The 57,671-nt window shown below is 42.5% G+C and carries 52 protein-coding genes and 1 pseudogene (1 of these 53 running past the window's edge); 28 read left to right on the top strand and 25 right to left on the bottom strand.

Annotated features, from left to right (window positions below; all coding sequences use genetic code 11):
* From FEK29_RS13060 to FEK29_RS13025, 8 genes are all read right to left on the bottom strand, one after another.
* Positions 1-474: the 5' end (the start) of a hypothetical protein gene (locus FEK29_RS13060; RefSeq protein WP_138258888.1), read on the bottom strand. It extends 840 nt beyond the left edge of the window; the window shows 474 of its 1,314 coding nt (coding positions 1-474); the start codon lies at positions 472-474; its stop codon lies beyond the left edge, outside the window.
* Complete coding sequence (locus FEK29_RS13055; protein ID WP_138258887.1) at positions 467-1,801, bottom strand: ADP-ribosylglycohydrolase family protein; 1,335 nt, start codon at positions 1,799-1,801, stop codon at positions 467-469. Before FEK29_RS13055 ends, FEK29_RS13060 begins: the two co-directional genes overlap by 8 nt.
* A gap of 145 nt (positions 1,802-1,946) precedes the next feature.
* The gene (locus tag FEK29_RS13050; RefSeq protein ID WP_138258886.1) at positions 1,947-2,831 is read right to left on the bottom strand and encodes a pirin family protein; all 885 of its coding nucleotides are present in this window, start codon (positions 2,829-2,831) and stop codon (positions 1,947-1,949) included.
* Between the two features lie 222 nt (positions 2,832-3,053).
* On the bottom strand, positions 3,054-3,596 hold the full coding sequence (locus FEK29_RS13045) for a DUF7010 family protein (RefSeq protein WP_138258885.1): 543 nt from the start codon (positions 3,594-3,596) through the stop codon (positions 3,054-3,056).
* A gap of 116 nt (positions 3,597-3,712) precedes the next feature.
* Positions 3,713-4,291, bottom strand: coding sequence for a DUF7010 family protein (locus tag FEK29_RS13040; protein ID WP_138258884.1), 579 nt, complete (start codon positions 4,289-4,291; stop codon positions 3,713-3,715).
* Between the two features lie 163 nt (positions 4,292-4,454).
* Positions 4,455-5,396 carry an alpha/beta fold hydrolase gene (locus FEK29_RS13035; RefSeq protein WP_138258883.1) on the bottom strand — a complete coding sequence of 314 codons (942 nt, stop codon included), beginning with the start codon at positions 5,394-5,396 and terminating at the stop codon, positions 4,455-4,457.
* Positions 5,397-5,457: 61 nt separating this feature from the next.
* Positions 5,458-5,877, bottom strand: a complete 420-nt coding sequence (locus FEK29_RS13030) for a hypothetical protein (RefSeq protein ID WP_138258882.1) — start codon at positions 5,875-5,877, stop codon at positions 5,458-5,460.
* Between the two features lie 54 nt (positions 5,878-5,931).
* Positions 5,932-6,384, bottom strand: a complete 453-nt coding sequence (locus FEK29_RS13025) for a hypothetical protein (protein WP_138258881.1) — start codon at positions 6,382-6,384, stop codon at positions 5,932-5,934.
* 114 nt (positions 6,385-6,498) lie between these two features.
* On the opposite strand from FEK29_RS13025, the pseudogene FEK29_RS18200 reads away from it, so the two are divergent.
* Positions 6,499-6,609: pseudogene (locus tag FEK29_RS18200) on the top strand (IS110 family transposase); the annotation flags it as partial.
* A gap of 378 nt (positions 6,610-6,987) precedes the next feature.
* Here FEK29_RS18200 and FEK29_RS13020 read toward each other — a convergent pair.
* From FEK29_RS13020 to FEK29_RS13010, 3 genes are all read right to left on the bottom strand, one after another.
* Positions 6,988-7,626: a hypothetical protein gene (locus FEK29_RS13020; RefSeq protein WP_138258880.1), complete on the bottom strand. Its 639-nt coding sequence runs from the start codon at positions 7,624-7,626 to the stop codon at positions 6,988-6,990.
* Positions 7,627-7,964: 338 nt separating this feature from the next.
* Positions 7,965-10,181 carry an Ig-like domain-containing protein gene (locus FEK29_RS13015; protein ID WP_138258879.1) on the bottom strand — a complete coding sequence of 739 codons (2,217 nt, stop codon included), beginning with the start codon at positions 10,179-10,181 and terminating at the stop codon, positions 7,965-7,967.
* A 362-nt stretch (positions 10,182-10,543) separates the two neighbouring features.
* On the bottom strand, positions 10,544-11,359 hold the full coding sequence (locus FEK29_RS13010) for a DUF1853 family protein (RefSeq protein WP_138258878.1): 816 nt from the start codon (positions 11,357-11,359) through the stop codon (positions 10,544-10,546).
* A 344-nt stretch (positions 11,360-11,703) separates the two neighbouring features.
* Between FEK29_RS13010 and FEK29_RS13005 the strand changes: the two genes are divergently transcribed.
* Together FEK29_RS13005 and FEK29_RS13000 are read left to right on the top strand one after the other, a co-directional pair.
* Positions 11,704-12,870, top strand: a complete 1,167-nt coding sequence (locus tag FEK29_RS13005) for a vWA domain-containing protein (RefSeq protein ID WP_138258877.1) — start codon at positions 11,704-11,706, stop codon at positions 12,868-12,870.
* Between the two features lie 341 nt (positions 12,871-13,211).
* Complete coding sequence (locus tag FEK29_RS13000; protein WP_138258876.1) at positions 13,212-14,681, top strand: MoxR family ATPase; 1,470 nt, start codon at positions 13,212-13,214, stop codon at positions 14,679-14,681.
* 56 nt (positions 14,682-14,737) lie between these two features.
* On the opposite strand, the gene FEK29_RS12995 is transcribed toward FEK29_RS13000, so the two are convergent.
* Together FEK29_RS12995 and FEK29_RS12990 are read right to left on the bottom strand one after the other, a co-directional pair.
* Positions 14,738-15,226, bottom strand: coding sequence for a hypothetical protein (locus FEK29_RS12995; RefSeq protein WP_138258875.1), 489 nt, complete (start codon positions 15,224-15,226; stop codon positions 14,738-14,740).
* Between the two features lie 137 nt (positions 15,227-15,363).
* A complete protein-coding gene (locus FEK29_RS12990) occupies positions 15,364-15,801 on the bottom strand; it encodes a hypothetical protein (protein ID WP_138258874.1) in 438 nt (145 codons plus the stop codon).
* Positions 15,802-15,889: 88 nt separating this feature from the next.
* Between FEK29_RS12990 and FEK29_RS12985 the strand changes: the two genes are divergently transcribed.
* On the top strand, positions 15,890-16,675 hold the full coding sequence (locus tag FEK29_RS12985; RefSeq protein ID WP_138258873.1) for a tRNA pseudouridine synthase A: 786 nt from the start codon (positions 15,890-15,892) through the stop codon (positions 16,673-16,675).
* Between the two features lie 42 nt (positions 16,676-16,717).
* The gene (corA, locus tag FEK29_RS12980) at positions 16,718-17,809 is read left to right on the top strand and encodes a magnesium/cobalt transporter CorA (RefSeq protein ID WP_138258872.1); all 1,092 of its coding nucleotides are present in this window, start codon (positions 16,718-16,720) and stop codon (positions 17,807-17,809) included.
* Between the two features lie 12 nt (positions 17,810-17,821).
* Here corA and cysM read toward each other — a convergent pair whose 3' ends face one another.
* Together cysM and epsC are read right to left on the bottom strand one after the other, a co-directional pair.
* Positions 17,822-18,706 (bottom strand): cysteine synthase CysM, encoded by an 885-nt coding sequence (gene cysM / locus FEK29_RS12975; protein WP_138258871.1) that lies wholly within the window; start codon positions 18,704-18,706, stop codon positions 17,822-17,824.
* Entirely contained in the window at positions 18,699-19,490 is a 792-nt protein-coding gene (epsC, locus tag FEK29_RS12970; protein WP_138258870.1) for a serine O-acetyltransferase EpsC, read from the bottom strand. The genes cysM and epsC overlap by 8 nt, the downstream gene beginning before the upstream one ends.
* A gap of 93 nt (positions 19,491-19,583) precedes the next feature.
* Here epsC and FEK29_RS12965 point away from each other — a divergent pair, with 93 nt between their 5' ends.
* On the top strand, positions 19,584-20,264 hold the full coding sequence (locus tag FEK29_RS12965) for a DUF2461 domain-containing protein (protein WP_138258869.1): 681 nt from the start codon (positions 19,584-19,586) through the stop codon (positions 20,262-20,264).
* On the opposite strand, the gene FEK29_RS12960 is transcribed toward FEK29_RS12965, so the two are convergent.
* Positions 20,256-20,663, bottom strand: coding sequence for a glyoxalase (locus FEK29_RS12960; protein ID WP_138258868.1), 408 nt, complete (start codon positions 20,661-20,663; stop codon positions 20,256-20,258). The two genes, FEK29_RS12965 and FEK29_RS12960, sit on opposite strands and share 9 nt — an antisense overlap.
* 348 nt (positions 20,664-21,011) lie before the next feature.
* On the opposite strand from FEK29_RS12960, the gene FEK29_RS12955 reads away from it, so the two are divergent.
* The gene (locus tag FEK29_RS12955; protein WP_138258867.1) at positions 21,012-21,413 is read left to right on the top strand and encodes an acyl-CoA thioesterase; all 402 of its coding nucleotides are present in this window, start codon (positions 21,012-21,014) and stop codon (positions 21,411-21,413) included.
* Between the two features lie 4 nt (positions 21,414-21,417).
* Here FEK29_RS12955 and FEK29_RS12950 read toward each other — a convergent pair whose 3' ends face one another.
* Positions 21,418-22,701: a dipeptidase gene (locus FEK29_RS12950; protein ID WP_138258866.1), complete on the bottom strand. Its 1,284-nt coding sequence runs from the start codon at positions 22,699-22,701 to the stop codon at positions 21,418-21,420.
* A gap of 141 nt (positions 22,702-22,842) precedes the next feature.
* On the opposite strand from FEK29_RS12950, the gene FEK29_RS12945 reads away from it, so the two are divergent.
* Genes FEK29_RS12945 through FEK29_RS12920 form a run of 6 tightly spaced genes read left to right on the top strand, consistent with a single transcriptional unit; the run spans position 22,843 to position 32,570 of the window.
* Positions 22,843-24,615 (top strand): hybrid sensor histidine kinase/response regulator, encoded by a 1,773-nt coding sequence (locus tag FEK29_RS12945; protein ID WP_138258865.1) that lies wholly within the window; start codon positions 22,843-22,845, stop codon positions 24,613-24,615.
* A gap of 2 nt (positions 24,616-24,617) precedes the next feature.
* Positions 24,618-24,980, top strand: coding sequence for a response regulator transcription factor (locus FEK29_RS12940; protein ID WP_138258864.1), 363 nt, complete (start codon positions 24,618-24,620; stop codon positions 24,978-24,980).
* A 40-nt stretch (positions 24,981-25,020) separates the two neighbouring features.
* On the top strand, positions 25,021-27,546 hold the full coding sequence (locus tag FEK29_RS12935) for a HEAT repeat domain-containing protein (protein ID WP_138258863.1): 2,526 nt from the start codon (positions 25,021-25,023) through the stop codon (positions 27,544-27,546).
* Positions 27,539-28,969 (top strand): glycosyltransferase family 2 protein, encoded by a 1,431-nt coding sequence (locus FEK29_RS12930; protein WP_138258862.1) that lies wholly within the window; start codon positions 27,539-27,541, stop codon positions 28,967-28,969. The genes FEK29_RS12935 and FEK29_RS12930 overlap by 8 nt, the downstream gene beginning before the upstream one ends.
* 2 nt (positions 28,970-28,971) lie before the next feature.
* On the top strand, positions 28,972-31,356 hold the full coding sequence (locus FEK29_RS12925) for an LTA synthase family protein (protein WP_138258861.1): 2,385 nt from the start codon (positions 28,972-28,974) through the stop codon (positions 31,354-31,356).
* A complete protein-coding gene (locus FEK29_RS12920) occupies positions 31,353-32,570 on the top strand; it encodes a YaiO family outer membrane beta-barrel protein (RefSeq protein ID WP_138258860.1) in 1,218 nt (405 codons plus the stop codon). The genes FEK29_RS12925 and FEK29_RS12920 overlap by 4 nt, the downstream gene beginning before the upstream one ends.
* A gap of 688 nt (positions 32,571-33,258) precedes the next feature.
* On the opposite strand, the gene FEK29_RS12915 is transcribed toward FEK29_RS12920, so the two are convergent.
* Complete coding sequence (locus FEK29_RS12915; protein WP_138258859.1) at positions 33,259-34,122, bottom strand: sigma-70 family RNA polymerase sigma factor; 864 nt, start codon at positions 34,120-34,122, stop codon at positions 33,259-33,261.
* A 174-nt stretch (positions 34,123-34,296) separates the two neighbouring features.
* Here FEK29_RS12915 and FEK29_RS12910 point away from each other — a divergent pair, with 174 nt between their 5' ends.
* The 5 genes from FEK29_RS12910 (at position 34,297) to FEK29_RS12890 (ending at position 41,082) form a co-directional block, all read left to right on the top strand.
* Positions 34,297-34,806: a DUF6155 family protein gene (locus FEK29_RS12910; protein WP_138258858.1), complete on the top strand. Its 510-nt coding sequence runs from the start codon at positions 34,297-34,299 to the stop codon at positions 34,804-34,806.
* Between the two features lie 11 nt (positions 34,807-34,817).
* Complete coding sequence (locus FEK29_RS12905; RefSeq protein WP_138258857.1) at positions 34,818-35,747, top strand: 2-hydroxyacid dehydrogenase; 930 nt, start codon at positions 34,818-34,820, stop codon at positions 35,745-35,747.
* A gap of 125 nt (positions 35,748-35,872) precedes the next feature.
* Entirely contained in the window at positions 35,873-37,384 is a 1,512-nt protein-coding gene (locus tag FEK29_RS12900; protein WP_138258856.1) for a DEAD/DEAH box helicase, read from the top strand.
* A gap of 233 nt (positions 37,385-37,617) precedes the next feature.
* Entirely contained in the window at positions 37,618-39,819 is a 2,202-nt protein-coding gene (locus tag FEK29_RS12895; protein WP_138258855.1) for a hypothetical protein, read from the top strand.
* Positions 39,820-39,843: 24 nt separating this feature from the next.
* Entirely contained in the window at positions 39,844-41,082 is a 1,239-nt protein-coding gene (locus tag FEK29_RS12890) for a glycosyltransferase (RefSeq protein WP_138258854.1), read from the top strand.
* Between the two features lie 2 nt (positions 41,083-41,084).
* Here the strand turns inward: FEK29_RS12890 and FEK29_RS12885 are convergent, their stop codons facing one another.
* A complete protein-coding gene (locus FEK29_RS12885) occupies positions 41,085-42,221 on the bottom strand; it encodes an amidohydrolase (RefSeq protein ID WP_138258853.1) in 1,137 nt (378 codons plus the stop codon).
* A 50-nt stretch (positions 42,222-42,271) separates the two neighbouring features.
* A complete protein-coding gene (locus tag FEK29_RS12880; RefSeq protein ID WP_138258852.1) occupies positions 42,272-43,000 on the bottom strand; it encodes a phosphatase PAP2 family protein in 729 nt (242 codons plus the stop codon).
* Between the two features lie 130 nt (positions 43,001-43,130).
* Here FEK29_RS12880 and FEK29_RS12875 point away from each other — a divergent pair, with 130 nt between their 5' ends.
* A complete protein-coding gene (locus FEK29_RS12875; RefSeq protein WP_262710141.1) occupies positions 43,131-43,991 on the top strand; it encodes a 1,4-dihydroxy-2-naphthoyl-CoA synthase in 861 nt (286 codons plus the stop codon).
* A 617-nt stretch (positions 43,992-44,608) separates the two neighbouring features.
* On the opposite strand, the gene FEK29_RS12870 is transcribed toward FEK29_RS12875, so the two are convergent.
* Complete coding sequence (locus FEK29_RS12870) at positions 44,609-45,943, bottom strand: serine hydrolase domain-containing protein (RefSeq protein ID WP_138258850.1); 1,335 nt, start codon at positions 45,941-45,943, stop codon at positions 44,609-44,611.
* 79 nt (positions 45,944-46,022) lie between these two features.
* On the opposite strand from FEK29_RS12870, the gene FEK29_RS12865 reads away from it, so the two are divergent.
* The 3 genes from FEK29_RS12865 to FEK29_RS12855 all read left to right on the top strand — a co-directional run bounded on the left by FEK29_RS12865 (position 46,023) and on the right by FEK29_RS12855 (position 48,682).
* On the top strand, positions 46,023-46,472 hold the full coding sequence (locus tag FEK29_RS12865) for a 3D domain-containing protein (protein WP_240042751.1): 450 nt from the start codon (positions 46,023-46,025) through the stop codon (positions 46,470-46,472).
* A complete protein-coding gene (locus FEK29_RS12860; protein ID WP_138258848.1) occupies positions 46,469-47,122 on the top strand; it encodes a peptidoglycan recognition protein family protein in 654 nt (217 codons plus the stop codon). The genes FEK29_RS12865 and FEK29_RS12860 overlap by 4 nt, the downstream gene beginning before the upstream one ends.
* 90 nt (positions 47,123-47,212) lie before the next feature.
* On the top strand, positions 47,213-48,682 hold the full coding sequence (locus tag FEK29_RS12855; RefSeq protein WP_138258847.1) for a M14 family metallopeptidase: 1,470 nt from the start codon (positions 47,213-47,215) through the stop codon (positions 48,680-48,682).
* Positions 48,683-49,025: 343 nt separating this feature from the next.
* Here the strand turns inward: FEK29_RS12855 and FEK29_RS12850 are convergent, their stop codons facing one another.
* Both FEK29_RS12850 and FEK29_RS12845 read right to left on the bottom strand, forming a co-directional pair.
* On the bottom strand, positions 49,026-49,862 hold the full coding sequence (locus FEK29_RS12850) for an OmpA/MotB family protein (protein WP_138258846.1): 837 nt from the start codon (positions 49,860-49,862) through the stop codon (positions 49,026-49,028).
* Positions 49,863-50,065: 203 nt separating this feature from the next.
* Positions 50,066-51,157 (bottom strand): vWA domain-containing protein, encoded by a 1,092-nt coding sequence (locus FEK29_RS12845; protein ID WP_138258845.1) that lies wholly within the window; start codon positions 51,155-51,157, stop codon positions 50,066-50,068.
* A 172-nt stretch (positions 51,158-51,329) separates the two neighbouring features.
* On the opposite strand from FEK29_RS12845, the gene FEK29_RS12840 reads away from it, so the two are divergent.
* The 3 genes from FEK29_RS12840 to FEK29_RS12830 are packed head-to-tail and all read left to right on the top strand — an operon-like array spanning position 51,330 to position 54,053.
* A complete protein-coding gene (locus FEK29_RS12840) occupies positions 51,330-52,337 on the top strand; it encodes an XdhC family protein (RefSeq protein ID WP_138258844.1) in 1,008 nt (335 codons plus the stop codon).
* Positions 52,334-52,951, top strand: a complete 618-nt coding sequence (locus tag FEK29_RS12835) for a nucleotidyltransferase family protein (protein WP_138258843.1) — start codon at positions 52,334-52,336, stop codon at positions 52,949-52,951. Before FEK29_RS12840 ends, FEK29_RS12835 begins: the two co-directional genes overlap by 4 nt.
* Before the next feature lie 10 nt (positions 52,952-52,961).
* A complete protein-coding gene (locus tag FEK29_RS12830; RefSeq protein WP_138258842.1) occupies positions 52,962-54,053 on the top strand; it encodes an amidohydrolase family protein in 1,092 nt (363 codons plus the stop codon).
* A 4-nt stretch (positions 54,054-54,057) separates the two neighbouring features.
* Here FEK29_RS12830 and FEK29_RS18060 read toward each other — a convergent pair whose 3' ends face one another.
* Positions 54,058-54,195: a hypothetical protein gene (locus FEK29_RS18060; RefSeq protein WP_162850216.1), complete on the bottom strand. Its 138-nt coding sequence runs from the start codon at positions 54,193-54,195 to the stop codon at positions 54,058-54,060.
* Positions 54,196-54,506: 311 nt separating this feature from the next.
* Here FEK29_RS18060 and FEK29_RS12825 point away from each other — a divergent pair, with 311 nt between their 5' ends.
* Together FEK29_RS12825 and FEK29_RS12820 are read left to right on the top strand one after the other, a co-directional pair.
* Positions 54,507-54,995, top strand: coding sequence for an RNA polymerase sigma factor (locus FEK29_RS12825; protein WP_138258841.1), 489 nt, complete (start codon positions 54,507-54,509; stop codon positions 54,993-54,995).
* A 4-nt stretch (positions 54,996-54,999) separates the two neighbouring features.
* On the top strand, positions 55,000-55,602 hold the full coding sequence (locus tag FEK29_RS12820; protein WP_138258840.1) for a hypothetical protein: 603 nt from the start codon (positions 55,000-55,002) through the stop codon (positions 55,600-55,602).
* Here FEK29_RS12820 and FEK29_RS12815 read toward each other — a convergent pair whose 3' ends face one another.
* The gene (locus tag FEK29_RS12815) at positions 55,603-56,232 is read right to left on the bottom strand and encodes a GntR family transcriptional regulator (protein ID WP_138258839.1); all 630 of its coding nucleotides are present in this window, start codon (positions 56,230-56,232) and stop codon (positions 55,603-55,605) included.
* Between the two features lie 193 nt (positions 56,233-56,425).
* Here FEK29_RS12815 and FEK29_RS12810 point away from each other — a divergent pair, with 193 nt between their 5' ends.
* Positions 56,426-57,217 carry a hypothetical protein gene (locus FEK29_RS12810; protein WP_138258838.1) on the top strand — a complete coding sequence of 264 codons (792 nt, stop codon included), beginning with the start codon at positions 56,426-56,428 and terminating at the stop codon, positions 57,215-57,217.
* Positions 57,218-57,671 lie beyond the last annotated feature (454 nt).

The following is a 57,671-nucleotide window of genomic DNA, read 5'->3' as shown; positions in this document are numbered from 1 at the left end:
ATACGCTTCATTTATATAAGTGAGAAGTCGGGTTCTATTGTTGCCAAAGGTCTCCTCATCAAAATCTACATATTCCGTATGCACACTGGTGATTTTTCCGTCGGTAATCTTTATACTATTATCCGTAATAATAGGTTTTTCGTGCAGGAATTGGATACGGGCATCTATCTTGGAAACCCTTGCCGTATACATTCCGTTTTCTAAAGGAGCAATATCCAAGACCTTATAGCTAGGCTCGAACACGGCATCCCACTTTACTAATTCTTGATACCCTTCGTGGGAATAGGTCATAGTATAGTCTCCCTCTTTGGTTTGCAGGCTATCGGCCAATAAAACGGGAATTTGATCATAATCCGATGTGTCCAGCATCGTATAATACTGCCTTATAAGTTCCTCCGGCGCTATTTTTTCCGATTGTTTACAGGCGATAAAACCGATGGCACAAAGTGCCATCACAATAATTTTTTTAATCATTTAACCTATTTTTTAAAGGGATTATCCAAACATTTTTTTCCAAGTCGATGCGACCGCCCATCTGTTCTTGAACGACCTTATCCGTGATCCGAAGCCCCGTTTCGGCCATGGCCTCAAACGTATCCATGCCATTGTTGGGGAAATTTTGTCGGGTTCTGTGGATGTGAAACCTATTGGAGAATTTTCTTCCAAAGGCTCCCTCGACGCCTTCCTTGCCCAACATAAAACCGAGCATACCGCCCCAAGTGGCCGTGGGATTGTCCGAATCCCAGCCCGTGAGCACCCCTATTTTTAGGGTCTCCTTCAAATCGCCCTCACCATAGAACAAACTCACCAAACTGGCCGCAAAATTGATGCCCGCGGCAAAACAGCCATTGCAGTACAAATTTTGGGAGGTGATGTCATACCCGTCCAATTGATGTACCTGATATCGTTCATAAATGGAATCCCGGGTCTGTTCCCAAGGAATCCCGGAGTCGTATAGGTCAAGGACATAGTCGTACATTTTGGCGGGGTACTCTCCATCGGGCAAGGATTTACGTGCCTCCTCCGCCATCCATTGAATGCGTTCCGGCATTTTTTCTTCTGATGGTTGGCTTGCCAAGGCATACATACGTACGTAAAATTGGGAGATATCTTCAGCCTCTTGACTGGCTACCGTCCGTATGGGAAGTTCGGCCATTTTTAGGGCAACATCCGGCCGGGTCGGGGCGAAAAGTCCGAAAATCTCCGTGGTCAATTGGGCATCTATCATTTCAAAATGTTCGTTCCGTTCCGGACTGCCCGTCTCCGGTGGCAATACGCCTTCCTGCATGAGGTCAAAGGCCTTTTGGTTGGAGACCCATAGGTAGTTTTCTTCCTCGGGCCTGATGTGTTTTAACCAACCGCCCCTGATTTGTTCCGGACTCAATAGACTTGTATTGTTCACATCTAGCAGATGCTGGTACATATATTCAATATCGGTATCATCGTCCGCGCCCCATATTTCAGTAGTGTCCCGAAACACAAAATCAATAGTAGGGGAGAGGTCGCTGGGTTCACCATTGGAAAAAATACTGGGTTGGTCCGGTTGGCCCCAATCGGCTCGGGTATAGAAATCGCCTGTTTTTATTTCTCCAATGTTCCCTATTTTGTCCATTTCCGTTACCAGCCCTGTCCAATTGGCAATGCACTGTGCCAGCCAAAATCCGGAAAGCTGGTCTTTGTACGCGTCCCGGGATATGGTAATGGTTTCCGTTTTTACGGCCTCTGCTTTTCCCTTTCTTTCGTTTTTACAAGCCAAAAGGGACACGGCAAGTATGGAATAATAGATTGCCTTGGATTTCATAGGGTAGGATTTAAAAGTGGATTGGTCATAACTTAAAAATAGGGGATAGCGGTTGATTGGGCAACTTTTCATCTTTTGGATTTCTCACATTCCTTTCAGTCAGTTCGAAATGACAATACATACATAGAAAGAGGCGCAAAGCACCTTACTTCAACCGCATTTCAGGAAACGGGATATAGGTATCATCGCCGGGAACTTTGGGGAATTTCTTGTCCATCCAGTCCTGTTTTTGCTGTTTTAGTTTTTCCCGGTCCGATGATACAAAGTTCCATAGCAAATAATGTTCCCGCCCCAAGGGTTTGCCCCCGAACAACAATAGCTGGGTATTCGCCTTCACGTGAATGTCGCAATGATTCTCCGTTTTGGATATAAGCATTTGGCCGGCCTTGATTTCTTGGTCCCTTTCCAAGACACTGCCCGTGACCACCACAATGGCGATTTCTCCTTCCAGTTCCCCATTGATTTTAATGGTCTTTTCCTCCGGACTTTCAATTTTAAGCATAAATAAGGGTGAATAAACATTTAGGGGCGATTTACGGCCGTATCCTTCGCCGGCCACCAAAGTATATTTGGTGTTCCCATCCTTCCATGTGGGTACATCTTCCTTTGCAATGAACTGAAAATTGGGTTCCATCTCCTCCAATTCCTTGGGTAAGGCCACCCACACCTGATAACCGTGCATGGTAAATTCGGTCTCTGTTCGTAAATGGGGTGGAGTACGCTCTGTATGGGTTACGGCCTTTCCGGAGGTCATAAAACCTACATCCCCCGGGGTTATAACCTGGTCGGCACCAGTACTGTCCCTATGGGCCACTTCGCCTTCAAAAAGGTAGGTCAAGGTACTTAAACCGGTGTGCGGATGTTGGTCCACGTCCATATAGATGCCTTTGCCCAAGGTAGCGGGCCCCATATGATCTATGAAGGTAAAGGGACCTACTTGCCGCTTTTTACGGATGGGCAGGAGTCGGCCTACGGTAAATTGGCCTATGTCAGCCGGTTTTTCATCTACGAGAATCTGATTGTTCGTCATGTTTTTTGGGATTTTTTGTTTAAAGAGTGCTATAGTATCCTTATTAAGGAAGTTACTTAAAAAACCAGCACAAACTCGTATTATTTTTTTCTTAAGTGCAAACCTTATTCACGAATAAAGAGTTACCGGACCTTTTTAAGATAGACCTCTGGGACAAATGGATTTGCCTGTAACCTTAGAAAAAAGATAGCAATACAAATGCATCCTTAGTATAGGACCATATCATTCAACCTGCTTTCTATACCTCAAAATAACCAACGTGATAATATAGATCAAAACGATGCCAAACGGAATTACTATAAACCGATACTCTGGAAAAAGATACCATAGCACAAGCACCAAAATGGTTCTGGTCAACGTGTGAAAGATACCGCTCCAATGTTTGATGATCCAAGAAAAGGGCAACCACATCAATCCCGTCAAAATGCCAACGGTCATGGGCAGGGAGGTGTAATCCAAAAGAAAAAAGGGAATAGCTATGGAATACACGAGAATCGCCTGGCCGGCCGTGTAAAGAAATAGGGTGTCGAACTCGTTTTTGGGCTTTGTTTTGTCCAAGAAGTTTTCACCGGTGAACTTTGATAGGAACAATCCTAGGTAGACGATACTGCCGGTACCAATAAATATGGACCAAACCGACACAAACTCAGAGAAAAAAATTCCAATGAAACCAATGATGGTCCAAACAATCAATCCTGCCAAGGGCGTTGCAAGAAATTTTTGGTTGGCAAATTCTATGCGTTGTTCTTCAAGTGTTCTGTTCATGACCTATCTCTTATTATTTGTACTCAGTCTTTTATTTCTTCCGATTTCCCCGTGATACCCAAAAACTATGGTTTTATCGAAATTTAATTAAAATCTATTCGATTTACAGGAGTAATTTAAATTTGGGCAATATTTGATTTCACATCTAGCCTTTTTCTTCGATTAACAATCAACAACCAAAAGGACAACAATGTCAAACACCCTACCATAAAAAGCGGTACATAGTACATTTGTTGTGTAGGTATATTTATCACTAACAGCAGGGCCCCAACGGCGATAATGCCCGCGGCGATGGCATAGGCTATTTCATCATAAAACCAAGCATAAGGGAAGAAGTGGGCCCCTGTGATGATGACATAGGTCATCACGAAATAATACGGATTGTCCTTAAGCACAAAGAACAAAAAGGGAAAATAGAATAGCTGCGCAAAATTGAGCCACATACCCAATGGCTGCAAAGGATTCGTTTTGGTCGTCCTTGTGGTTTTAAGAATTATGGATAATCCATATGATAAAGGTAACATAATCATACCTATATGGAATGTCCAAATACTTTGAGTAAAGGGTTCTTGTGGCAAGGTCCAGATGTAGGCGATTATGGACCAGACAATTGCCGCGGAAATGATAAAATCGATACCGCTTTTGGTGTTGATTGCCAGTTCTAACTTTAACTTTTTTAAATCCCTTTTGTCCATAAAGCTTTTAAATTGATTACCCAACAAAAGTAAATTGGTCCAGAGAAAACTAATAATTTGTGCTACCCAAGTGTAGTATCATGGTGATAGGCTGTTGAATTTTCACTTTAGTGCAAAGTGAAACGTGTTAATAGTGTTTTAGTAGATTGAACCTTTTCTCTAATTAGTTTTTTAAAAAGATCCTCATTTTTTCATTTACAACTTCCGCTTGGTCAATGGATAAAAAATGTCCTGCGTTTTGAACAATTTCACCCTTACCGTTTGGAAGGGAATTGGCGATTTCAACTGTTTTTTCGGTATTGATCATATCGTCATCACCAATCAGCACCAATATGGGCATTTGCAAGGATTTCAATTCGTCATTTGAAAAAGGCTGCATGTTCGTGATGAACTTATTTTCTGATTCTAAATCCAATCCTAATGTGTACTGTTTTAAATAGGCGTCGTTAATTTTATCCACATTTTCGGACATACTTTCCAGGCTTTGTTCTATTTGTTTTTCTTTGGAGGCCAGTAAGGTTACAATGTTTTTCAATAAATCCATACTTGGTCTAATCCAAGTAAAGGTTTGGGCCGGACTCAATAAAATTAGGCTTTTGACTTTGCTTTGATTATTTAATGCCAAAGTAACGGCCAACCAACCCCCACGGGAAGCACCAATTAAATGATATTGGTCCAAATCCAAAACATATAAAACCTCTTCATACCAATCCGTTACTTTTTCTACACTTTCAATATCATTATACAAATAGGATTTTCCAGGCTCCAGAATGAAGTCAATGGCGAATACCCTATGGTTCTTGCTAAGTGACCCAATATTTGGATACCACATGGTAGAACTGGCATTCATTCCATGCAGTAATACCAAGGGTTCCGCATTTTTCGGACCGCTTACGATAACATGGGCAATTCCATTCGTAGTGGTGATGTATAACTCTTCATAGGACACATCCCACAAGCTTAGGGTTTGGTCATAGGCTTTATAGTAGGCCTCCTTGGAAGGCGACGGATCGGTGATGTACTTCGGCACTTTTTTGTACTCGGCATATTTGTCAGCACAATTTGTGAATAAAAGTAAAACGGAAAGCAAGCATAACAGTCTCATAGCATCGTTTAAAATAAGGAGAAAATATAGTGTAAAAAACCTTTTGAAATACAGGTACCTATTACCGGATAGTAATTAGGCGTTGCATGCTGGGTATAATAGACAATGTTTGCCTAAAAGTTTCCTGATCTATTATTTTCCCATAATCGGCACGGGCCTTCGCCAAGCCGTCCGGATTGGGGTCCAAATACAATTCATACCCCTTTAAAAGTTTCACTTTTTTGGTCTCGCCCTTTTGAATGGGTATTTCCTCCAAGATGTTTCCAGATGTTTGTATCCTTATGGAAAATGGGCGCTCCCCAATATTTTTGACGATGCCATAGCTGTCTTCGCCGTAAAAGGGATTTATCGTTGCGTCCTGACCGGTACCTTTCCCGGTCATGATCATACTTTGGGAAGGTTCCAATACGAATTCTGTCTGGGCCGAAACTTCAAAATAAAGTAAGAACAGTAAACAGGTTGCTAAAATTGATTTTTTCATTTTACTCTTGATATCTAATTAACAAGTAACAGCTCGAGCATTTCGCACGCGCTACTAATGGTTAACGGTTTTCTTCTTTTTAAACAACAATGAAATCCCAGATATGATTAATGTAAGTATTGTTCCAATTCCAATCCCATAGCTTAACCACCAAAACAACCGCATGGCAAGTTGACCACCCTGAAAGGTTGTTTTTTCGGAAAAAGTGAATGAAAGATTGCCAGAAAGTACATAGGATATTGGAACCCAAAGAATGCCCAACAGTAGTATTATTTTCAAGAATCTTGATAGAATTCCATTGAATTTGCTCGAAGGCTCTCTGAGGTCTTTGAAGCCCCAATAGATAGTAAAGGGTAATGAAATCATACCAATCCAAGTTATGAAGGTTCCCAAAGGAATTTCATTGTTTTTATCCAGAGCGATTGTAAGTAACGGGGAACCGGTAACCAAAAGGATGATTACACTCAAAGTCAAAAATAGACCACTGAAAAAATATAGCTTTCTCATATTCATTTTTGTACTTGTTGCCAGAAAGGACTTCGTTAAACAACGGTTTTACCTCGAGCAGCACGTTAGTTGCCCCTTCCTTTTAAAGGCCCGGGCAAGATGCTCGCGGCAGGGAAGGGGAAAAGCAAGAAACTTGCATTGATTGCTGTGTCGAACAAGTTGTTGAAACAGGCATTTGCGATTGCCAAATCCCGGCTGCCCTACGATGAGAATTATGTATCATAATTGAACTAAAAAGACTTATTTTTTAACTCAGTTCTTTGTTGTCATTAGTTTTTTACTATAAAGAATCTCCACTTCAGCTGAATCACAAACTGTAATCAGGTCCTCACCTTTAAAATCCTTGAGTCTTTCTATACACTTTTCAAATGTCGATTCCTTGTAGTAACTGTCTTGACCTACTTTTAGTCCAATTTAGGGTGTAAAGTCTCCAATAATTAGGTTTTTTTAGAGCAATATAACCTTCGTTTGATTTAAAGTCATATGTTAGAGCATAATAATTTGTCCCTAAAATTCTATTGCCAGCATTGTTGATTACGGTGGCAACATTTTTGATGCCGTCTTTCCCTATATAATGTCATTATTTTGTGGGTTTATGAAAGTTTAACGTAAAAGGCACTTTTCTAAACTAGAAATCTCATTATTCGTTATTTTCTCCAAACTTATTTTAGGAAAATTATTGTCAAAAAATGTGTTTAAAGCTTCTATTGTTTCTACATCTTCTGCTTTCACAACTAAAATTGGCGATTTTTCGGAAACTAAATCATTTTTACGTTCCCTAAATGTATAGTATGAATATTGCTTGTCAACATTTTGAACAATCCGGTAAATGTTGTTGATATTTATTCTAGTAGTTTTTAGGCCTACCAAGGTTTTGGTTTGAATTAATCCCTTTTCTTTATTGAAAATTAATTCTTTTTTGAACCAAAAAGGAAGAGTGATCATCACTAACCCATGTACAATTGCGCTCAATAATACGATTGAACCGATAGTAACAAGTCCATCAGAATCATTCTCGATATTAAAAATTATAGTTAATCCAATAATGTGTAATACTAGGCTAATAATTAAGACTAAATATGTATAACTAACATTTTTTTTCAATTCTGTTTTAGAGAATATTGATTTGTTATTATTGGATTTTTTTTCGTCGAATTTATACTCCTTATCTATCTCTGTTAGTAATTGGGAATCTGTAAACTTTTTGTGTTTCTCTTTTTTTTCAATAATAAAAAATTTCATTCAGGTTAGGTTTATTTAAATTAATGGCAACGTCTGAGCTAAGCGTAGTGCGGAGGCAAGGAAACTTTTCGTTTCCGTCCGAGCACGAAGCTAAAGCTTATTGTTTTGATTTATTTTTCTGCTCTAAAGCTAAATCCATAAGATTTAGAGACATCATTAATATACACACACCTTTCAGTTTTGCCCTAAAGTCCGAATTACGTTTAGGTTTTGTTGTACTTAGTGCTTTCTGGACAGTTGGTCTCCTAGTAAAACAAGTACGAACAGAATTCTCCAGATATCAAATTTAGTTGGCAATTCCTTTTAATAATCCTCTCCGGTATGAATTTATTACCTAATTAATCCAATAAAAAATGTGGTGCTTTTTGGTAATATCCCGGTACAGTTGATTTGAATTTAGATTCCATTACTGGTGACACTAAATATGAGTGACGATTATCTTTGATAACCTTATATAGGTATTCGTCATATGAGTTTATATTTTCATAGCGTTTTATCTCAACCTGTTGTACTTCCATATTCCCCTGTTCATACAATTCATAAAACCCCCATGTTTTTATTTCTTCAGGAATTTTTGGAAGTTTGATGTTATCTGTCTTTTGACTATCAAAAACCAGGCTCCAACGATAACTTATATTTAGTCCTCCTATAACCACATATGGGTCACTATTAATAAAAACCTTCCCAACAGTATGGTCCAATCCATTTTTAATTACTTCAATTTCGTTATTTGAATAAGAATAATCTATAGACCAATCTAGAGTATGAAATGACGGTGCAAGCTCCCCAGTTCGTTCTGTGTAATAGTCATTAATTCTAACATTGTACTTATAATTAGTAAAGATAGAATTGAAATAATAAGGTATCCCCTCTAATCCCTGATAACCATATCCATGTCCGTCAATACGGTGGTAAATATTGTTTTGAAAATCATCATTGCTAAAATAACCTGCAATCCAGTAAGATGATGATTCAAACGTATCTCCATTGCTTAGAATGGGTTGATAGAATCTTTTTTCTACATTCTGATTTGTAAATAGCTGTGGCGTGAAAACAAAATCCGACGGTATATCCCAATCAGCAACATAATAACTATATTCATTCAAAGTCAAATTAACTTGAGGAACATAAATGAACTCAGAATTTACGGCGCTTGTCGTACTTCTCCTTCTATCTATGCTAAACTCTTCTGTTTCGCTATAGAAACTACCCCCATATCCAAAACCTTCAGAATTCAATGAAATAATATCTTGAGAATCGAAACCTTGAGCTGGAAACTTTATCGGATTCGTAGGGCTGTAGTCAAATCGCGGATAAGTTTTAAAATTGATTTCTCCTAAAGTGGATGGGGTTAAATTTTGAAGTGTTGTAAATTCACTTGAATTACCAAATGCACCTGTGCTATATTCACCTATGGTGAGCATAAATTCCGAATTAGGGCTAATCTCTTCTATAGTTCGCAGTGTTATCTTATCGGTATCTTGCATAACTCTTTTACTGTCAAGTAGATTGCCTTCTGCATCGGAAGCAAAAACGTAAATTCTTGCCAATTGTGGGTCGTAAAAATTAGAAGGGAAATTCAAAGTAATTAACCTTCGATATATTTCGATTGGAATAATTAATTCGGACATATTATCTAAACTATCTGTAGCTATAATCTTTATTGAATTGGCACCTGTTCCGAATAAGTTAGGGTCGAAGTCAAAGCTATAGTCTGTCTGATTTGCTAAAGAAAATATAATAGAATCTCCTAAAAACACTTTCAAAGAATCTACCTCAGAATATAAATCATTTACATTTGGGCTTATTGTAATAAGGCTATCTATTATTTGATTTTCAACCAATGACTCAATTGTTATTTCAGGTCCAGTGTTATCAGAAATAAAGGCTACTTCGAATGACCCGAGATTTTCGCCGGAGTCTAAAGCCTCTATTTTTAAAACGTTTTCGCCATCAGTAAGGTTATTGGTATTAATGTTAATTGATAAATTATCAAGTGGTAGGTCAATCAACAGCTCATTGTTTAAAAAAGCCTTTACCGAAGTCAATTCTTGATTATCCATTACATCAAAAGTTACAGTATTGTTGTCTCCATTAATTACTGCTCCAGCCGATAGGTTAACCCCAGTTATCGTTGGTTTCTCGTTGTCTACATTGATAATTGTGTTCTTTGATTCTGAATTACCGGATTTATCCGTAACAACTACCTTCAAAATATAATCTTTAAATGTATTTGTTTTACCTGTTTTAGAAGCTAAAGAAGAAACATCTACGATTATGGAATATGGCGCACTAGTGTCTTCACCCACTTTTTCGTCGTCTATAAAAGCTTCTACTTTGGAAATACCGCCTGCATCTTGGGCGTTAATATTGATTTCTATTTGATTGCTTACAACAATTGGAATAGCAGATGAATTATTGTTGAAACCGGCAATTGAAAAATTGAAGGTTGGCGCCGTTACATCTGGTTCAGCAGTAGGGTTTGACGATTCTTTTGAACACGAATATGTAAAGATAAAAGTAATCGTTAAAAGTGCTAGAATTGATTTTTTCATGAAGAAATAATAGGTTTGGTTTTCAGCTGTTGTAATTGGTTCGTAAGTTGATTTGATTTCAAACTATTGCTTTAAAAACGAGATACAGGCCTTTTTATTTTAAAAAAGAAAATAGGCAACTCAATACCCTTTTTCAATAAAGTATATGCTTTTGGAAATAGCACTTGGAATTCTTATGATTATTCACAAAAACATTATGTAAATTATATTTTCTTTTCAGCATTAAGTAAAACAATTGTATAAACGTAACTAGGTACGTTTATTTCTATTTTATGGGTAACAAGATACTTCTTTCCTTATATTCAAAAACATTGTAAACAAGTGGTTTATTCCGAGTTATCAACACTAAAATCAGAAAAACCCTACCACCAGACTACAAAACACTTTTCAACGGTAGTAGGACCTTTTTTGATCCAAAGTATAGGGGCGTTTTGTTGGAGCAGTCGCATGTTTACCTCCAAAATAGTTTCATACTGGGACATCCAGGCCACGTCTTCGTGAGGCGCTACCACCCATTCCGTTTTATAGGGAATGTAAAATTCATAGGCTTGAAATTCGGCCCCCCGTAAATCTTCCAACCGTAGCCAATAGCCTACAATACATTGGGGATTTAAGGGTCGGATATTGATGGGCTTACTTTGGTAGGGTTCGAACAATTGGGCCTTGTAACAGGTTTGGTGGTGTAAGTTTTGGGTTGGGATGCCTTTTTCGGCCAATGTTTTTTGTCCCGCCGGACTATGAAGCAGTCCAAACTGTTCGTTCTTTATTTTCTCCATTTTGGTAAAAAACATGTCCCGACGGTTGGGGCCCATCAATTGGTGGATGGGTTCGGAAATTTGCGGGTCGATGATGTAGAATTTATAGGTCAGCTCCAAATGGATGATCTGTTCCGTAGCCGTTTCCCGTAGGATATAATCGATTTCCCCCAAAGTCTGTTTTCCTTGCCGTACCGGCTCGTTGTATAACAGGACCTCATAGGCAGGGGAGGCGTCCAATAATTGTTTGCACACATGCTCCATTTGATGTCCCAACCGTATCTTTTGGGGAATGGGGGCAGGGGTGAAGTGGGTAAATTCTACGTCAGGAAATTCGAACTGCGTTATCCCAAACTGGGTCTTGGTCCACAGCGGCGGAGTGTTTAGAAATCCGGTGAATTGTTGGGCTAAGTTTGAGTACACGGAGGTTGGTTAAAAGTTTTAAGTTACTAGTTATAAGTGAAAATTTAAAAATGAAAAGTGAAAAAATGACAAGTGAAAAATGAAAACTGAAAAATGTAGATTTTACCATCAACCATCAACCATCAACCATCAACCATCAACCATCAACCATCAACCATCAACCATCAACCATCAACTACCCGTAATTGATGACAGCGTTTGGCGAACGGCTTGTAGTTTAAAGCCTACAGCCAATAGCTAAAATCCCAAAAGCTAAAAGCCAATAGCCAACTGCTAACATCCAATCAACGTTAACATTTCCTAAAAAGCATTCCCATAATACTCAAATATGTTAATTTTAGGGTATGGCTATGAATACAAGAAAAGGATTCCGTTTTGTGCCTTACGAGGCGCCGGAACAAACCCCTTTTGAAAAACTTTTTGATATTTTCCAGGAACTCATAACCCATACTTCGGGCGATTTTGACGAGGCCATCGATTGGCTTCGTGAACTGGACAAGGAATACGAACTTACGGACGAGAACTACACCATTGAGGATTTTATAGAGGACCTCAAGGATAAGGGCTACATCCAGGAGGAATTCGACTTAGACCCCGATGCGGAGAATGGCGAAATGGGCGAAGACGGTGAGAAAGGTTCTGGAAAAGGAAGCATCTCCATCACTGCTAAAATGGAACGTATCATTCGTCAGCGTGCCCTGGACCAAATATTCGGCAAGCTCAAACGTCAGGGTGCCGGAAACCATAAAACGGGCAAATCCGGACAGGGCGATGAACATACGGGCGATTTTAGGGAATACCGCTACGGTGACGGTCTCGAGCATATTTCCATGACGGAAAGCCTTAAAAACGCTCAGGTGAACCACGGCATAGGCAGTTTTAACCTGAGCGAGGAGGACCTGGTCGTTGAGGATACCCAATACAAGGCCCAGATGTGTACCATCTTGATGATCGACATCAGCCATAGTATGATTTTGTATGGGGAGGACAGGATAACCCCGGCGAAAAAAGTTGCGATGGCCCTATCGGAACTGATTACCACCCGTTATCCCAAGGATACCTTGGAAGTTTTGGTATTTGGGAACGATGCTTGGCCCATTCCCATAAAGGATTTACCCTATTTGAAGGTTGGCCCTTACCATACCAATACAGTGGCTGGATTACAATTGGCAATGGATATGCTGCGCCGCAAACGAAATACGAACAAACAGATTTTTATGATTACCGACGGAAAGCCGAGTTGCCTTCGTTTGCCGGACGGTACCTATTATAAGAACAGTGTGGGACTGGACGATTATATTGTGGAGAAATGCTATAATATGGCCCGGCAGGCCCGAAAACTTCATATTCCCATCACCACGTTCATGATTGCCCAAGACCCGTATTTAATGCAGTTTATCCGGCACTTTACGGAAGCGAACAAGGGTAAGGCCTTCTTTACGGGCCTAAAAGGTCTGGGCGAAATGATTTTTGAGGATTATGAGTCGAACCGAAGGAAGAAGCTGAGGTAGTTAAGAGTTAAAAGTGAAAAATGAAAAGTTGGGGATTCACATTACTAAGTAAACACTCAACAATTATCAATAAACAATTAACAATTAAGCGTATGGCGTAGAGCGTGTAACGCAAAGTGAGTTTTCAGTGGACAGTTAATAGTGGACAATTATCAATATGGCGAAGGGCGTAGAGCTTGCAGCGCGTAGCTGGTTAAGGGTGAAAAACTAAAAATGAAAAGTGAAAAATTATAAATGAACGGTAGATAATTGAGAATAATCTAAAATCCTAAATTTTAAAGCTAGCAGCCAACAGCCAAAAGCCAATAGCCAACTACCATCAACGAATAACAAAAAAATATATGAGCTTGAATTATAAAGAAATAAAAACATTGGGAGCCTTAAAAAAGGCAGGATATCAATCCAAAAGTATAAAGGACGAACTTAGGGACAACTTGCGTGAACTAATTAAATCGGGTGCGGAGACCTTCACCGGGGTTTGGGGCTATGAGGATTCTGTAATTCCAGAATTGGAAAGGGCCATTTTATCCCGACATAATATTAACCTTTTGGGACTACGCGGACAAGCGAAAACCCGATTAGCACGCTTGATGGTCAACCTGTTGGACGAATATATCCCCGTGGTAGAAGGTTCCGAAATCAACGACGATCCCATGGCGCCCATGTCCCGCTACGCAAGGGAACTGATTGCCCAAAAAGGGGATGAAACACCCATTGCATGGTTGCCAAAAAGTGAGCGATTTTACGAGAAACTGGCCACTCCGGATGTGACCGTGGCCGATTTGATAGGGGACGTAGACCCCATAAAGGCAGCAAACTTAAAATTGTCCTATGCGGATGATCGAGTAATCCATTTTGGAATGATACCTAGGGCCAATCGCTGCATCTTCGTAATCAATGAGCTGCCAGATCTACAGGCGCGTATCCAGGTTTCCTTGTTCAATATTTTGGAGGAGGGCGATATACAGATTCGCGGGTTTAAACTCCGATTGCCTTTGGATATTCAGTTTGTATTCACTGCAAATCCTGAGGATTATACCAATCGGGGAAGTATCGTGACGCCGTTGAAGGACCGGATCGGTTCCCAAATCCTTACCCACTATCCCGATGATATTGAAACAGCCCGAAAAATTACGGAACAAGAGGCACATTTGGATTCCAGACAAACCGATGCCGTTTACGTGCCAGACCTGGCCAAGGACCTTTTGGAACAGATTAGTTTTGAGGCCCGGAACAGTGAATATGTGGACGCGAAGAGTGGGGTAAGTGCCCGTACCAGCATCACGGCCTTTGAAAACCTTTTAAGCACCGCTGAACGCAGGGCCTTGTTGACCGGGGCGGAGAATACCGCAGTGCGGTTGAGCGATTTTTTAGGGGTGATTCCAGCAATAACCGGTAAAATTGAATTGGTTTATGAAGGCGAGCAAGAAGGGGCGGACGTCGTTGCCGAAATCCTTATAGACGAAGCCGTCAAATCGCTTTTCCCGGAATTTTTCCCCCAGATCAACAAATTACAGCGCAAGGATGAAGAGACGCCGTATGATGAGCTATTGCATTGGTTTTTTCAGGGAGAAGGTTTTGAACTTCTAGATGATTTTACGGACGAGGAATACAAAAGGGCATTGGACGGCATACCGCCACTGAATGAGTTAATAAAGACTTATCAGCCGGAGTACCCAAAGAGAGATGTCTATTTTCTAAAGGAACTGTTGCTTTGGGGTTTGGTATCGCATAAAAAGCTCAATAAACATCGGTTTTCAGAAGGCTATCAGTTCAAGGATTTATATAGCAGTTTTTTAAAGGATATATAAAAAAATCCCTTCCAATATTGGAAGGGATTTTTAGTTTGATTGGTTATGGTTATTTCCTAAGAGTTCCAGGTATCTATGTGCTGGTTCCTATCATCAAAAACATAGGTGCCTACAAATTGCTTGCGATAGCTATACGTAAGAAACGTAAGGCCGAACAGCATTGTATACAGTACAAACATTAAGATTCCAATGGGAAGAAAGGTCACCGGAATCAAATGGTTTTCATAATCGCTATAGGATAACAGCGTAATTAAAGTCTCAATAATTTTAAATAGGTAGACCAGGCTGACGATGTAAAGTCCGTATTCCAAATTTCGCATGGGAACATCGCTCAACTCCCTTTCCCTAATTTTAAACCACATCACGTATAAAAAAACGAGATGTACCAAGGAAAGGATTGGGAAAATATAATTGTCCACCTTAAAAAAGTAGAACTTGTTGGTGTAAAGTCCGTAAAAACTCAACACATTGAGTAGAACGATACTGATCAAGGATAAAAGCAGCGTAAGCTTCCAAGAAAAAACCCTTTTTATGGTACTGAGCATATTTGATCTTTCGGTATTGAATATGATTGATTCCTTATAAAACGGAAACAACTTTGGTTTATTCTAAAAACTCGATGAACGGTACGTTCTTCTTTTAAAAGGAAAATTATAACTTTAATATTCTAATTTTCAATACTTTATGAAATCCATTTTTTAGCTATGGCCTTGTTGGAGAATACAATTAGGGCTATGGCGATGACCAAGATCATAATGGGCATAATCATCGCATTTGGCCCATAGACTTCAAAAGTATCGCTCATAAAAAAGTTATAGCTCATTTGTCCCAAAAGCCCAAGCAAGGAAATAATGAATAACGGCTTGGCCCATTTTTTCCGTAGAAGTAGAAAAATACATGCAATGGTACCACCCCAAACGGCGATCGCGAAGGCTGCAGTAACCCAGGCAGGTTGTGTTTCATATAGATTTCGTTCCGCCTCCGTCATCGCGGCGAGCACTTCATCGGACATATAGGCTTGACCAATATAGGCCATGGCTCCGGCCAAATTCCAAAGTAATGCCAAAACACTTACGATCCAAAACCACGCAGGTGGTTTTATTTTAGTTTCAGTTGTCATAATTATTGGTTTTGATTAGTTGTGTTTAAATTACAAAAAAGTTGTAAGCAATGAACGATCCTTCTTATTTTAGATCCATACTCCAAAAATGAAAAGAACCCGTTACTATTATCTGATTCGTATCCAATATTTAGGATTTAGATACAGCGGATGGCAAAAACAGCCTGGCCGAAAGACTGTTGAAGGCATGTTGGACAAAACGTTCAGACACGTACTACCTGATGCAAAGTTCAAAATTTTGGGTTCCGGACGTACCGATTCCAAGGTTTCCGCCTTGGATGGCGTTTTTGAACTGTTTTTGGATGATACGCCCTTGCCCGATTTTGAAACCTTTTTACCTATCTTTAATAGGAACCTTCCACCGGATATTCGTGCGTTGGACATAAAATCCGTTTCCAAGGATTTCAATATCATCAAAAACAGCAAATCTAAGGAATATGTATACCTATTTTCCTACGGGGAAAAGAACCATCCCTTTTGTGCGCCTTTTCTTTACAATGTCATTGAAAACCTTAACATTTCACTGATGAAAGAGGTCGCACCCCATTTTGTGGGTACGCATGACTTTTCTACATATACAGCCCGATTAAAACCCAATACGCAGGTTATACGGACCGTAGACTATTGTGAAATTTTGGAAAACGACCTAATATACGGTTCCTTTTTACCCAATAATAGCTATAAACTTGTGGTTAGGGGACAAGGGTTTATGCGCTACCAAATTAGAATGATCATGGGCGCCTTGATCCAATTGGGCAAAGGCGAACTAGGGAAGCAGGAAATTCTGGATTCCCTAAATCCCGATATAAAATTAAGATTGACTACCGTAGCCCCTGGCTCAGGACTCATATTGAACGAGGTAAAATTCGATTGATACGACTTGGGGCTTTTGACTATATTTAAATAAATTTCCGGTATGGTGAAAAGAAAAATTGGATTGCCAAAAAGAAAGAAAAAGGTATCGCGTGTTCGGGAAAAAGTAGGTGCCGCCCCGGGAACGGTCAGTTATTTGGGTACTAAGGAGAAGTCGGAAAGTCTCGTATTCATTACCACCTACGATTCAGAAGAGGTGGAGACCCAGGAACATAAACGATTGGAAGATATCCTCCAATATCAAAAGGACCCACGAACATCTTGGATCAATGTTATTGGCATTACGGATGTACGTTTTATAGAGGAATTGGGGCAGGGTTTCGCCCTGAACAACCTCCTTTTGGAGGATGCCGTGGATACGGACCAACGTCCAAAAATCGACGAATATGATGGTTATATTTTTGGGGTTTTTAAAATGCTCTATTTGAACGAAAACGATGAAATTGTTCCTGAACATATCGCTATGGTACTCATGACGAATTCCGTGCTGGTTTTTCAGGAAGTCAAGGATGATGTTTTCAACGGGGTGCGGAATAGAATAAACTCAAAATCCGGACGAATACGGAGTCGAGGGGCAGATTATTTGTTCTTCGCACTCTTGGATGCCATCATCGACAATTATTTTTTGGTTCTGGAGCAAATTAATCACCGTATTGAACTCTTGGAGGATGAAGTCTATGCCGACCCAAAACCTGAGGTGGCCCACCAAATACAACTGTTAAAGAAAGAGGTATTGAAAATACGACGTTGGGTCTTCCCCGTAAAGGAGTTGGTGAGCAGGCTCATCGATTCTGAAAGCCCCCTGATCAAACACGATACCAAGTTATTTCTACGGGACGCTTTGGACCACTCCCTGGAAATAAACGAAACACTTCAGATTTACAGGGAAATGAGTATGAGCCTTATGGAAATGTACATGAGCAACATGAGCAATAAAATGAACGAGGTGATGAAGGTATTGACCATTATGGCGTCCATTTTCATTCCACTGACCTTTATTGCGGGTATCTATGGTATGAATTTCGAACACATGCCGGAACTACATTATAAATATGGGTATTATGCAGTTTGGGCCGTAATGGTCCTGCTTTTCATAGGAATGATGGTCTATTTTAAAAGAAAGGACTGGCTGTAGAAAATTGTCCGATCAATCGAATAGATCTGAAGAAAGATAACGGTCACCTCTATCGCACACGATGGACACAATGACACCACTTTCCAATTGCTCGGCCAAACGAAGTGCCACTGTAGCGGCCCCTCCAGAACTCATACCGGAAAAAATGCCTTCTTCCTTGGCCAATCGTTTTGCCATTTCCACCGCTTCTGCCTCACTGACTTCCATCACCGTATCCACTTTGGAGGCATCGAATATTTTGGGTAGGTATTCTTTTGGCCATTTACGTATGCCGGGTATTTTAGAGTTGTCCGTGGGTTGTACCCCAACAATCTGAATATCCTTATTTTTCTCCTTTAGGAACGTTGATGTTCCCATAATGGTGCCCGTTGTCCCCATGGCCGATACAAAATGGGTAACGGTACCTTGGGTATCCCTCCAGATCTCGGGTCCAGTGGTCATGTAATGTGCCTTCCAGTTGTCATCGTTGGCAAATTGGTTGACCATGACAAATCCTTCTTTTTCGACCTTGTTTTCGGCATAATCACGGGCACCCTCGATACCTATATCGGATGGTGTAAGGGTCACTTTTGCACCATAAGCGCGCATAGTTTGTACCCGTTCCTTGGTTGAATTTTCGGGCATTACGAGTTCAATGTCCAATCCGAATATTCCTGCTATCATCGCCAAAGCAATGCCCGTATTTCCGCTGGTAGCCTCAATGAGTTTGTCCGTCGGTTTTAAACTTCCACGTTCAAGTCCGCTTTTGATCATATTATAGGCGGCCCTATCCTTTACACTGCCTCCTGGGTTATGGCCCTCCATTTTAAACAGTAGTTTAACGTTGGGATTGGTGTTCAATACTTTGGATTCCACCAACGGGGTGTTTCCAATAAGGTCAAGAATCGAATTAGACATCGGTCTGGGTTTTGATTTTTATTTCTGGGGAGTGGTAAACGGTGCTATTTGCTGGAACCGAGGACGTCAGCCAAGCATTTCCCCCAATAATACTGTTGGCACCAATGACCGTATTCCCTCCTAAAATCGTAGCATTGGCATAGATGGTAACGTTGTCCTCAATAGTGGGATGCCTTTTCGTCTGCTGCAAATGTTTGGCTACATACAGTCCGCCCAGGGTCACTCCCTGATAGATTTTCACATGGTTTTTAATGATGGCCGTCTCGCCGATGACGACACCAGTTCCATGGTCGATATGGAAGGAATCGCCAATTTGGGCGCCAGGGTTGATGTCCACACCCGTTTGTCGGTGGGCGTATTCTGTCATTAATCGGGGTACCAAGGGAAAACCTATGGTATAGAGCTCATGGGCAAGCCTGTAAATGGCAATGGCATAAAAACCGGGATAGGCCATATAAACCTCCTCAATGGAAAGGGATGCAGGGTCGCAGTTAACCGTGGCTTCCGCATCCATGTTCAATTTTTCAAGAATGCCGGGTAGCTTTTGCACATAATTGCCCCAAATTTTCTTGCAGGGTTTTTGACAATCCCAACAAGCCAAATCTACAAGATTGTCGAATTGCGCTTCTAGTTTTTCCAAATTATCCGCCACGGGGATCTCAATATCGAACAAGGTATGGAAAAGGAGGTCCGTAAAGGCTTCGGTATCTTTCTTCAACCGAAACCGCAGGTTTGGCTGCTTCTTGTGAAGTTTTATTTTTTCAACGATGGATGGGTGGCTCATTGGCTTGGTTTATCTTTCAAAATTAACCATTAATTCAAAAGGTCTTCCTCGTAAATGGTTAACTTTAGCTTAAAATCACAATACCGTAGTCGTATGTCACAAACCGTAATTACTAAAAATACCCTTGATTTTTTGAACGATTTAAAGAAGAACAACAATAGGGACTGGTTTGAGGAGCATAAAAAACGGTTCAAGGGCCAGCAGGCCGAGATGAAGAAGTTTTTCCAAGAAGTTATGGATGCACTGAATGTGCATGACAAAATAGAGAAGATGAAGATATTCCGTATTTACAGGGATGTCCGGTTTTCAAAGGACAAAACGCCTTATAAGTTCAATTTTTCGGCTTCATACACCAGAATGGGCGCCGAGCGTAGGGGCGGCTATTACGTGCATATACAGCCCGAAGGTAGTTTTATCGCCACTGGATTTTGGAATCCAGAAAAGGACGATTTGCACAGGATTCGAAAGGAGTTCGAGGTGGACGCCATCGAGTTTAGGTGTATTATGGAAAACCATGACTTCCAAAAAATTTGGGGAAGTTTGGAAGGGGAGGAGCTAAAGACCGCCCCTAAGGGTTTCGATAAGGATGACCCAAACATAGACCTCATCCGCAGGAAACAATACATTTTTAAGAGAAAGTTCACGGATCAGGAAGTGATGGCACCGGATTTTGCGGAGAAAATTAACGAATCCTTTATGGCTATTCGGCCTTTTTTTGATCTGATGAGCAACATTTTGACCACGGACCTTAACGGGGAGTCCCTTTTAGACTAGGACACCGTCCTCAAAATACTGGATCTGGTCCTGAAGTCTTTTGATGACCATGTTCATCATCCTTTTGTTCAAGGCCGATGAGTTTTTAATATAGGCTTCGTATTCCTCCAAGGTAAACTGACCAATGATCATTCCCTTTAGTGAATTCCGAAATTTGATATCCTTTTGGATGGCATTGAGTATATAGTTCAACCTGTTCTCCAAGCTTAAGGTATAAAAGGAATTCTTGCCCTTTACGATATAATTTTGAAAAGAAGCAAGCAACAAACCGTTCTGTAGTTTGATTACCGGGCGCAGCGTTTCGTTCTGGAAACGTTCCTCGTCGCTCATGTTCGGGAGAATTTTTGCGGAAGGAATTTCGGGGCGAATCTGAAGCAACTTTTGGGACCTGTCGTTCATTTTATGCGGTTTTTATAAAGGTAGCCATTAAAGTCCGCTTGGACCTGCGTTGTGGTATTAGTTTTTAACGGGGTTATAAACAATACCCTTTTTTCCCACGTTTAAAATTAGTTTAATGGATTTTCTATTGCATATTTTGGGTTTAATCAAGGACAGTGAAATGTTAAAGAAACTCTTGACGTGGCCTTTAAATCGGCGATTATCCTAAAATCCGACTCATTTTTTTGCTGATTCCATAGTACGCGGGCACCACATTTTACACCTTCATAAATCGGTCTGTTAAATATGGTGAAGGGCCCTATTCCCTTACTTTTTTCGTTATAATTTTGACCTGTAAAACAATACGTTATGAGATTCCATACTAGAAAATTAGTAAAGCCGGAAGACCTGAATTCCAACGGAACGTTGTTTGGTGGGAAAGTATTGGCATGGATCGATGAGGAAGCCGCCCTATATAGTATCATACAGCTTGAGAACAGCAAGATAGTCACCAAATACATGTCCGAAATCAATTTCATGAGTGCCGCCAAACAAGGGGACATTGTTGAAATTGGGGTTCAGGTCGTTAAATTCGGGAAAACCTCGCTTACCTTGAACTGTGAGGTTCGAAACAAAATGAACCACGAGACCATCGTTACCGTGGACAACATTATCATGGTAAACCTAGGTGACGACGGCAAACCAGCCCCGCATGGTAAGACAAAGGTTGAGTTCGTGAAAGACAGACTGGCAGCGGCGGAAACCACCTAAAATATTAGGACATGGTTTTGGCGATGGCCTGTACTTCGTCCAATACCCGGAGTAAATTACCGCTCCAAAGCTTGGCGATTTCTTCTTCGGTGTAGCCTCTTTTTACAAGCTCCAGGGTAACATTGAAGGTTTCTGATGCATCGGACCATCCGTCGATGCCTCCGCCTCCATCAAAATCGGAGCTAATACCTACGTGGTCAATACCTATCAATTTGACCATGTAGTCGATATGGTCCACAAAATCCGAAACGTTCACGGGTTCAGGGGCATCTTTTCTGCTTTTTACCAATTCCTGGCCCATCTGGGTGACCTTGGGATAGTTTTCCATAAATGAGGCCCTTTGCTCGTCCGTAAGGCTTCTAAACTGTGAACGCTCGTACCATTCGATACCTAGCGAGTCCGCTATCTGCTGATATACCTCTTTCATATAGGCTGCACGGGCTTCGTGCTTTTCCGTATTAAGATAGGAACTAAAAGCGACCGTTTGGACAACGCCCCCAATTTCCTTCATCAGCATCAACTGCTCGTCGTCCAGATTCCTGCTATGGTCGCACAGTGCCCTGGCCGAGGAATGGGATGCAATTATCGGAGCCTTGGACAACGCGATCATCTGTTTCATGGCTTCTTTCGATGGATGGGAAACATCCACCATAATTCCTAATCTATTCATCTCTTTTACAGCTTCTTTTCCTAATTCACTTAAACCATTGTGTAACCATACGGAATCCGCTTCGCCCGTGTTTGAATCGCTGAATTGGCTATGACCGTTGTGGGCCAGCGAAATGTAGCGCGCCCCAAGTTCATGGTAGCGTTCAAACTCCGACAAATCCTCGCCCATAGGGTAGGCATTTTCCACCCCGATCATGGCCACTTTTTTGCCTTCATCGTGGATGCGGTGTACATCTTCGGAGGTAAGTGCTAGATTGATTTTGTCCGGGGCAATCTCTTCACAAAGCCTGTGGATGGCATCGAACTTCGCCATGGCGTTTTCCTTCCCTTTGGCATAACCTTTGGCCGTTAGGGTATCCTGTCCCGTATAGACGATCAACCATGCCACGTCCAGACCTCCTTCCTCCATTTTAGGAAGATTTATCTGGGTATTCAGGCGCTGGGTATAGTTGATACTATCCGTGAAATTGGCCACATTGATGTCATCATGGGTGTCCAATGTGATTACGTTGTTATGGATGCGCCTGGCCTTTTCCTCAAGGGATTCCGCCACCTGTGGTTTTTCCTCTTTACAGGCAAATACTGCCAAAAGGCCTAAAATATAGATGTACCGCTTCATTTTGTACCATTTTATACCTACAAATAAAGGCTATTCACAACAAAAAAGGAAGCCTAGGGAACATTTAATTGTGGGTAGACCATGAAAGGGTCAATTTTATTTCCTGAAAACTAAGAAGGACCCCAAAACTACTACCCATTCATGGACGGTGTACAAACAGAAAACTTACTGAGTCAGTTAAAACATTTGGAATCAAGCTTATCCAGCTTTTCATTTGAATCGCTTAATGCAGCGGAGGCCGCTTCGTTAAAAAACTCTTTTAGGGCCTTTTCGGAGCTTTTGGAGGGAAAGATCCAAAATCCCAACAGCCCCTTACCAATAGCTTCTGTAGGAAATGAATTCAATGACAAAAATTCATCGGCGGAGGGACAGCGCAAGGAAACCAAGTTCATTGCACATATTAGCCATGAAATCCGTACTCCGTTGAACGGAATCATCGGTTTTACCAATCTTTTGCGCGAAGACAACCTTAGTGAAACCCAATCCAAAAAGGTCGATGCCATACATATGGCCTCCCAGAACTTGATGGAAATCATCAATGAAGTGTTGGAGTACTCCAAGCTATCCTCTGGTATGGAGGACTTTATGTCCGTTGATTTTAATTTCCACGGATTGATCAACGACGTTATTTTTCTAAGCCAGACTTTATTGGTCGATAAAAATATAGACCTACAGCTAAAAATCGACTCCGGGATTCCCGGGACTTTGATTGGAGATCCCTCCAAGTTGTCCCAGATACTTCTCAATTTATTGGGGAACGCCATCAAATTTGTGGAGAAGGGATACATTCGGTTAGAGGTTTCCCTTTTAAAACAGGATGAGGAAGAATATATATTGGAGTTTAGCGTAGCGGATACCGGTATCGGTATGTCCAAGGAACAGCTTGGCGATATCTTCAAATGCTTCAAACAGGCAGATAGGCATATTTACCCCAAATACGGGGGGACGGGCCTTGGACTTTGTATCGTCAGGGAATTGGTGGAAAGGCAGGGAGGCGAAATATCGGCGGAAAGTATAATGGGAGAGGGTTCGACCTTCAAGTTTACCATGCCACTAAAAATAGGCAGTTCACAGAACATTCGCAAACAGACCCTTAGCACGGTTACGGGCTTAAAAGGCAAGGAATTGTTGAATGGTACCAAAATCTTGGTGTTCGAGGACAATACCATGAACCAGCACCTTATAAAGGAGCAATTGGACAAATGGGGCTGTAGGGTATACGTTACTTCCAATGCGGATAAAGGTTTGGGTATACTGCGAACACAGCAAATTGATATAGTTCTGATGGATTTGAAGATGCCCGGCCTTAACGGTTTTCAAATAACTGAACTAATTAGGGGCGACAAGTATCTTGAGAAGGTTCCCATCATTGCCGTAAGTGCAGATTTTACTGCCAAGGACGAAGAAAACTGCATTGCGACCGGTATCAACGACTTTTTGCTGAAGCCCTACACGCTGGACGAGTTGTTGAAAAAGCTTTTAAAGGCCAAGAAACAAGGTCTTCCCAAAGAAAGTAAGGCACTCCTAAAGACAGGCGTCATTACGGGAAACCCTGCTACCACTGTGAATCTACAAGGCGTATTGGCAGATTGTTGTGGGGAAATCGTCGTATTGGAAGAACTTATTCGCTTGTTCAAGCAAAATGTATATGAGTTTATCGGTTCGGTAAAAATCGACCTCAAACAGAACAAACTAAAGGAAATAGGCTTTGCCGCCCATAAGCTGAAGGCTGGTCTCAAAATGCTGCAATTGGAAAAACTTGTGGATATCATGATCCAGATGCAGGCATCCACTGAAGCTCTGGACGAAATAAAGCTCAGGGCATTATTCGAGACATTCCTTCAGCAATATCCGGAGTATGAAAAACAAATCGATTCGGCCTTCGCCCAAATCAAAAAACAATCCAATAGCTAAGTATGGAGGTACTATTGGCAGATGATGATGAGCTTTTGGCGTCCCTTTTGAGTTTTCGACTCAAAAAGAGTGGCTTTAAGGTGCATTTTACCTCCAATGGCAAGGAGATGAAGGAGTATATGGAGACCCATAGGCCGGATATCATCGTTTGTGATATCATGATGCCCTATTTCTCCGGAATCGAATTGATCACCTATGTGCGAAAGGAGCTATCCTTGGACACGCCCATTATTATTATTTCATCGGCAGGAAATGAAGAGAATGTACTGAGCGCCTTTGAATTAGGTGCGAACGATTTTATATCAAAGCCCTTTAGTCCATCGGAATTAATGGTCCGGTTGACACGCGAACTGAAAAAAACCTAAACCTATAGTCATAGTCCCCCAGACCTATAAAATAACGACCTTGATCACAAGCCCCAAAATCCCGACGGATTTGCTATGGGGTTTGTCCTCTTTTTTTATAGGGCTGGCCGTGGTATACCTAATCTCCGTTTTCTACTTCAGAAACAGGATTACAAGGGAAGCCCAAAAAATAAGGAAAAAGAAAAAGGAGCTTTCACCTATTGTGAGCGAGTTTTTGTTCTATGACGAAAACGGGGACAAGATTGAAAAAATTAACTATATAGGGCTCAAAATAGAGGTCAGGGAATTGATCAAGAGTCCGTTCGACCGTAAAGTGCTTACGGAAATCCTCATGGACCTTCGCAAGGATGTTTCCGGATCGACCAGAACGGAGCTGTTCCATATTTATCAGGACTTGGGACTGCATGAAGATGCGTATAAAAAGCTAAGAAGTTGGCGTTGGGAGGACATTGCCAAAGGCATATTCGAACTTACACAAATGCACGTGGAAGAAGCCTATATGCCCATTACCCGATTTATAAACGATAGGCGGCCCACGGTGAGAAAACAGGCTGAAATTGCCGTGGTGACCCTTAAGCGGGAAGGGGTCACTTTCTTTTTGGACCATACGAAGTATAAGATATCGGAATGGCAGCAATTGAAACTTTTGGATGTGGTACGCAACAAGGAGGACTATCTCGCACCGCCATTCAGGCTATGGTTGACCTCCAAGAACAACTATGTGGTGCTTTTTGCCCTAAGGCTCATAAAACATTACAACCAGAATGACGCCAGTAGCTCCTTGATTACCTTGGTGCACCATAAAAGTGACCATATTAAGCGGGAGGCCATTCACTGTATCAAGGAATTCAATATCACGGAAGCACTGCCAGTGCTGAAGTCGGTTTTTGACAGGAACAGTACCGATATCCGCATGCACATATTGGATACCGTAGCAGAAATTGGCAGTGAGGCGGATCTTCCATTTTTGGAAGATATTGAGGGTCAGAACTACAGTTTTATGGTAAAGAACAAGGCGGTAAGGGCCATCAACACAATCAAGCCCGAAGCTATTCTGCCAACAAAGGATATAGAAAAAGTTACCGAGCCTAAGGTGCCCGAAAATGCGGTTGATCAGATGGAAGCGGATGAAACGGAGCACGAGTTTCAGTCAGAAACAATGACATCCAAAGCCCAAAATCCGGAGCTTCTTACATCCCATCCAAAATTCATGGATGAGGAAATCTTGAATGCCAATGAAGTATCCTTGGACGCGCAAACCTGGGAGTCTAGCATTGAAGAAATTGAAGAGGAGGAGACGCAAACCTTGGATTTAACAGGTTCCCTGGAATTGACCGAGGATGAAATAGCGTTTTTGCCCTTGGTTATCGATTCGGATAGGGAAGGGTTTGCTAATGTATCCGAAGAAAAGGAAATTTCCCTTGATGACCTTCCCGTGATTTTTGAGGAATTGAAAACCAAAGCAACACCAATAGCGTTTGATTGCAGTTTTTTGCCTCTGGTGGTAGAACGCCGGGAACAGGCATTTAAGGATCCCTTACAAATACGGGTCGATTTTGAGGAAGTCCTGGGCGTCCAAAAATCAGAACCTGTAAGCGTTTCATCCCTGAACGTGGACTATGAAGAGGTTTTGGTAAAACCAAAAGCGGAACCTGTTCGTCCGGAATCCATGGATGTCGCCTATGAGGAGATACGTGCTTCACGAGCAGATGCTCACATCGATGAATTTCAACTGGATTTATTGGATTTTTCGGATATGAATTCGTCAGAAGATACGGTAGGTAAAAACTCCGTTGCGTTCCCCGATGCCGAGGAAAATTCTATGGAATGGCCCTTGGATTTTGAATGGGAATCCCAAGAAAACGAGTCGCAAGACGCTGAAATAACACCGGAGGAAGAGATTTTGGAAACGGTTTTCTCCTTGGAGCACCTAATTCCCAAACCAAAATACTACGAGGACATGGAAACCATGGCCCTTTTAGAAAATATTGAGGAACTCGGCGATGAACGGGAAATCCCGTTTTTAAAATCCCTATTGGAGAGCGAGACTTCCCCCGCTGTTTTGGAACGGGTCGGTACTATTTTGGACCACTTTATTGCCACGTACTCTACACAAACAGATTTCGAGAACACGGAACCCCTAAAGGAATATAGTGTTTTTGAGGAATTGATTTTCAAAGGCGATTTGGAGACCAAACTGTTTTTATTGAACGAAATAGCAGAAGTTGGCGATGCCAAGGAATTGCCCTTACTCCATACTTTGGTTTCCCATGCGAATAAGGGTATCCGGGAAACTGCTTTAAAAGTACTGCATAGGTTACAGAGCCGACTCCAGGAGGCTTCTGTAGATCCTGTGATTCGAAAGGAAGATGCGCCCCTGTCCATTGAACAACTGTTAAATCAGGACAATTCGGATTTCTTCGAATTGAACTTTGAACCTGCCGGAACTGGGGAAGGTTCCACCGAAAGGAAGTATACGAGATCCTCCAATACAGGGGACCGCAATACCCTTTTTGACCATTTGTGCAATATGTCCACCAAATTTTACAACAAAAAGAATGGCTAGTGGGTTTTTGGACATATTGATGGAGTATATAAACATCGTTTTTTTCGTGTTTACGGTAGTGCTCTTTTCCATGTTTACCATAATGGGCTATTTGTCCACAAGGAATTCCATCCACTACAGGAACAAAAATAGTTTTGGGGACATGTCCAAGCTGATGGCTTCTCCCTTGGCCCCCAGCATCACCATCATTGCGCCTGCCTATAACGAAGGGCTTACCATTGTGGAGAATATACGTTCGCTCATGTCCTTGCGGTACGTGAATTACGAGGTCATGGTGGTCAACGATGGGAGTAAGGACGATACCTTACAGAAAATGATCGAGGCCTACGATCTGTTTAAAATTGAGCAGGAAATAGACCCGGATTGGAAGAACAAACCCATACGGGGCATCTATAAATCGCCCCATAAGGCCTTTTCAAAATTAACCGTAATCGATAAGGAAAACGGTGGTAAGTCCGATGCCCTGAACACGGGAATGGCCCTTTCTACCAATCAATATGTGGGCTGTATCGATGTGGATTGCCTACTATTGCCCGATGCACTTTTGCATGTGGTTAAGTCCTTCTACCAGCGTTCCGAAAAGCAGGTAATCGCGGTAGGCGGTGTGATCCGTGTGGCAAACTCCTGCATCATACAGGGCGGACAATTGGAGGAAATACGTTTGCCCACCAATTGGTTGGCCCGTTTTCAGTTGTTGGAATACACCCGGTCCTTTATTTTGGGAAGAATGGCCTGGGGCCGCATCGATAGTTTATTGATCATCTCCGGGGCCTTTGGTTTTTTTGATCGTCAAATAGCCTTGGAAGTTGGGGGGTATGATACCAATACGGTGGGCGAGGATATGGAAATCGTATTTAAGATGCGGCGTTACATGCACGAACGTAAATTGCCGTATACCGTGGAATATATTCCGGATCCGCTTTGCTGGACAGAAGTTCCAGAAGACCCAAAAATCCTTGTGAACCAAAGGGACCGGTGGGCGAGAGGCAACCTGGAGACCCTGTTTAAGCATAAGGACATGTTCTTCAACCCCAAGTTTGGAAGGTTGGGCATGCTCAGTTATCCCTATTGGTTCTTTTATGAATGGTTGGCTCCCTTGTTGGAGTTTTTCGGCTTTTTTACCATCATCCTTTTTTATTGGTTGGGAATTTTGAATTGGGAGTTCTTTTTGGCCATAACGGCGGCCGTTTACATCTATTCCATCATGTTCTCCTTTTACGCCATTCTTTGGGATGTCTATTCCTATAACGAATACAAGAAAACAAAGGATATCTTGATTTTGATGTTCTGTGCCATTATAGAGCCACTAACGTTCCATCCTTTGGTGGTATGGTCCGCGGTTCGTGGCAATTACAAAAAACTGTTCAAGATCAAGTCGGGTTGGGGTTCCCAGGTCCGTAAAGGATTTGCAAAAGCTACGTAAACATGCTGGAATACAGGGAAGAACATATCGAAAGCAAGGAGCGTAAACTGCGGGATTTTATCCCCGTGGTCATTACCTTTTTTGTTGGATTGGTCGTCCTTTCCATATATCAGAATGCCATGCTGTACGCGATTGGTGTGCTGGACAGTGTTTTCAACAGTAGCTTCTTACTTTATCTATTGCACCATTTGGGATTTGCATCCGTCATTTCCCTGTTTTTGGCCTTTATTTTCAATCTGTTGGAAAATGAAAAACCGGGGCTTGGGCTTCGGGTCGTTCAAATTGTGTTGATTATCCTGTTGCTTTTGGAAGCGGTATTGATTACCTACTACGTACAGAATTTTGAGCCCTTGGGTTCGGATTTTTTCGGGTTGTTCAAGAATAAGGAAATACGGTTCTCCTTGCTACAGGCATCGGTGGCAACCTCCATTACCTTGACCGTCTGTTTTATCTGTTACAAATACATCGCATCGTTTTACACCGTGATAAGCCGCATGTACCCGCTGACCATCGTATTTTTCAGTATTTTTCTGGCTACGCTGTATTCGGATAAAAAACCCGTCAACGAAAACAAGACCCAGTATTTGGCGCATCACGTGACGAAGCGCCTCTTGCAATCCTATAGTTATGAGGGTGCCGAGGAATACCCGCTGGTCAGGCCTTTTCAAAAGGAAACAGGTTTGGCCGGATATTTTAAACCGATGGATACCTTCCCGCATATCAAAATTATCATACTGGATGGTCTTGGAAATGAGTTCGTTGACGGACGTTTTACGGACTTTATGCCCAATTTGCAGGAATTGAAACGAACATCCCTGAGCTGGAAAAACTTCCTGAGCAATACGGGAGAAAGTCACGCCGCCTTTCCCACGATTATTGGGTCCTTGCCTTTTGGGGAATCCGGATTCACAACGCTACCGGATTTTACCTATAGAAATACCCTGTATAGTATTTTACGGGAAAACGGGTACAAAACAAGTTTTAACCATGGGGGCAATACGGCCCTGTTCAATATAGACCGATTTTTAGAGGAAGAGAAAGTCGACCAGATTTTTGACCGAAACAACTTTGGAAGGGAATTTAGCCTGCAAGAGGAGGATGCTGCGGGAATTACCCTTGGCTATCCGGACGGTGCCCTGTTTTCCAATTTCCATAAGAATGCCAAGCCTAGCGTAGGGCCAAAACTGGATGTGTTCCTGACCTTGAGTACAAAAGTGCCCTATCACATCCCAGAAATCGATACCTATACCCATAAAGTGGCAAACATCGTGGAGACTTCTGGTATGAAAGCGTCAGAGCAACGATTTGTGCGGCGTAACGAGGAACTTTTCGCCAGTTTTCTCTATGCCGATGAGGCGTTGGCCCAGTTCATGACCCGGGAGCAACTTTCCCCTGATTTTTCAAGTACGATCTACGTGATAACAGGAAGCCATCAGCTCTCAGAACTTTCGCAGGACAACGCCCTGTCCAAGTATCGGGTTCCTTTGTTGATCTTTAGTCCGCTCTTAAAATCCGCCACGGAGATAGCAAACGTTGCTTCCCATGCGGATATAGCGCCAAGTCTGCTCGCTTTGCTTTCGGAAAAACAAAATAGTAAGGTCCCGGACCAGGTAGGTTTTCTGGGAGGGGATCTGATCAGGCAATCCGGCACTAAAGACCCCAAGGAGGTTCCCTTATTGCGGAGTGCCTACAGACTACAGGATTATATACTGGACGATTTATTTTATTCCGATGGGGAGATTTACAAACTGGACAAGGATTTGAACCTACGGGAATTTGAGGATGATGAAGAGACCCGGGTGTCCTTACTTGAAGAACGTTTCCAAAACTTCAAGACCGTCAATAGGTACGTCACGGAAAATAATAGCATCATACCAAAATCGGTTTCCTTGATCGAGGACCGAAAACCCAAATTTACCAAGGAAGAATTGATCTGGATCGAGAGTGTCTTTAACGGAAAGGATTTTGACAACGCCTACGGACATGCCAAGCAATTGGCTTTTGACAAGGATTATGGCAGGGCCTTATTGCTGAGCGAATATATCCTGAGTGAAATTCCAAGGCATGCGGATACGGAAATACTCATGGGTAGGGTACGGGCATGGCAAGGCGATTTTGAAAGGTCCATTCAGATTTTGAGCAATGTAATCCGGAAATACCCCAAGTACGAGGATGGCTATTGCGCCTTGATGGATGCCTATTTCTGGTCCGGGAAGAATGAAAATATGTATGAGATTCAACGATTGGCCCGCAAGAACGGGATTCAGGATAAAATCTTGAACGAAAAATTCGAAAGGTCCCTCACTTTGATCCGCCAAGGAAAAGAAGTGGAAGGAAAAAGTGCCATAGAGCAAGAAACGGTTGAAATAGGGTCACAAAAAAAATGAGACAAAGGATTTATTTGTTACTCGTGATGCTAGTATCCCTCAATGCCTTGGGGCAGGAAACGGGGTACTCCGGGGATCCGGACGCTTCCTTTTTCACAGCAAGGGATTTGGCCTTTGCTGGTAATAGGGCATCGGCCAGGGATACCTTAAAAAGTATCCTAACAAAGTATCCGGATTACGCGGATGTACGAAGTTTGTTGGCAAAGACCTACAGTTGGGACCAAGAATACGATGCTGCTCGGTTGGAATTCAATCGGGTTACGAGTACCGAACGAAAAAATTCCGAAGCTTGGGTAGGTGCCATCAAGAACGAACAATACGCCAAAAACTACAACATCGCTTTGGGACTAGCCAATAAGGCCTTGAACTATTTGCCACAGGACGAGGAACTGCTGCGTCTAAAACAGGAAATCGTCCAACAGATCGAAGACCAACAACTTTTACAGAACCGGTTAAAAACAACTAAGATTGCGGAGGAACGCAATCAATCCCTGACCTTATACACAGAGGCTGAGGTGTTCGATAGGGAATTGGACCCCATGTATTTCGGCGCCGTGGAATATCAAAAAAGAACGAAATGGGGAGTGTTTATCCCCAGGCTCAACTATAACCGCAGGTTTAACATCAACGGGATACAGGCTGAGGTGGATGCCTATCCCAGATTTTCCAAATCCCTGAGCGGCTATGTAAATTATGGCTATTCCGGTGATGTCATCTTTCCCAGGCACCGGATGGGAGGGGAGCTGGTAAAGGAGCTGCCCAAGGCCATGGAAGCTTCCTTAGGTTTCAGGCACCTGATTTTTGAGCAGGATGCGGCAACCATACTAACGGGAACTTTTGGGCTGTACAGAGGGAATTATTATGCGGTGCTCAGACCTTATTTCGTGCCCGATGCAAAAAAGGGCCTGGGTATTTCAGGAAATCTCCTGGTCCGAAAGTATCTCAAGGATGGAAACAATTTTTTGGGCATGAACCTGGTTTACGGGTTTGATACAGAACTGAACCAATTCATTATTAACGGACAGTTGTTGTCCGAAACGCTATTGTACCTGGAAGCCCAAAGAATCCGATTGGAATATCAGTTTACCAACAAAAAGGGCAACAATCAATACAAGGCCAATCTGGGGGTAAACCGACAGGAATTGGCGTTTAGCTCGGGAAATTTTTTCCTGTCCGTTACCGCGGGCATTGCCTATCAGGTGAAATTCCGTTGAACGAATCTAAATTATCGACGAACTGAATAGGTGTGCAGCCAAGTAAATTAGGGGGTTGTGGAGGAATTGCAAAAGTAAACCTATAGCAACCGTATTTTTTACAACATAAATGGACAGGTTTACCACATTTAATTGTCCTAAAGGGAAGTAGCACCTACTTTTAGCATGTACTAATTGAGTAACCAAATCGAAATAGTAAACCTAAAAAACCCCTAACCATGCTTTACGATACCTACGGTGAAGAATATTTGGTTTTTCTTCAGGAACTAAACGAAATCCTAAGCCTTAACGAATTAGCGGAGCTGGATTACATGTAATTGAATAGCTCTTAACCTTATAATATAATATTATGGCAAATCAAGGGAACGATAACGCGTCTTATCATAATTTTATTGAAAATTTGAACAATATTCTTGTGGACTCAAACATCAGCAAGCTAACGTATTCTTAGTGTCTAGTGTGTACTACGAAAAAAGCGCCTTTAGTTTTTAAAGGCGCTTTTTTATTTGAGAAGTGGTTTAAACTTTTTCAAATTGGCTAAAAAATCGCACAATTGCACCCATATTTCGTCTTTTTCTCACTCCGTAGCCCAGCTATGAAGCTCTAAAAAGCCTTCATCTGGGCACAATGCTTTCAATTTTCGCTTCAATTAAAAAAGGTTAAACCACTTCTGAGGCTAATATGGTTATTATCCTAGATATGTCTTTAAAAGTTTACTTCTTGAATTGTGGCGTAGTTTTCTGATCGCCTTTTCCCGAATTTGCCGTACACGTTCCCTTGTCAAATCGAACGTATGGCCAATTTCTGCCAAGGTCATGGCCTGTTGGTCACCAATACCGTAATAGAGCTTTACAACATCGGCCTCACGGGGGGATAAGGTTTCCAAGGCCCTGTTGATCTCCGTATTCAGGGATTGTTGCAATAAATGGTTGTCCGGTTTTGGGGACTCCCCGGATCTCAAAACGTCATATAGATTGGAATCCTCCCCTTCGCGTAACGGTGCGTCCATGGAAACGTGCCTACCGGAATTCTTCAAAGATTGCTTGACCTCCGTTACCGTCATTTCCAATTCCTTGGCAATTTCCTCTGCGGATGGTGGACGCTCGTGCGTTTGCTCTAAATAGGAAAAGGTCTTTTTAATTTTATTGATCGAACCGATTTTATTTAAGGGAAGCCTAACGACCCTTGATTGTTCTGCCAAGGCCTGTAAAATCGATTGACGTATCCACCAAACGGCGTAGGATATAAATTTGAACCCTCGGGTTTCATCAAAGCGTTTGGCCGCTTTTACTAGGCCTAAGTTTCCTTCGTTGATGAGATCGGGTAGTTTTAAACCCTGATTCTGATATTGTTTTGCTACGGATACCACAAATCGGAGATTAGCGGTGGTCAATTTTTCCAAGGCCACTTGGTCACCTTCGCGTATCCTTTGGGCCAGTTCTACTTCTTCGTTTGCTGTTATTAAATCAATCTTACTGATATCCTGCAAGTATTTGTCCAATGATTTCGATTCGCGATTGGTTACCTGCTTGATAATCTTTAGTTGCCTCATGTATGTGTGTATTTATTATTTAGTGTATGTCCAAGTTCTCATTATACATTTTTATTAGCTCTTTTCCAAAGGGAAACCCTTAATGTTTTCCAAAATTTATTAGCTATCCCATAAATTATCAAGGTTTTAGGTGGATCTTGCCACAAAGTGTATTTTTGGCATAACGGACCTATTATGAGCAAAAGAGCCTTAAAGACCTATTTATCGGAATTACGAAAAAAAGAGTTGGAAGCCCAGATTATGGAACTCTATGAAAAGTTTTCCCCGGTAAAAACCTATTATGATTTTGTCTTTAATCCCAAGGAGGACAAATTATTACAGGAAGCTAAGACCAAAATCACCAACGAATATTTTCCTGTAAAAAGAAAGCGGCCCAAGGCGAGAAGGTCGGTCGCCCAAAAGTATATCAAACACTTTGTCAAACTGGGAGTGGATAGTGCCCTGGTGGCGGACCTCATGTGTTTCAACCTTGAAATAGCCCAAACATTTGCCTTGGAACGCAATGTACCCGATGCATTTTACAAGAGCATGCTCAATTCCTTTTCGGAGATGACTACCTTTATTTCCCAACATGGGATTTTGGAGGAATTCAAAGGGCGAATCGTATGCATTTACAATCATACACAGACCGGGGATTGGCTTTATAAAGAGGGGTTTTCCAAGGCCTTGGACATTTTGGACTAAATCAGAAAATTATGGCGATAGTTATCATCAGACAGGACGGAAAAATCGAGGCTTGGAAGAAAGCCTTGAAGGAAAGAAACCCTTCCATAGCGGTATATAGTTATTTGGAAGACCATCCAAAACAGGACATTACCATGGCCCTGATATGGAAACATCCCCAAGGAAGCCTATCGGTTTATCCCAATTTAAAGTGCATCGCCTCTTCTGGGGCGGGTGTTGATTATATTTTCGAGGATGCATCGGCACCCACCGATATACCCATTACCAGGGTCGTAGATCCCTACTTGGCCAGTGATATGTCCGAACACGTACTGGCGGTAATCCTTGCGGAATTGAAGAATTTCAATAGCTATAAACTGCAACAGGTAGCTAGTGATTGGAAACCCAAAATTTACAGACGAATCAAGGACGTTACCGTCGGAATCATGGGGTTAGGGGAATTGGGAGCCTTGACGGCGACCGATTTGATGAAATTCGGTTTTACCGTTCAGGGGTGGTCCAGAAGCCAAAAAGAATTGAAAAATGTAAAAACCTTCGCAGGATCAGATACACTGGATGCTTTTCTACAAGCGACCGAAATTTTGGTCTGTCTTCTTCCCCTGACGCCGGATACGGAGGGGATTCTCAGCAAGGAACTGTTTGAAAGATTACCAAAGGGCGCCTATGTCATCAATGTGGCCCGGGGAGGCCATTTGGTCGATAGGGACCTGCTCGAAGCCTTGGATGCCGATCATCTGTCCGGTGCCTGTTTGGATGTATACCATCAGGAGCCATTGCCAAAGGACCATCCTTTTTGGCAACATCCAAAAATCTTCATGACACCGCATTACGCCAGCGTCTCCGATACAGATTCCGTCGTGCCCCAGATACTGGAAAATTATGACCGACTCAGAATGGGTAAGGAACTACTAAATAAGGTGAACAGAAAGAAAGGCTATTAACAATCATCGTTCATAAATTCTCTACAGAATAGGGGCCATAGCGGGATTTATATTTTAATTACCGATAAAAATCCTCTAATTTTAAGGTTTCGTAATTTTTAACCGGACTTAAATTTCTTGCCTTTTTGAAAGCCACAAAGGACACCACGGAGAAGACATTATACGGATATCAGGAGGAAGACCTCAAAAGAATCTTTGAATATCTTGAGGACAATCCTGATAATTCCAACCTTTTGTACCAGCTGCCCACAGGTGGAGGGAAGACCGTTATTTTTTCCGAAATCGCACGAAGGTACATTGAAAGAACGGGTAAGAAGGTCGTAGTGCTTACGCATCGTATTGAGCTTAGTCTCCAAACTTCCAAGATGCTGACCGGTTTTGGGGTTCGCAACAAAATTATCAACAGTGATGTTAAGGAACTAAAGGACCAGGACGATTTCAATTGCTTTGTAGCCATGGTGGAGACCTTGAACAACCGTCTGCAGGAGGACAAGGTGGAAATCAACAATATTGGCCTGGTCATCATCGATGAGGCCCATTATAATTCCTTCAGGAAACTCTTTAAATACTTTGACAAGTCGGTTATTCTGGGCGTTACCGCAACCCCTTTGAGTTCCAATATAAAACTTCCCATGAAGGACAACTACAAAAAGTTGATCATTGGGGAGTCCATAGAATCCTTAATCCAGAAGAAGTTTTTGGCACGTGCCAACATGTTCAATTACGATGTAAGCCTGCAAAGCTTAAAGCTGGGCATCAATGGCGATTATACCGTAAAGTCTTCGGACGAGCTCTACAGCAATCACAGTATGTTGGGCAAATTGATGAATGCTTATGAGGAGATTGCCAAGGGAACAAAAACCTTGATTTTCAATAACGGTATCAATACCTCCCGATATGTGTACGACCTATTTAGGAAGGCCGGATACAACATCCGGCATTTGGACAATAAGAATACGGCTTCGGAGCGAAGGGAAATCCTAAAATGGTTCAAGGAAACCCCTGATGCCATATTGACATCCGTGAGCATTCTTACCACGGGTTTTGATGAGCCATCCGTAGAGACCATTATCCTGAACAGGGCCACCCGCTCGCTTACCCTGTATTTTCAGATGATCGGACGCGGGTCCAGATACCTGCCGCATAAGGAAGAGTTCAACGTAATCGACATGGGGAACAACATTGCCCGTTTTGGCATGTGGGACGCCAAGGTGGACTGGCAGGAAATCTTCCACTTTCCGGATTTCTTTTTGGAGAATATCAAAAACGATGAGGAAATCGAGCGGGAGTTTGTGTATGAAATGCCGCAGGAACTTAGGGATGAGTTCTCAAAATCAGAAAACATCGAATTTGACATTAAGGAAGAATACAAGAAAAGTTTCGCCAATGGGGAAAAATCCAAATTGGTATTGGAAAAAAGTATTGAGCAACATGCCCAGATATGCGTGGAAAATGCGGACGATGTCTTTGATGCCCGTATCCTTGCCAAAAAACTGAAGGAGGAAATCCAGTATCGGGTGCGGCAGTATTCCTACTGCATTATGAACAACACCAAAAACTACAAGGAATGGTTGGAGGAGGATTACGAGCGTAAGCTTCGGTCCAAAATATCCAAAATGTTCGCCTCAAAAATGTAGATTTTATTGATTTCGTTCCCACGGCCCACGGTTTAAACCATAGGCTGTGGGAAGCGTTGCCTAAAACAAACCGTTTTAACGATTTAAATATTATCGATTTTACCACATTCGTTCAAGAAGATAAGGTTTACACCAAGGGGTATTTTGAAGTATTCCGAAAAATCGACCGAAACCTGTCTTATTTGACCGGAGTTGGTTAATTTAAGGGTGTCAACCATCTTCAACCAATTCCAATGAAAAACCGACAACTCTTGCTCACTTTTATCCCCACCATCATTCTCACGGGGATTTATGGCTATCATTTTTTAACAGGTCTTCCACCAATTTTGATGATGCTTTTTGCCATTTTAAGTGGAATCTTGGTACAGATACTCTTTTACTTACTGTTCAAATTGATCCAGTTTGTTTTCAAAGGAATTGATGCCATCTATATTTTGGCCGTTTTGAGCGGAGTTTCCACCTTGGTTGCCCTAAAAATCTTCGGGTTTGGTTGGCCAGATGTCCTGTATTATGCCTTGGTAGGTTCCGCATTGCTCGTAATCGTTTGTCTGTGGTGGTTTTTACGGACGAAATCCTTGTTTTCTTTTCTGATGCTGTCCTTTGTTTGCATAGGTTTGGGTTATGGGATATATCTACTGACGAATCCGGGGTCGGAACCCTATCAAAATGATTTCCCAAAATTTAGCGTGGGCGATGGAGAACGTAGCTTGGAGGAGATCGGTGTTGAAAATCCGTCGGAACCTGGCAGTTTTGAGGTCGATGCCTTTACCTATGGCAGTGGTTCGGACAAAAAACGAACCGAATATGGACAAGAAGTTCGGTTTAAGACACCAACCGTAGACGCATCGTTGCTGTTGCTGGAATGGAAGGGGAAAAAGAAAAAATGGAGGGAAAAATTTTGGGGCTTTGGCGTCACCGAGTTTCCGTTGAACGGGAGGGTTTACATGCCACAGGGCGATGGGCCTTTTCCGCTTGCCCTCATCGTTCATGGCAATCATAGCATGATCGATTATTCAGACGACGGCTATGGCTATTTGGGAAACCTTTTGGCGAGTAGGGGCATAATAACGGTGTCCGTTGATGAGAACTTTGTCAACGGGCATTGGTCCGGCGATTTTAGGGGCAAGGAAATGCCCGTTAGGGCTTGGCTGTTGCTGAAACATTTGGAGCAATGGCAGGCCTGGAACGGAGATTCCGGGCATCCGCTTTCGGGCAAGGTCGATATGGAAAGTATCATGCTAATGGGCCATTCCAGGGGCGGGGAGGCTGTGACGATAGCAGGTGGTTATAACCGACTCCCCGTGTTCCCGGACAATGCCAACGTGCCCTTCGATTTTAATTTCAACATCAAAGGCATTGTGTCCATTGCCCCAACGGACTACAGATATAATCGGAAAATCGTTCTGAAGGACGTGAACTATCTGAGTTTGCAAGGTTCCTATGATTCGGACGAGGTCAGCTTTTGGGGCTTGCGGCCGTACCGAAGGTTGCAGTTTACAGATTCCGTACCCCGCTTTAAAGCGGGTGTTTATGTCCATCATGCCAATCACGGCCAGTTCAATTCCACTTGGGGTAAATCGGATTTTGGAGCGCCCATGAAATGGCTATTGAACCTAGAACCGCTACTTTCAGCTGAAGAACAGCAGCAAGTGGCCCAGGTGTTCATCAGTGCTTTTGCGGAATCGGTTCTTAAAAATAACGATGCGTATATCCCCATTTTTAAAAATGTAGGACTTGCCAAGGATTGGTTGCCAGACGAATTTCTAATGACCCATTTTGAAGTATCCGATTTTGTAAAGCTCGTGGATTTTGAGGAAGACATCGATATCACGAGCGTCTCTGACAGCATTTCGATAAGGGGACATCACCTGAATCTTTGGAAGGAGCAAGGCCTAACGACGCGCGACAACGGGCGGCAGGACAACAATGCAGTGGTGTTGGGGTGGCATCTTTCGGACAGTATATCTACCGACACAAAACCGAACTATGAAATAACGTCGGAAAAACTATTTTGGAAGGATTCCGTAGAAAGTATTCAACTATCCATTGGCAGCGGCGACCCCAAATGGTTGAAATCGGACTCCAAAGAAACCGATGTGGAAGGGGATAAGGACGCGGACCCGAAAATGGGCTATGATTTCAGTCTTGTCTTGACAGATACCTTGGGACAATCGGCCACCGTAAAAATAAGCGACATCAAAAACATCATGCCACCACTTAAAACAAAGTTTACCAAGTTCGAGTTTCTGGATAAGGATATGATCGGGGACGCTTGGGAGGTGCAATTGCAGACCTTCCACATTCCGATTTCCAAGTTTGAAAAAAATGCATCGCATTTCGACCCCAAGGTTATAAAACACATTCGGTTTGTTTTTGACCAAAGTCCCAAAGGAGTGGTGGTTGTGGACGATATTGGGTACAATCCTTTGAAATAAATATTTCCTGAATATTCCATGGAGATGAAATCCAAAAAATTATTGGTCATTGGACTTACCTGGTCGGAACCTACCGCTACGGCGGCAGGTGTGCGGATGGTGCAATTACTCGAAATATTCAAAAAGTATGAATTTGAGACCACATTTGTGTCCACTGCTTCAAGAACAGAACATTCCCAAGATTTGGAAGCAATGGGAATTGCGACCCTTACCATAAAACTGAACGATGCCTCCTTTGATGTCTTTATCGAAAACCTTCAGCCCGATATCGTTTTGTTCGACCGATTTCTTACGGAGGAACAATTCGGCTGGCGTGTGTCCGAATGTTGTCCTGAGGCGCTACGGATTTTGGATTCCGAGGATTTACATTCCTTGCGGCACGCACGGGAAAACTGCTTAAATAAGGGCATACCCTTTACCGAAGCGCATTGGTTGCAAGACGATAGGACCAAACGGGAGTTGGCCAGTATTTTGCGGAGCGACCTTACCCTGGTCATTTCCGGCTATGAGATGGAACTCCTGCAACAGACTGCCAGAATTGATGCTTCGCTCTTATGGCATCTGCCGTTTATGTACGATGCCATTTCACAACAAAATGATTGGCCGGAATTTGAGGCACGCAGGGATTTTCTGTTTATTGGCGGGGGATTGCATCCGCCCAATGTGGATGCCATAAAACACTTGGAACAAAATATCTGGCCTAAAATATTCGGGTGTTTATCGGATGCCAAATGCTATGTGTATGGGGCATATCTCCCCGATGCTGTCAATCGGCTGCATAATCCCAAAAAGGGATTTTATGTGCGTGGACGTGCAAGTAGCGTATCCGAAGTTATGAAAATGGCCCGTGTTTGTCTCGCCCCGTTACGTTTTGGAGCCGGTATAAAAGGAAAATTGGTGGAGGCCCTATTGAACGGGACGCCCAGCGTAACCACGGGAATCGGTGCCGAAGGAATGCATGGTGCGCTGGATTGGAACGGTTTTATTTCCGAGACCCAAGACGATTTTATAGATAAGGCCATTGAATTGTATACGGATAAAACCGTGTGGCAAAAGGCACAGGACAACGGCATACAAATCATCAATACGCTGTACCAAAAAACATCCTTGGAAACATCCTTGATGGATAGGATTACGGAAGTATCGGAATCACTTGCAACACATCGCGAACATAATATCATGGGCAGAATCTTGGAGCATCATACGGTGCAGAGCACCAAGTATTTATCCAAATGGATTGAGGAGAAGAATAAAAACAAATAAGCCTACTCCTTTAGAATTTCCTTGATTACCGACTTGAACATTTCAATTCCCTTGGATATTAGGGCATCGGGAAAATCATAGTCGGCATGATGTAAAGCAGGGACATTTTCCCCGGCACCGACCCCGAACATCGTAGCCCTATAATTTTTTGAGAACCACCCAAAATCCTCTCCAAATGAGAATGGCACCGATTTTTCTATGACATTAAAACCGTTTTTATGAGCTACTTCGGTTACCAAAGCAACGCCTTGTGCGTCATTCAAGCTTGCGGGAAAATGCTCGAACCAGTCCAAAGAATACATAATGGAGTTGGATTTACTAATATGGTAACAAATGTTTTCTATTTCTTTCCGTAAGGTTTCCATAGTTTCTGGGCGCCACGTCCTAACGGTATAATGAAGTTCCCCAAGTGCAGGCGATATCCCATAGGATTTTTCGCCCATGTGCATGTAAATGGGCGTTAGGATTTTATAATTGGGATTCTCAGGATCATTAATGTTCAGCGCATCAAACCTCTGAATCACTTCTGCCAGGCAATGAGCGGGATTAATACCTTTAGCAGGTTCCGAGGCATGGGATTCTTTCCCTTTAAGGTGTAAGGCGAAACTTAGGACCTCAGCCGAAAATCCCTTTTTGGGAACAAGTACTGAATGTAAGGGATATCCGGGAATATTGTGCAAGGCAAAAATATATTCAATATTTAAAGCTTGGAACCTTGTATCCGCCAAAATCTGGGCAGCGCCTTGTCCTGTCTCTTCGGCAGGTTGGAAGAGCAACACAATTGTTCCCTTTTTAAAGTGTGGTTCCGCTACCCATAGGGCCAATCCGGCTACAATGGCCATGTGGCCGTCGTGTCCGCATTTATGGGAAATCTCTTGATTTTTAGAACGATGGGCGAATTCGTTTTTCTCCGGAATGGGCAGTGCGTCCAATTCGCACCGTATCGCAATAACGGGCCCATCTGATGAGATTTCGTAAACAACGGCAAGCCCGTTTCCGCCTAAACCTTCCAAAATTTGTGTGGGTCGGCTGTTTTGCGAAATAAACGCCTTGATTCTTTCTGCGGTTTGCGATTCATTTCCGGATACTTCGGGAAATTGATGTAGTTCCTTTCTAAGAGATTTGAGCTTGTCCAACATGTTCATTTATATTCCTAGGGTGTGTCACTTTGAATTGGGAAGTATCGGATTTAAACTTCGGGGTCCCTTCTAAAAATCTGTATCACATCAAAAATAAGGATACAAAATACGACCCATATAAATCCCGCGATGAAACCTCCTGCCACATCCGAGGGATAATGGACCCCAAGATAGATCCTACTAATACCAATACTCAAAATCAGCAAGGCAACCAACACCATCAAGGAATATTTAAAAATCCTATTGATTCTTAATTTGGATATCAGGTAGATTAAAAATCCAAAAAAGGCCATCGCCCCCATGGCATGGCCGCTTGGGTAGCTCAAGGTCTTAACCGTGACCAGATGTTCTATACCCGGTCTTGCTCGGTCCACGAAGCGTTTAAGGGCCATATTGGAAAGGGTTGCCAGTACCAGTACCACCACGGACTGTAGCACATACTTCCAACTTTTAATGATACGCCAGGAAAGTAGCACGAAAAGGATCAAAACGATCAGGTAGCCCGTGACATCCCCAATATCCGTTACGAACTTAAAAAAGGTGGTCAAAGAGGGATTCCTAAAGGAAATGATATAGTCAGTTACTGCGGTGTCATATCTTGCAAGGGTATCGGTTTTTAGGGTATCCGTAAGTTCTATGAACAGGTTGATTCCTCCTACCACAATTACAAGGGAGACGATAACCGTAATGATATAGGGCAGACGGGAATCCTTTGCATGAAATAGCTCGGATAGCAGGGTACGTATGGATTTTATGATTCGATAGACCGCTTTCTTCATTGACATTGTTCTATTATACCTCTAATGTAAGCCTATTCTTAGAGTTGGACGGACAAAATATGGATAGATAATAACTCATTTCATTTCCGCTTGGCAGACTTCCCAAGGAACAACTATCTTTATATCGCAAATTAAAAACCGATTTGAAATGACTGTAGCCGAATGGAAAACCGCCTTGGAATTTGAGGATATTACCTATAAAAAGAGTAACGGGGTCGCCCGAATTGCCTTCAACCGACCCAATGTTCGGAATGCCTTTAGACCCCATACCACCAGTGAATTGATAAAGGCCTTTTACGATGCCCAGGAAGACACTTCCATTGGCGTAGTATTGCTTTCTGCGGAAGGTCCTTCCACCAAGGATGGCATCTGGTCCTTTTGCAGCGGTGGTGACCAAAAGGCCCGGGGAGAAAAGGGCTATGTGGGTGCCGATGGCCAGCACCGTCTTAACATTCTGGAAGTGCAGCGTATGATCCGTTTTATGCCGAAAGTGGTGATTGCCGTGGTTCCCGGTTGGGCCGTTGGAGGCGGTCACAGCCTCCATGTGGTCTGTGATATGACCTTGGCCAGTAAGGAACACGCCATTTTTAAACAGACCGATGCCGACGTTACCAGTTTTGACGCAGGATACGGGTCCGCCTATTTGGCCAAGATGGTGGGTCAGAAGAAGGCCCGTGAGATTTTCTTTTTGGGCAGGAATTATTCCGCACAGGAAGCTTTTGAAATGGGCATGGTCAATGCCGTGGTTACCCATGCCGAATTGGAGGATACGGCCTATGAATGGGCCCAGGAGATTTTACAGAAATCCCCCACCTCCATTAAAATGCTCAAATTCGCCATGAACCTTACGGATGACGGCATGGTAGGGCAACAGGTATTTGCCGGCGAAGCTACCCGTTTGGCCTATATGACCGAAGAAGCCAAGGAAGGCAGGAACGCCTTTTTGGAAAAAAGAAAGCCCAACTTTGGCAAGAACAATTGGTTGCCTTGATTCTTATTAAGTTATATGCGAAACACTTATCAATCAGGCCATTGAGAACTGATGAATAAATTGGTTTTCTTTGAACTTATTTTCATTTCGAACGCAGAAAGAAATCCCAAAAAGTATAGGGTAAGGTGGGATTCCTCGTCCCACCGTGATAACGGTGCTCTGTCGGAATGAAGTTTTATGCGCTGTATTCCCTAAATGTATGGCTCTGGTCTTAAACTAGGCCAAATTACCACAAACTAAAAAGAGCCCGATCAGTTCGACCGGACTCTTTTACGAGAACACTATATGAAAATGAAAAAAATTAATTCGTTTTTGTAACACTGTAAAAGTAGGTAGGAAGGTGGGCTTGGTGAAACTATTGTTGTCTCCCAAGGCAGAAATGTGGTCAACCGATGAAATTTTGTAGTTTGGTTGAAAAATCGTACAATAATTTTAACCCAAATTATGCATTAGGACTTCGTCATGAGGGTTTAAAATACAATAAACACAGGTGTTTTCTTGATTTTAGCATAGCATCGCTATGGTTAAATTAAAAAACGACATAAACAGCGTGTGTTTGAAGTAGTTTGAAGCCGTAATAGATTTTCTATTGCATATTTTGGGTTTTTGAAAACGGCCTATTTAATGGTTTTTAGAATATCGCCGATCAGGGTATTGAACTGTTCGTCCGACTGCTCCTCCAATCCTGTTCGAACAATGACCATGTCCTTTGATGGAACGATAAACACGCGTTGCCCCTGAAACCCATTGGCGGAATACAGGTCCCGTGGCAAATCGGGATATTTCCCTTCCGCATTCAACCAAAAATGGGCGCCGTAGGTACCGTTGGAATGTTCCGTGGGTTTGGTGATGTAGTCCACCCAACTATCTGCAAAGATTCGGTCACCGTTCCAATCGCCCCGGTGAAGGTATAGCAGTCCGAATTTGGCCCAATCCCTTGTGGTGGCCCATCCGTAGGAGGAACCGACGAAATTCCCTTCCAAATCGGTCTCTATTAGCATGGAGTGCATGCCAATTCTATCGATTAGTTTGGCATAGGGAAAATTTAAGTATTCCTGATGCGTAGGAAATTGCTTCCTTAATATTCCCGAAAGCAGATTACTGGTGCCCGAAGAATAGTTCCAAACTTCGGTGGGTGGCGCAATTACGGCATTATCGGCCTGTGCTTGCGACATATCGGAATCGAGGAACAACATACTGGTGACATCGGAAATTTTAAAGTAATCCTCGTCCCAGGCCAATCCGCTTTGCATCCGCAATAAATGGTTCATCGTTATTTCTGATTTTGGGCCATCGGTATTATAAAGCGATTCAAAAGGACGATATTCCAAGGAAATTCCATTTTCATATTCCAAAATGCCATATAATGTTCCCAGAATACTTTTGGTCATGGACCAGCCTAAAATTTTGGTGTCCTTGGTAAATTGGTCACCATATTTTTCCCCAATGATCTGGTCTTTGTAGACCACCAATAGGCTTCTGGTCTTTTGAACGGAATCCTGCAGGGCCCGGCTCAGCACATATTCCAAGGCATCATAATCCACATTAGCCATTACGGTATCCTTAACCCCTTGATTTCCATACGGAAAATGTAGGGTGTCCCTTTTTTGGTTTCGTTCCGGAACTATGGAAAAGTTGTGTTTTTGATGCTCGGTATTGGTCAGAACGGCTCCCAGCCCTTCTTTGTAAACCGATATCCGTTCCATGAGTCCGTATACGGAAGCCTTGGCAGATTTGATTTCCGAATCGGCTTCGGCCGTAGCCAGGTTTATCAGGGGCATATCGTGGTCTACTGTGTTCACGAAATAGGCGTCCCTTTTTGCAAGAAATACATTGGATGCCAAATTTTTGGAGGCATAACCGGAAATGAGGTTCAGTTTGGGATAATTGATGTAGCCGAATATCAGAAGTCCGACCAACAGGAGGGCAAAGGCCCATTTAATTTTTTTCATATTCCATCTATTGGCTTCTAAATTAGAGAAAAAGGTTTATATGGGTCGTATTGACAAAAAGAGATTATTAGTATATTCCATGTCTCATTTAAAAGTCATGCATCGAATTCTGGGGCTTTTTGTGCTTTTTGTTAGTATAGGATGTGACCAAAGGTCCAAGGAAGCGGATACGTATGATTGGGTTCCCCTAACCGTTACGGCCACGGCCTATAATTCCTTCCCAGGGCAGACGTCCTTTGAGCATCCAGAAGTAACTGCCTGGGGCGACTCCATCAAACCTGGGGTCAAGTGGATCGCTGTCTCCAGAGATCTCTTAAGACAGGGATTGCGACACAATACCTTGGTAAAAATCGATACATTTGAGGGAATCTATATCGTAAAGGACAAGATGCACCCCAGATGGCGCAATAGAATCGACATTTATATGGGTGAGGACAAAAAGAAGGCCAAGGAGTGGGGGCGGAGAAAGGTCCAGATACAGTATGCCGTTCTTAAGAAAAAAGACACCGTAAACGAAATTCAAAAATGAAGGTTATAAAAATACTGGCCTTAGTTGTCTGCCTGACATCCTGTTCGGTGACCCGTACCATTGTGGACAAGCCCATTACCTTTGATGACGAGCGAAGGATATTGACCTTGGAATATATGCAGGACAGATACGGATTGGTAAAGGAATCCCCGAATATCATACCTAAAATGATCGTGCTGCATTGGACCGTGATTCCAACGTTTGAAAAATCCTTCAACGCTTTTGATTCGCCAACCTTGCCCAATTCCAGGCCCGATATTAACGCTGCCGGGACCCTGAACGTTTCCTCCCAGTTTATGGTGGACCGCGATGGTACCATTTATAGACTAATGCCTGAAACGACCATGGCCAGGCATGTTATAGGCTTGAACCATTGTGCCATAGGTGTGGAGAATGTGGGCGGGGACACCGGACAACCCTTGACCAAGGCCCAGCTAAAATCCAATATTTGGCTCGTTCGCTATTTGGCGGAAAAATATGATATCGAATATCTGATCGGACATTATGAATACACAAAATTTGAGAACCATCCCTTATGGTTGGAGCAAGACGAAGGCTATAGGACCCAGAAGACCGACCCGGGAACCGATTTTATGCAAAACATTAGGAAGGCCGTAAAGGATTTGAACTTTAAACCAATCCCTGAATGAAACCCTCATCAATGGATTTTATTAGGAAAGTTTAGTACGTCTACAAAAGGAAATATTTAAAAACCAAGCTATCAACCAAATTTCAAACGAATGAAAAGATTTCATTGTGTTATTATTGCTTTCTTAATCCTGACAATTTTTAACAGCCAGGCACAGGATATAACCGAACAATTGTATGAGACCTATGAAAAATATAAGGAACCCACGCTTGGGAAAAGAAGAATAAAGCACGCCGATATACAGCCCTTGTTGGAGAAATTCAGAAGGAATCCGAAGTTCACGGTGAATAACGTTGGCACCTCCATAGGTGGAAAATCGCTTTCCTTGGTCAGTATCGGTAGCGGTGAAACCGATGTTTTTTTGTGGTCCCAGATGCATGGGGACGAGCCCACCGCCACCCAGGCAATTTTTGATATCCTTAATTTCTTGGATAGTCCCGATTTTCAGGAAGAAAAGGAAGCGATGCTTTCCAACCTGACCATCCATTTTTTGCCCATGCTCAATCCGGATGGGGCGGAACTCTTTCAACGTCGTAACCTGTTGGGAATCGATATCAATCGGGATGCGTTGCGCTTACAATCCCCCGAAGGAAAGACCTTGAAAAGGGTGCGGGATAGTCTGGAGGCCGATTTTGGCTTTAATCTGCACGATCAAAGTACGTACTACAATGCGGAGCGCACTGAAAAGCCGGCCACCATATCCTATTTGGCCCCTGCTTTCAACTATGAAAAGGATATCAATGAAGTGCGCGGGAATGCCATGAAAATCATCGTTTTCATGAACAATGTCCTTCAAAAATATGCACCAGGACAAGTAGGACGGTATAACGATGCTTTTGAGCCTAGGGCCTTTGGCGACAACATCCAAAAATGGGGTACCAGTACCATTTTGATTGAATCGGGTGGGTATCCTGAAGACCCTGAAAAGCAGCAAATCCGTAAACTGAACTATGTCTCCATTTTATCGGCCATATATACCATAGCCAAGGAAAATTTCAAGGAAATCGATATTACGGAATATGAAAAAATACCTGAAAACGACCGGATGTTGTTTGACCTAAAGATTGTAGGTGCGACCTATAATCTCATGGGTGATTCCTATATTTTGGACTTGGGCATCAATCAGGTGGAGGTGGATTATGAGGACCATGATAATTTTTGGTACAGCAGTAGGATTTGGGATCAAGGCGATTTATCCACCTATTACGGTTATGAGACTTTGGATGCCGCAGGTCATGAAATTATTCCGGCGAAGGTATATGGTCAAACGGTTTCCACTATGGCCGAAGCAAAAAAGTTGGATGCCAAAAAATTGTTATCCGAAGGCTATGGCTACCTTAAAGTATCCGATATTCCGCTAAAACAATTGAATTCGCCCATACCCTTGCACTTGGTGGGCGATAATTTTAAGGCGCCGGATTTACGACTCCAGCCTGGTATCAATCCCACTTTTTTCCTTAGAAAGGATGGAAAGTATACGTTTGCGGTCATCAACGGTTTTCTTATCGAACTAGCGTCCGAAAACATTACTATTCCCAATGCCATGATTTTTAGAAAATAATCTAGTAACCAAATTGTACATTCAAATAATGACCATGTTTTAAAAGAAGATATAACATGATGAACAATATGGCTACAATTCCCGAGAATATGAGTAAAACCAGACTTTTAAGAGGGTTTGGCAAAATGCCCAAAGCACTTTTCCAATAAATTTCTTTGAGTACATCCATGACGTTTAATTTTTAAATTGAACATTCCAATAGCCTTTAGGATGTGTTTGTTTGGTATTCTTTGGGGTTATTATAATATATAAACAATTATCGGACCACCAAACCCTACTAGAGATTCCTGAAATAAAAAAGGGCGGCAATTGCCACCCTTAGTTTAAAATATTCAGTTTTTTCCTAGTCGATACTAGCTGTATCTGCATCCATCAAGGCGAAGAATTTGTCCAAATTTGGAAGGATTACGATTTTGGTCCTTCTGTTCTTGGCCATATTTTCCTTGCTGTCGTTTTCTACCAAGGGAAGGTAGCTACTTCTACCGGCAGCGATCAACTGTTTTGGATTTACATTGTATTCGTTCTGTAGTTCGCGAACAATGGAAGTCGCCCTTTTCACACTAAGATCCCAGTTATCCTCGAACAAGGGAGTATTGATGGTTCTGGAATCCGTATGACCCTCTACCATTACTTCCATACTGGGTTCGGAATTGATGACATCGGCCAATTTCTTAAGTACATTATCGGCTTTGTTGCTAACCCTATATCCAGCAGTGTTGAACAACAATTCATCAGAGATGTTTATCATTACCACGGTTTTGTCAATGCTTACGTCCACATCTTCCCCTTCGTCCGCGATGGATTGTTCCAGTTTATAGGAAACTGCCAAATTCATGGAATCCTGAAGTGTTTTGGCTTCGGCTAGTTTTGCTGGATCTACGTTTTCCAAGGTCTTTCTCATGTTTGCCTTGGTATTGTTGCTCATTACGGCAACATCATCCACGGTAGTGTACTGACTGTCGTTTATTTCCTTAAGTGAATTTATTTTGGAGTTGTACTCTTCCACTCGGGCCTCTATTTTGGCCATTTTAGTTTCCAACTCTTCTTTTTCTACCTGGGTCTTGGTCAATCTACTTTGCGTCTGTGCCAAGTTGTCCTCCAAGGCCACGTATTTCTTTTTCGAAACACAGGAAGATAAAAGTACAATGGATGCTACCCCGATTATTGATAATTTTTTCATTTCAAGTGTGTATTTAGTTAATAATCTTTCAATAACATGTACGGGAATTTTTTGGGAATGGATTTTTTGGTATGGCAATGTTTTGGAAATCGACCTCTTTTTAAAGGCTTTAAATTGTTGATATAAAAAGGTTTAGGCTGTTAAAATGTAGATATAAAAAAAGAGGCAAAAATTGCCTCTTTTTAAATCAATCGGTATATTATTTACTCGCAACCGCCGGTAAACCCTTTGGCGTTGAACTTGGTCTGTACCGCACCTTGTCTCGTACCCGTATTTACCTCGATGGCCAAATTATTTTCTCCACTGCCGTCCCGTTTTGGACTGCAATATTCGAAGAGGTAGAAGCTGTTCGCCCGCTCCGAAACCTTTTCTGAAATCTCGTTAAAGGTATCTTCCAAATCATCCTTGTTACTCGCAAATACGCTGGAAGTCTTCCCTATATCCATCAATACCTGTGTATCGATTTCGCTACCCAATCCAATACTGAAAAAAGAAATATTGGAATTGGCGTCGTTCACTTTTTTGAGTGCTGCCTCTTCGGTAAACCTGGAAGCCTGATCTGTACCATCGGTAAAGATGACCACGGAAGCGGCACCAATCTTGTCTCCACTGGTTGTTTTATTAATAATGTCCGTTGCGATATCGGTCGATTTTATGACCGCTCCGTACAGATCCGTTGATGGGTCGGTACTGATGTTATCGGTAATTCCATTGATGGATGTAATCAATTCGTCTTTGGAGGATGTAAGTTCGTTCAACAAATGCAGTTCATTTTCACCATCGAACCAATAAATCGCCATTTTAAAGGAGTCGGACTCTGCATCGGGCATCACGTTGTCCACAAAACTGGCACTGGCCATTTTCAGTTCCTGCAAGCTGCTTTCCAAGACACTGTTGCTCAAATCCAGCACCAAAAGGGCGTTGTTGGAGAATATCTGTGAATTTGGGGAAATACGTGCAAAAGATTCAGACGTGGAAATGGTATTGAAACAATCGTCGTTCCTTCCCTGCTCGTAAATGGTAAATTGCTCTGCCGTTAATCCGGGTACGGGATTTCCATTGGTATCGGAAACCCTAAAAAATATGGATACTTTTCCAGGTAAGGTCGTATACTGGTCCTGGATTGAGAGTACGAGTTCACCTTCTTCCAGCCCCAAACAATCGTCCACGGGCACTCCTTTTCCAAGGCCATCACCCAAATTAAGGTTTAGGTCTACATCGTCATCGGCATTACCACAGGAAACAAAAAGGGAAAGCGCAAATAAAAAACCAAAGGTTCTTAGGAACAAATTCATAGTCATACATTTTGAGTTCATCAAGCAGAACGCACTTTCCGCTCGGAAATTATGGGCCATTGAAAAAATTATGTTAAAGAGTGTTAAAGAAAGTACCCAGTCTTTAAAAAACAGGCGGGATTGGGTAATTTTCGCTAATTAGTAGGCAAAACTATAGCAACTGCCATTCAAAATGACGCACGAACTCAAAAAAATTTTTAAGGAGTATGGAAACTTACGGGCCAAAGGTCTCAAAACTGTGTTGGCCAGTGTGGTGGCCCTGGATGGCTCTTCGTATAGAAGGCCTGGGGTTCGTATGTTAATCTCTGAGGACGGTACCATGGTTGGGGCGGTTAGCGGGGGATGCGTTGAGAAGGAGGTGCTTTTTCAGGCTGCGAGCGTTTTTAAGACCGACACCCCGAAAATGATGACCTATGACGGTAGGTTTCGTTTGGGTTGCGAGGGAATATTATATATTCTAATTGAGCCATTTGAACCGACGGAAGCACTGCTCAAGGGCTTCCATAGGTCCATAAAAACTAGGACTCCGTTTAAAATCCTTTCCTATTACGTGAAGGAATACGGGGAACATGCCAATATTGGTTCCCTGTTTTTATTTGATGAAAAACCGATTCCCCTGGGTGCAGAACCCGATTCAAGTGAACGTTCAACTTACGAGCAGACCCTGAAACCGTGCTATAAACTGGCCATCGTAGGCGGGGAACACGATGCGGTAAAACTATCCAAAATCGCTCTGGAAATGGGATGGGAGGTTTCCGTAAGCGTAGTACCGGCTGAGGGAAAGACCATAGCCGATTTTCCGGGCATCGACGAGCTTTGGAACGTGGAACCACATGATTTGCCCGTAGAGAAAATCGATGATCAAACGGCCTTGGTGTTGATGACGCACAGTTACGTGAAGGATTTAAAATACCTACATGCGGTAAAAGCATGTAAGCCGATGTATTTTGGGCTTTTGGGACCTTCCAAAAGACGGGAAAAACTATTCAATGAGTACATCGATTTATATCCTGACGAGGACTATGCTTTTTTTGAGAGCATTCATGGACCGGCGGGAATCAATATTGGTGCCGAAGCTCCGGAGGAAATCGCCATTGCCATACTTTCGGAGATTTTGGCGGTCATTCGAAAGCAGGAACCCATCATGTTGAAAGACAAGAAAGAAGGCATCCATAATTGAAATCGGTCCAGAACATAGGCGTTGTTGTATTGGCCGCTGGAAAATCCGGTCGGATGCAGGATATCAAGCAATTATTGCCATGGAAAGGTACTTTTTTATTGCAATATGTGCTGAACCGCGTAATGGAACTGGAAGCCAAAAGAATTGTGGTCGTCTTGGGTGCCAATGCCCAAAAAATAAAATCTAGTTTAAAAACCGACCCCTCTACCACGGATATCATTGAAAACGCCACATGGGAAAAAGGTTTGGGAAATAGTATAGCCGCCGGTGTTCGATATCTTAGGGAAACCTATTCTCCTTTGGATGGCGTGTTGATATGTCTTGCCGATCAGCCATTGGTCACCCCAGACTATCTAAACCGTATATTGCTTGAATTCTCAACCCAAAACGTTTCCATCGTAGCCAGTAACTATGGAAAAAAAATGGGCGTTCCGGCAATTTTTGGACCGGATTTGTACGATGCGCTCTTGAAGCTGGACTCCGATTATGGGGCCCGGGACATACTGGATTCCCACACATCCATCACCCTAGGCTTGGATGCCCAAGGGCTTTTGGCCGATATAGATACTCCGGAAGCCTATCAAAAAATCTATAACGAAAATCACCACCCATAAATCCCTTTTTATGAAGAAACTAAATAGCCTTATCGCCGCTGCCACTTTTGTAATTGCCTTATCTCAAGCTGTTTTTTCACAGGAAATGAGTTTTGAGGAATACAACCCTACCTCAACGCTCGTCGTTCCGGGTGCCGAGATAAAACAGGCAAAATTCCGATTTATAGACGTCCATAGCCATCAGCGGGACATGTCCGTCGAAAAACTGGGCAGTCTTTTAAAGGATATGGAATCCTTGAACGAGGGGGTTATGGTGAACCTTAGTGGTGGTTCGGGGGAAAGTCTCAAGGAGAAGGTCAATAATATCCAGAAAAGCTATCCCAATAGGTTCGTTGTCTTTGCCAATGTCGATTTTGAAGGAGCGGATGGTGGCGAATGGGGTCAAAAGGCCGCTGCCCAATTGGAGGCGGACATCAAAAACGGGGCAAAGGGACTCAAGGTCTTCAAAAGTCTAGGACTTCGCAATACCGATGCATCCGGGAACAGATTGGCCATTGACGACCCTCGTTTGGACCCAATTTGGGCCAAATGTGCGGAAATGGGCATACCTGTATTGATCCATGCAGCCGACCCTAAGTCTTTTTGGGACGATATGGATAGTGATAACGAACGATGGCTGGAATTAAAGACCCACCCCAGAAGAAAACGTTCAAATACAGATCCCGCACCTTGGGAAAAGATCATACAGGAACAGCACAATGTTTTTAAAAGACATCCAAAAACGAAATTTATCAATGCCCACATGGGTTGGCACGCTAACAATTTGGGGAAACTGGGAGAATTGTTGGATGAGATGCCCAATATGAACGTTGGTATCTCCGCCGTAATCGCAGAATTGGGTCGGCAACCGCAACATGCACGGGAGTTCTTTATTAAATATCAGGATAGGATACTTTTTGGAAAGGACAGTTGGAACCCGGATGAATTCCCCACGTATTTTAGGGTGCTGGAAAGCAACGATGAATATTTTCCCTATTATAAGAAGTACCATGCCTTTTGGGCCATGTACGGATTAAACCTACCGGACGAGGTGCTCAAAAAAGTATATTATGAAAATGCCCTGAATTTGATTCCAGGGTTGGATAGATCTCTGTTTGAATAAGGGGCTATAGGTCGGTTTCGATATCTTTTTGTGGAAGCTTTTCAACATCTTGAAAAACTCCACAGGAGATTTCCCTTTTTACCAAGGAGGCCGACTTCTTCCTTTTGGTCAGCGCCTCAATTTCTTTGTTCAAATACTGCATGATTGGATGTTTTAATCCTAAAAAACTCCTCGCAGCCTGCTGCGGGGTTCCGCTAAAGTGTCATTCCCGTATAAGCGGGAATCTAAATAACAGAATTTCAATTTTTGACCTTCTGGACAAAATGAAAACAGCGAAATACCCCTTAACTTGCTTGAGCGATAGTTAGTTTCAGGAAATTCTTTATTGGAAACGAATCCCTTTTTTATTTGTTGTATCCCAGCAAATTAAATCCAATCCAAAAAAGTTTTTTGCCCCGTTATGTGATTTTTTTGACACATTGCATACCTATAGGGAAATGAAGAAAAACATGCATGGGGAATAGCGATGCTTTTGCGGAGGTTATACGGGAACATCAGGGGTTACTTTACAAAGTTTCCGCTATCTACACAAATAATGAACAGGATCGGGAGGATTTGTTTCAGGAAATCGTCTATCAGCTTTGGAAGTATTTTGACAGTTTTAGGAACGAATCCAAGATCAGTACTTGGATGTATCGGGTGGCCATGAACACGGCCATTACGCATTTGAAGAAATCAAAACGCATCCCAAAATCGGAACCCATCAAGGAATCCCTGGTTAGTATGGCGGAGGGCACTGACGACCTTTTTCAGGAACGCGTGAGATTGTTACATCGGCAGATTGAAAAAATGAATTCCTTGGAAAAGGGTATCATGCTGCTGTTATTGGAGGGGAAATCCTATCAGGAAATAGGGGAAATAACGGGATTGAATACGTCCAATGTGGGAACCAGGATATCCCGAATTAAGGAAAAACTTAGAAAAAACATGGTAAAAACATAAGCAGATGGAATTGGAAGAATTACAGGCGAATTGGATGGCCATGAGCCAGGAATTGGAAAAGCAAAAAAAATTAACGAACGAAATCATCTTAAAAATGACACGGAACAACTATCGGAACAAATTCAGCAAACTCAACAATTACGAGAACGTAGGGGCCATTATATGCTATATATTGGCAGGGTTTATACTTTTTAATTTCTGGAAACTGGATACCTTGTACTTAAAGCTTTCTGGAGTATTTACACTAGCTTTTTTAACGATTTTGCCCACCTTGGTGTTGCGTGCATTGCATCGGATAAAAAACCTTGATATCCTTACTAAATCGTACAGGGAAAACCTCATAACCTATACTAAGGAAAAAAAACGACTCCTAAAACTTCAGCAAATTGCCATTGCCGTGAGCTTTATTTCCCTACTGTTCTCGCCGGCCTTGGCCTTAAAGCTGCTCAGGGACAAGACTTTGATCCTTTCGGAAATGAAACCTGAACAGATAATAGCCATAGTATTTGTTATCGTTCTAATGGTTTTTGTAAGCCGATGGGGCTATAGAAGCTATAAAAAGGTAACGAATTCTGCCGAAGCACTGTTGGAGGATTTGGAAGCATGATTATTCCGTCAATTTCTTTTGGATGTAATTGAGGATCAACATCCAGTTCATTTTTAATAGGAGGGAGGCGGTGGGCACGTTGTCATCGGCAATGGCAGAAATTATGGCCTCATGCTGATTGTCGGATTTATTGTAAAAGGAATCGTCCGAAGTAAAGGCGCGCTCGTAAAAGAATATTCGGGTTCGTAAATCTTGCAGGATTTTTAACGCCAGTTCGTTTTCATACCCTTTGGTCAGCAGGTGGTGAAATTCCAAATCGGCCTGAATCCGGCTAATGGCATCTTGGGCATTTTCGAATACATCCTGTTGCTTTCTAAGGGCGTCGATATGATTTTGGTCGAATTCCGAGTTTTCAATGGCCATCACCTCCAAGCTGGCGACCAGTCCGTAGAGGTCCTCGGCTTCCTTAACATCGAGTTCGGCAATGATAAACCCGCGATTGGGTACCGCCTTGATGATATGGGACTGCTGTAGTTGGGTCAATGCCTCCCGTATGGGAGTCACACTAACGCCCAATTCCCTGGAAAGGGCGGCCAGGTTGATGGTCTTACCAATGTGCAGCTTCCCTTGTTTCATTTCAAAAAGCAAGTAATCCCTTACCTGGTCCCTTAGGTTTATTTTCTGGATCATTTTTCAAATATAATATATCGTATATGATTTTAACTCTGTTTTTGGCGCTCTAGTATGTCGATTGGAGTCCGCAGCCGGAAATTATTCGTTGAAATGCACGGCTTGCGTGCTCTTAAACCATACTATTTGTGTTGGTTGCACGTTTTTATGGTTGTAATAGGTAACCCTTTAAACAAATCAAAAAAATAAACAGATGAAAATTTTGAAAAACACGTTAAAGAATTTAAGTCTTTTGGCCACTGTCCTGATGTTAGGGTATAGTTGTAGCGATGATGCCGAAAAGGACAATGATATTGTACTTTCACAAGCCGACTTGGAGGCGGTGCTGGAAACGGACGATATTGTAGGTGGTATCGATGTTGCCCTGTTCGAACTTTACAACAATAACGGAAGTACTGGAAAAACTATGGTCAATGAGTGCTACAGTGCCCAGTATACGGATACGGGATATGTGGCCACATTTAACAATTGTGTCCTCAATGGTACCGAAAATATTAACGGAACCCTAACCGTGACCTATGACACCGACGGGGAACAAGGGTCTTTTTCGGCCAGTTATGAAGATTTTTATGTGGGTGAAATTAAAATCAATGGAACCAGATCATATCAGTTAAGTGCCAATTCAGAGGGAAATAGTGTTTCATTTTCGGTAACCAGCAACCTTACGGTTGAAATGGCCGATGGCTCCTTAATTTCCGACGAAGGCGAAAGGTCTTTTACACTTACTTTTGGTGATTCGCTTGAATCGACTACCTATAGCATTGCTGGAACTTGGACCGTTGTTTACAAAGGAAATACGTACAACGTCACGGTAAATGCTCCGTTGACAAGTAGTGTCAACTGTGGGTATGTAGCCGCCGGTGATATGACCGTTTCTAAAAATGGCCTTACCGTAAATGTAGATTTTGGCGATAGTACGTGTGATAACGTTGCCACCATTACCTACCCAAATGGAGTAGAAGAGGAGATTACCCTGCGTGACTAAAACATTTGCCCTTCAAATGGCAGACAAAAAAAGGATAAGATTGATGAGGTCTTATCCTTTTTCATTTTATGTGTATGCTAAACCAAAGCTATGACTTCCTTGGCAGCTACCCAACGGACTTTACCTTTGGTCAGCCCTTTCGCTTCGGTTATTGAATGTTTGATATAAGTTCTCATGTTGTTCATTTTTGTCCCGAAATGAATCGGGATCTGATTGATGATTAATTGATTGATTGATGAATTCCGGATTAATGGGTATGGTTTCTAACCTCGGCCCATTGCACGCGTTTACTGTTTCTAAAATTACTAAAGAAGGAATGTCTTCTAGCTTCCGTAGGTGATTGTCTGATAAAAGTTCTCATGTTGTTCGTTTTTTTATGTCCCGAAATGAATCGGGATCTGATTGATGATTAATTGATTGATTGATGAATTCCGGATTAATGGGTATGGTTTCT

The organism is Maribacter aurantiacus (assembly GCF_005780245.1).
Classification (GTDB): Bacteria; Bacteroidota; Bacteroidia; order Flavobacteriales; family Flavobacteriaceae; genus Maribacter; species Maribacter flavus.
The sequence above is the reverse complement of the archived record's forward strand: the minus strand, read 5'-3'. Positions and strand labels throughout refer to the sequence as shown.

Coding starts and splice junctions, on each gene's coding strand:
- FEK29_RS13055 (WP_138258887.1), bottom strand. CDS start 1,801: ATGAAATCCAAGGCAATCTATTATTCCATACTTGCCGTGTCCCTTTTG.
- FEK29_RS13050 (WP_138258886.1), bottom strand. CDS start 2,831: ATGACGAACAATCAGATTCTCGTAGATGAAAAACCGGCTGACATAGGC.
- FEK29_RS13045 (WP_138258885.1), bottom strand. CDS start 3,596: ATGAACAGAACACTTGAAGAACAACGCATAGAATTTGCCAACCAAAAA.
- FEK29_RS13040 (WP_138258884.1), bottom strand. CDS start 4,291: ATGGACAAAAGGGATTTAAAAAAGTTAAAGTTAGAACTGGCAATCAAC.
- FEK29_RS13035 (WP_138258883.1), bottom strand. CDS start 5,396: ATGAGACTGTTATGCTTGCTTTCCGTTTTACTTTTATTCACAAATTGT.
- FEK29_RS13030 (WP_138258882.1), bottom strand. CDS start 5,877: ATGAAAAAATCAATTTTAGCAACCTGTTTACTGTTCTTACTTTATTTT.
- FEK29_RS13025 (WP_138258881.1), bottom strand. CDS start 6,384: ATGAGAAAGCTATATTTTTTCAGTGGTCTATTTTTGACTTTGAGTGTA.
- FEK29_RS13020 (WP_138258880.1), bottom strand. CDS start 7,626: ATGAAATTTTTTATTATTGAAAAAAAAGAGAAACACAAAAAGTTTACA.
- FEK29_RS13015 (WP_138258879.1), bottom strand. CDS start 10,181: ATGAAAAAATCAATTCTAGCACTTTTAACGATTACTTTTATCTTTACA.
- FEK29_RS13005 (WP_138258877.1), top strand. CDS start 11,704: ATGGCTATGAATACAAGAAAAGGATTCCGTTTTGTGCCTTACGAGGCG.
- FEK29_RS13000 (WP_138258876.1), top strand. CDS start 13,212: ATGAGCTTGAATTATAAAGAAATAAAAACATTGGGAGCCTTAAAAAAG.
- FEK29_RS12995 (WP_138258875.1), bottom strand. CDS start 15,226: ATGCTCAGTACCATAAAAAGGGTTTTTTCTTGGAAGCTTACGCTGCTT.
- FEK29_RS12990 (WP_138258874.1), bottom strand. CDS start 15,801: ATGACAACTGAAACTAAAATAAAACCACCTGCGTGGTTTTGGATCGTA.
- FEK29_RS12985 (WP_138258873.1), top strand. CDS start 15,890: ATGAAAAGAACCCGTTACTATTATCTGATTCGTATCCAATATTTAGGA.
- corA (WP_138258872.1), top strand. CDS start 16,718: ATGGTGAAAAGAAAAATTGGATTGCCAAAAAGAAAGAAAAAGGTATCG.
- cysM (WP_138258871.1), bottom strand. CDS start 18,706: ATGTCTAATTCGATTCTTGACCTTATTGGAAACACCCCGTTGGTGGAA.
- epsC (WP_138258870.1), bottom strand. CDS start 19,490: ATGAGCCACCCATCCATCGTTGAAAAAATAAAACTTCACAAGAAGCAG.
- FEK29_RS12965 (WP_138258869.1), top strand. CDS start 19,584: ATGTCACAAACCGTAATTACTAAAAATACCCTTGATTTTTTGAACGAT.
- FEK29_RS12960 (WP_138258868.1), bottom strand. CDS start 20,663: ATGAACGACAGGTCCCAAAAGTTGCTTCAGATTCGCCCCGAAATTCCT.
- FEK29_RS12955 (WP_138258867.1), top strand. CDS start 21,012: ATGAGATTCCATACTAGAAAATTAGTAAAGCCGGAAGACCTGAATTCC.
- FEK29_RS12950 (WP_138258866.1), bottom strand. CDS start 22,701: ATGAAGCGGTACATCTATATTTTAGGCCTTTTGGCAGTATTTGCCTGT.
- FEK29_RS12945 (WP_138258865.1), top strand. CDS start 22,843: ATGGACGGTGTACAAACAGAAAACTTACTGAGTCAGTTAAAACATTTG.
- FEK29_RS12940 (WP_138258864.1), top strand. CDS start 24,618: ATGGAGGTACTATTGGCAGATGATGATGAGCTTTTGGCGTCCCTTTTG.
- FEK29_RS12930 (WP_138258862.1), top strand. CDS start 27,539: ATGGCTAGTGGGTTTTTGGACATATTGATGGAGTATATAAACATCGTT.
- FEK29_RS12925 (WP_138258861.1), top strand. CDS start 28,972: ATGCTGGAATACAGGGAAGAACATATCGAAAGCAAGGAGCGTAAACTG.
- FEK29_RS12920 (WP_138258860.1), top strand. CDS start 31,353: ATGAGACAAAGGATTTATTTGTTACTCGTGATGCTAGTATCCCTCAAT.
- FEK29_RS12915 (WP_138258859.1), bottom strand. CDS start 34,122: ATGAGGCAACTAAAGATTATCAAGCAGGTAACCAATCGCGAATCGAAA.
- FEK29_RS12910 (WP_138258858.1), top strand. CDS start 34,297: ATGAGCAAAAGAGCCTTAAAGACCTATTTATCGGAATTACGAAAAAAA.
- FEK29_RS12905 (WP_138258857.1), top strand. CDS start 34,818: ATGGCGATAGTTATCATCAGACAGGACGGAAAAATCGAGGCTTGGAAG.
- FEK29_RS12895 (WP_138258855.1), top strand. CDS start 37,618: ATGAAAAACCGACAACTCTTGCTCACTTTTATCCCCACCATCATTCTC.
- FEK29_RS12890 (WP_138258854.1), top strand. CDS start 39,844: ATGAAATCCAAAAAATTATTGGTCATTGGACTTACCTGGTCGGAACCT.
- FEK29_RS12885 (WP_138258853.1), bottom strand. CDS start 42,221: ATGTTGGACAAGCTCAAATCTCTTAGAAAGGAACTACATCAATTTCCC.
- FEK29_RS12880 (WP_138258852.1), bottom strand. CDS start 43,000: ATGAAGAAAGCGGTCTATCGAATCATAAAATCCATACGTACCCTGCTA.
- FEK29_RS12870 (WP_138258850.1), bottom strand. CDS start 45,943: ATGAAAAAAATTAAATGGGCCTTTGCCCTCCTGTTGGTCGGACTTCTG.
- FEK29_RS12865 (WP_240042751.1), top strand. CDS start 46,023: ATGTCTCATTTAAAAGTCATGCATCGAATTCTGGGGCTTTTTGTGCTT.
- FEK29_RS12860 (WP_138258848.1), top strand. CDS start 46,469: ATGAAGGTTATAAAAATACTGGCCTTAGTTGTCTGCCTGACATCCTGT.
- FEK29_RS12855 (WP_138258847.1), top strand. CDS start 47,213: ATGAAAAGATTTCATTGTGTTATTATTGCTTTCTTAATCCTGACAATT.
- FEK29_RS12850 (WP_138258846.1), bottom strand. CDS start 49,862: ATGAAAAAATTATCAATAATCGGGGTAGCATCCATTGTACTTTTATCT.
- FEK29_RS12845 (WP_138258845.1), bottom strand. CDS start 51,157: ATGAATTTGTTCCTAAGAACCTTTGGTTTTTTATTTGCGCTTTCCCTT.
- FEK29_RS12840 (WP_138258844.1), top strand. CDS start 51,330: ATGACGCACGAACTCAAAAAAATTTTTAAGGAGTATGGAAACTTACGG.
- FEK29_RS12830 (WP_138258842.1), top strand. CDS start 52,962: ATGAAGAAACTAAATAGCCTTATCGCCGCTGCCACTTTTGTAATTGCC.
- FEK29_RS18060 (WP_162850216.1), bottom strand. CDS start 54,195: ATGCAGTATTTGAACAAAGAAATTGAGGCGCTGACCAAAAGGAAGAAG.
- FEK29_RS12825 (WP_138258841.1), top strand. CDS start 54,507: ATGGGGAATAGCGATGCTTTTGCGGAGGTTATACGGGAACATCAGGGG.
- FEK29_RS12820 (WP_138258840.1), top strand. CDS start 55,000: ATGGAATTGGAAGAATTACAGGCGAATTGGATGGCCATGAGCCAGGAA.
- FEK29_RS12815 (WP_138258839.1), bottom strand. CDS start 56,232: ATGATCCAGAAAATAAACCTAAGGGACCAGGTAAGGGATTACTTGCTT.
- FEK29_RS12810 (WP_138258838.1), top strand. CDS start 56,426: ATGAAAATTTTGAAAAACACGTTAAAGAATTTAAGTCTTTTGGCCACT.